58 protein-coding genes, 2 tRNA genes and 1 pseudogene (1 of these 61 only partly in view) are annotated in these 55,236 nt (G+C 70.3%); 22 read left to right on the top strand and 39 right to left on the bottom strand.

Going from position 1 to position 55,236, the window contains the following annotated elements; translation table 11 throughout:
* From HFP15_RS25540 to HFP15_RS25525, 4 genes are all read left to right on the top strand, one after another.
* Positions 1-364: the final stretch of a mycofactocin-coupled SDR family oxidoreductase gene (locus HFP15_RS25540; protein ID WP_168519291.1), read on the top strand. It extends 461 nt beyond the left edge of the window; 364 of the gene's 825 nt are visible here — the last part of the coding sequence; its start codon lies off the left edge, out of view; its stop codon occupies positions 362-364.
* Between the two features lie 153 nt (positions 365-517).
* Positions 518-1,030 (top strand): YbaB/EbfC family nucleoid-associated protein, encoded by a 513-nt coding sequence (locus HFP15_RS25535; protein ID WP_168519290.1) that lies wholly within the window; start codon positions 518-520, stop codon positions 1,028-1,030.
* Positions 1,031-1,039: 9 nt separating this feature from the next.
* Positions 1,040-1,372 (top strand): hypothetical protein, encoded by a 333-nt coding sequence (locus tag HFP15_RS25530; RefSeq protein ID WP_168519289.1) that lies wholly within the window; start codon positions 1,040-1,042, stop codon positions 1,370-1,372.
* A complete protein-coding gene (locus tag HFP15_RS25525; RefSeq protein WP_168519288.1) occupies positions 1,369-2,958 on the top strand; it encodes a WXG100 family type VII secretion target in 1,590 nt (529 codons plus the stop codon). Before HFP15_RS25530 ends, HFP15_RS25525 begins: the two co-directional genes overlap by 4 nt.
* A 69-nt stretch (positions 2,959-3,027) precedes the next feature.
* Here HFP15_RS25525 and HFP15_RS25520 read toward each other — a convergent pair whose 3' ends face one another.
* The 4 genes from HFP15_RS25520 to HFP15_RS25505 form a co-directional block, all read right to left on the bottom strand.
* Positions 3,028-3,789 carry a 3-hydroxyacyl-CoA dehydrogenase gene (locus tag HFP15_RS25520; RefSeq protein ID WP_168519287.1) on the bottom strand — a complete coding sequence of 254 codons (762 nt, stop codon included), beginning with the start codon at positions 3,787-3,789 and terminating at the stop codon, positions 3,028-3,030.
* 78 nt (positions 3,790-3,867) lie between these two features.
* Positions 3,868-4,707, bottom strand: a complete 840-nt coding sequence (locus HFP15_RS25515; RefSeq protein ID WP_168519286.1) for an SAM-dependent methyltransferase — start codon at positions 4,705-4,707, stop codon at positions 3,868-3,870.
* 351 nt (positions 4,708-5,058) lie between these two features.
* Positions 5,059-5,712 (bottom strand): response regulator transcription factor, encoded by a 654-nt coding sequence (locus HFP15_RS25510; RefSeq protein ID WP_168519285.1) that lies wholly within the window; start codon positions 5,710-5,712, stop codon positions 5,059-5,061.
* A complete protein-coding gene (locus HFP15_RS25505; protein ID WP_312871742.1) occupies positions 5,709-6,842 on the bottom strand; it encodes a sensor histidine kinase in 1,134 nt (377 codons plus the stop codon). Before HFP15_RS25505 ends, HFP15_RS25510 begins: the two co-directional genes overlap by 4 nt.
* A gap of 160 nt (positions 6,843-7,002) precedes the next feature.
* On the opposite strand from HFP15_RS25505, the gene HFP15_RS25500 reads away from it, so the two are divergent.
* The gene (locus HFP15_RS25500) at positions 7,003-7,539 is read left to right on the top strand and encodes a YceI family protein (protein WP_168519284.1); all 537 of its coding nucleotides are present in this window, start codon (positions 7,003-7,005) and stop codon (positions 7,537-7,539) included.
* A gap of 144 nt (positions 7,540-7,683) precedes the next feature.
* On the opposite strand, the gene HFP15_RS25495 is transcribed toward HFP15_RS25500, so the two are convergent.
* Together HFP15_RS25495 and HFP15_RS25490 are read right to left on the bottom strand one after the other, a co-directional pair.
* Positions 7,684-8,025, bottom strand: coding sequence for a spore germination protein GerW family protein (locus HFP15_RS25495; protein ID WP_168519283.1), 342 nt, complete (start codon positions 8,023-8,025; stop codon positions 7,684-7,686).
* Positions 7,952-9,319 (bottom strand): alpha/beta family hydrolase, encoded by a 1,368-nt coding sequence (locus HFP15_RS25490; RefSeq protein WP_168519282.1) that lies wholly within the window; start codon positions 9,317-9,319, stop codon positions 7,952-7,954. Before HFP15_RS25490 ends, HFP15_RS25495 begins: the two co-directional genes overlap by 74 nt.
* Positions 9,320-9,422: 103 nt before the next feature.
* Here HFP15_RS25490 and HFP15_RS25485 point away from each other — a divergent pair, with 103 nt between their 5' ends.
* Positions 9,423-9,908, top strand: coding sequence for a hypothetical protein (locus HFP15_RS25485; RefSeq protein ID WP_168519281.1), 486 nt, complete (start codon positions 9,423-9,425; stop codon positions 9,906-9,908).
* Here the strand turns inward: HFP15_RS25485 and HFP15_RS25480 are convergent.
* Together HFP15_RS25480 and HFP15_RS25475 are read right to left on the bottom strand one after the other, a co-directional pair.
* Positions 9,868-11,427: a WS/DGAT domain-containing protein gene (locus tag HFP15_RS25480; RefSeq protein WP_168519280.1), complete on the bottom strand. Its 1,560-nt coding sequence runs from the start codon at positions 11,425-11,427 to the stop codon at positions 9,868-9,870. The genes HFP15_RS25485 and HFP15_RS25480 overlap by 41 nt on opposite strands.
* Positions 11,428-11,503: 76 nt before the next feature.
* Positions 11,504-12,205 (bottom strand): alpha/beta fold hydrolase, encoded by a 702-nt coding sequence (locus tag HFP15_RS25475; protein ID WP_168519279.1) that lies wholly within the window; start codon positions 12,203-12,205, stop codon positions 11,504-11,506.
* Positions 12,206-12,243: 38 nt separating this feature from the next.
* On the opposite strand from HFP15_RS25475, the gene HFP15_RS25470 reads away from it, so the two are divergent.
* Entirely contained in the window at positions 12,244-12,963 is a 720-nt protein-coding gene (locus HFP15_RS25470; protein WP_168519278.1) for a CPBP family glutamic-type intramembrane protease, read from the top strand.
* Here the strand turns inward: HFP15_RS25470 and HFP15_RS25465 are convergent.
* The 11 genes from HFP15_RS25465 to HFP15_RS25415 form a co-directional block, all read right to left on the bottom strand.
* Positions 12,854-13,261 (bottom strand): hypothetical protein, encoded by a 408-nt coding sequence (locus tag HFP15_RS25465; RefSeq protein ID WP_168519277.1) that lies wholly within the window; start codon positions 13,259-13,261, stop codon positions 12,854-12,856. The genes HFP15_RS25470 and HFP15_RS25465 overlap by 110 nt on opposite strands.
* Positions 13,262-13,397: 136 nt before the next feature.
* Positions 13,398-13,712, bottom strand: coding sequence for a hypothetical protein (locus HFP15_RS25460; RefSeq protein WP_168519276.1), 315 nt, complete (start codon positions 13,710-13,712; stop codon positions 13,398-13,400).
* Positions 13,713-13,800: 88 nt separating this feature from the next.
* Positions 13,801-14,142, bottom strand: a complete 342-nt coding sequence (locus HFP15_RS25455) for a cupin domain-containing protein (protein ID WP_168519275.1) — start codon at positions 14,140-14,142, stop codon at positions 13,801-13,803.
* 101 nt (positions 14,143-14,243) lie between these two features.
* Positions 14,244-15,482 (bottom strand): MCE family protein, encoded by a 1,239-nt coding sequence (locus HFP15_RS25450; protein ID WP_168519274.1) that lies wholly within the window; start codon positions 15,480-15,482, stop codon positions 14,244-14,246.
* Complete coding sequence (locus HFP15_RS25445) at positions 15,482-16,633, bottom strand: MCE family protein (protein WP_168519273.1); 1,152 nt, start codon at positions 16,631-16,633, stop codon at positions 15,482-15,484. The genes HFP15_RS25450 and HFP15_RS25445 overlap by 1 nt, the downstream gene beginning before the upstream one ends.
* Positions 16,630-17,808, bottom strand: a complete 1,179-nt coding sequence (locus tag HFP15_RS25440) for an MCE family protein (RefSeq protein ID WP_168519272.1) — start codon at positions 17,806-17,808, stop codon at positions 16,630-16,632. Before HFP15_RS25440 ends, HFP15_RS25445 begins: the two co-directional genes overlap by 4 nt.
* The gene (locus HFP15_RS25435; RefSeq protein ID WP_168519271.1) at positions 17,805-18,836 is read right to left on the bottom strand and encodes an MCE family protein; all 1,032 of its coding nucleotides are present in this window, start codon (positions 18,834-18,836) and stop codon (positions 17,805-17,807) included. The genes HFP15_RS25440 and HFP15_RS25435 overlap by 4 nt, the downstream gene beginning before the upstream one ends.
* Positions 18,833-19,879 (bottom strand): MCE family protein, encoded by a 1,047-nt coding sequence (locus HFP15_RS25430; RefSeq protein ID WP_168519270.1) that lies wholly within the window; start codon positions 19,877-19,879, stop codon positions 18,833-18,835. The genes HFP15_RS25435 and HFP15_RS25430 overlap by 4 nt, the downstream gene beginning before the upstream one ends.
* Entirely contained in the window at positions 19,876-21,189 is a 1,314-nt protein-coding gene (locus HFP15_RS25425) for an MCE family protein (protein ID WP_168519269.1), read from the bottom strand. Before HFP15_RS25425 ends, HFP15_RS25430 begins: the two co-directional genes overlap by 4 nt.
* A 133-nt stretch (positions 21,190-21,322) precedes the next feature.
* The gene (locus HFP15_RS25420; RefSeq protein ID WP_168519268.1) at positions 21,323-21,898 is read right to left on the bottom strand and encodes a TetR/AcrR family transcriptional regulator; all 576 of its coding nucleotides are present in this window, start codon (positions 21,896-21,898) and stop codon (positions 21,323-21,325) included.
* Entirely contained in the window at positions 21,895-23,502 is a 1,608-nt protein-coding gene (locus tag HFP15_RS25415; RefSeq protein WP_168519267.1) for an FAD-binding protein, read from the bottom strand. Before HFP15_RS25415 ends, HFP15_RS25420 begins: the two co-directional genes overlap by 4 nt.
* A 130-nt stretch (positions 23,503-23,632) precedes the next feature.
* Here HFP15_RS25415 and HFP15_RS25410 point away from each other — a divergent pair, with 130 nt between their 5' ends.
* The 3 genes from HFP15_RS25410 to HFP15_RS25400 are packed head-to-tail and all read left to right on the top strand — an operon-like array spanning position 23,633 to position 26,229.
* Positions 23,633-25,096 carry an aldehyde dehydrogenase gene (locus HFP15_RS25410; protein WP_168519266.1) on the top strand — a complete coding sequence of 488 codons (1,464 nt, stop codon included), beginning with the start codon at positions 23,633-23,635 and terminating at the stop codon, positions 25,094-25,096.
* Between the two features lie 13 nt (positions 25,097-25,109).
* On the top strand, positions 25,110-25,862 hold the full coding sequence (locus tag HFP15_RS25405; protein ID WP_168519265.1) for an SDR family oxidoreductase: 753 nt from the start codon (positions 25,110-25,112) through the stop codon (positions 25,860-25,862).
* Positions 25,863-25,875: 13 nt separating this feature from the next.
* Positions 25,876-26,229: a carboxymuconolactone decarboxylase family protein gene (locus HFP15_RS25400; RefSeq protein WP_168519264.1), complete on the top strand. Its 354-nt coding sequence runs from the start codon at positions 25,876-25,878 to the stop codon at positions 26,227-26,229.
* A gap of 90 nt (positions 26,230-26,319) precedes the next feature.
* Here the strand turns inward: HFP15_RS25400 and HFP15_RS25395 are convergent, their stop codons facing one another.
* From HFP15_RS25395 to HFP15_RS25375, 5 genes are all read right to left on the bottom strand, one after another.
* Positions 26,320-27,387 carry a glycoside hydrolase family 15 protein gene (locus tag HFP15_RS25395; protein ID WP_168519263.1) on the bottom strand — a complete coding sequence of 356 codons (1,068 nt, stop codon included), beginning with the start codon at positions 27,385-27,387 and terminating at the stop codon, positions 26,320-26,322.
* A complete protein-coding gene (locus HFP15_RS25390; RefSeq protein WP_168519262.1) occupies positions 27,374-28,105 on the bottom strand; it encodes a class I SAM-dependent methyltransferase in 732 nt (243 codons plus the stop codon). The genes HFP15_RS25395 and HFP15_RS25390 overlap by 14 nt, the downstream gene beginning before the upstream one ends.
* Positions 28,099-29,331, bottom strand: coding sequence for a glycosyltransferase family 4 protein (locus tag HFP15_RS25385; RefSeq protein ID WP_168519261.1), 1,233 nt, complete (start codon positions 29,329-29,331; stop codon positions 28,099-28,101). Before HFP15_RS25385 ends, HFP15_RS25390 begins: the two co-directional genes overlap by 7 nt.
* Before the next feature lie 68 nt (positions 29,332-29,399).
* Positions 29,400-30,599, bottom strand: a complete 1,200-nt coding sequence (locus HFP15_RS25380) for a cytochrome P450 (RefSeq protein WP_168519260.1) — start codon at positions 30,597-30,599, stop codon at positions 29,400-29,402.
* A 66-nt stretch (positions 30,600-30,665) separates the two neighbouring features.
* A complete protein-coding gene (locus tag HFP15_RS25375; protein WP_168519259.1) occupies positions 30,666-31,271 on the bottom strand; it encodes a PaaI family thioesterase in 606 nt (201 codons plus the stop codon).
* A gap of 145 nt (positions 31,272-31,416) precedes the next feature.
* On the opposite strand from HFP15_RS25375, the gene HFP15_RS25370 reads away from it, so the two are divergent.
* From HFP15_RS25370 to HFP15_RS25360, 3 genes are all read left to right on the top strand, one after another.
* Positions 31,417-32,265, top strand: coding sequence for an NAD(P)-dependent oxidoreductase (locus tag HFP15_RS25370; protein ID WP_168519258.1), 849 nt, complete (start codon positions 31,417-31,419; stop codon positions 32,263-32,265).
* 103 nt (positions 32,266-32,368) lie between these two features.
* Positions 32,369-32,932 carry a TetR/AcrR family transcriptional regulator gene (locus tag HFP15_RS25365; protein ID WP_168519257.1) on the top strand — a complete coding sequence of 188 codons (564 nt, stop codon included), beginning with the start codon at positions 32,369-32,371 and terminating at the stop codon, positions 32,930-32,932.
* Positions 32,933-32,991: 59 nt separating this feature from the next.
* Entirely contained in the window at positions 32,992-33,654 is a 663-nt protein-coding gene (locus HFP15_RS25360) for a class I SAM-dependent methyltransferase (RefSeq protein ID WP_168519256.1), read from the top strand.
* A gap of 54 nt (positions 33,655-33,708) precedes the next feature.
* On the opposite strand, the gene HFP15_RS25355 is transcribed toward HFP15_RS25360, so the two are convergent.
* The 4 genes and pseudogenes from HFP15_RS25355 to HFP15_RS25345 form a co-directional block, all read right to left on the bottom strand.
* Positions 33,709-34,164 (bottom strand): pyridoxamine 5'-phosphate oxidase family protein, encoded by a 456-nt coding sequence (locus tag HFP15_RS25355; RefSeq protein ID WP_168519255.1) that lies wholly within the window; start codon positions 34,162-34,164, stop codon positions 33,709-33,711.
* 41 nt (positions 34,165-34,205) lie between these two features.
* Positions 34,206-34,301, bottom strand: a pseudogene (locus tag HFP15_RS42240) (LLM class F420-dependent oxidoreductase); the annotation flags it as partial.
* Positions 34,268-35,947, bottom strand: a complete 1,680-nt coding sequence (locus HFP15_RS25350; RefSeq protein ID WP_168519254.1) for an acyl-CoA synthetase — start codon at positions 35,945-35,947, stop codon at positions 34,268-34,270. The pseudogene HFP15_RS42240 and the gene HFP15_RS25350, both read right to left, overlap by 34 nt.
* A complete protein-coding gene (locus HFP15_RS25345; protein ID WP_168519253.1) occupies positions 35,944-37,179 on the bottom strand; it encodes a hypothetical protein in 1,236 nt (411 codons plus the stop codon). Before HFP15_RS25345 ends, HFP15_RS25350 begins: the two co-directional genes overlap by 4 nt.
* A 176-nt stretch (positions 37,180-37,355) precedes the next feature.
* On the opposite strand from HFP15_RS25345, the gene HFP15_RS25340 reads away from it, so the two are divergent.
* Genes HFP15_RS25340 through HFP15_RS25315 form a run of 6 tightly spaced genes read left to right on the top strand, consistent with a single transcriptional unit; the run spans position 37,356 to position 41,935 of the window.
* Positions 37,356-38,141, top strand: a complete 786-nt coding sequence (locus tag HFP15_RS25340; protein ID WP_168519252.1) for an SDR family oxidoreductase — start codon at positions 37,356-37,358, stop codon at positions 38,139-38,141.
* Complete coding sequence (gene cyp51 / locus HFP15_RS25335; protein WP_168519251.1) at positions 38,138-39,493, top strand: lanosterol 14-alpha demethylase; 1,356 nt, start codon at positions 38,138-38,140, stop codon at positions 39,491-39,493. Before HFP15_RS25340 ends, cyp51 begins: the two co-directional genes overlap by 4 nt.
* The gene (locus tag HFP15_RS25330) at positions 39,490-39,690 is read left to right on the top strand and encodes a ferredoxin (protein ID WP_168519250.1); all 201 of its coding nucleotides are present in this window, start codon (positions 39,490-39,492) and stop codon (positions 39,688-39,690) included. Before cyp51 ends, HFP15_RS25330 begins: the two co-directional genes overlap by 4 nt.
* A 3-nt stretch (positions 39,691-39,693) precedes the next feature.
* The gene (locus tag HFP15_RS25325) at positions 39,694-40,239 is read left to right on the top strand and encodes a nuclear transport factor 2 family protein (protein ID WP_168519249.1); all 546 of its coding nucleotides are present in this window, start codon (positions 39,694-39,696) and stop codon (positions 40,237-40,239) included.
* Between the two features lie 14 nt (positions 40,240-40,253).
* Positions 40,254-41,474, top strand: coding sequence for a cytochrome P450 (locus HFP15_RS25320; RefSeq protein WP_168519248.1), 1,221 nt, complete (start codon positions 40,254-40,256; stop codon positions 41,472-41,474).
* Positions 41,471-41,935, top strand: a complete 465-nt coding sequence (locus tag HFP15_RS25315) for a nitroreductase family deazaflavin-dependent oxidoreductase (RefSeq protein ID WP_168519247.1) — start codon at positions 41,471-41,473, stop codon at positions 41,933-41,935. The genes HFP15_RS25320 and HFP15_RS25315 overlap by 4 nt, the downstream gene beginning before the upstream one ends.
* Before the next feature lie 50 nt (positions 41,936-41,985).
* Here HFP15_RS25315 and HFP15_RS25310 read toward each other — a convergent pair whose 3' ends face one another.
* From HFP15_RS25310 to HFP15_RS25295, 4 genes are all read right to left on the bottom strand, one after another.
* Positions 41,986-42,567, bottom strand: a complete 582-nt coding sequence (locus tag HFP15_RS25310; RefSeq protein WP_168519246.1) for a dihydrofolate reductase family protein — start codon at positions 42,565-42,567, stop codon at positions 41,986-41,988.
* A gap of 179 nt (positions 42,568-42,746) precedes the next feature.
* Positions 42,747-43,139, bottom strand: a complete 393-nt coding sequence (locus HFP15_RS25305; protein WP_168519245.1) for a VOC family protein — start codon at positions 43,137-43,139, stop codon at positions 42,747-42,749.
* A 7-nt stretch (positions 43,140-43,146) separates the two neighbouring features.
* Positions 43,147-43,911, bottom strand: a complete 765-nt coding sequence (locus HFP15_RS25300; RefSeq protein ID WP_168519244.1) for an arsenate reductase/protein-tyrosine-phosphatase family protein — start codon at positions 43,909-43,911, stop codon at positions 43,147-43,149.
* A gap of 57 nt (positions 43,912-43,968) precedes the next feature.
* Positions 43,969-44,826, bottom strand: a complete 858-nt coding sequence (locus HFP15_RS25295) for a hypothetical protein (protein WP_210717828.1) — start codon at positions 44,824-44,826, stop codon at positions 43,969-43,971.
* Between the two features lie 131 nt (positions 44,827-44,957).
* On the opposite strand from HFP15_RS25295, the gene HFP15_RS25290 reads away from it, so the two are divergent.
* Both HFP15_RS25290 and HFP15_RS25285 read left to right on the top strand, forming a co-directional pair.
* The gene (locus tag HFP15_RS25290; RefSeq protein ID WP_168519243.1) at positions 44,958-45,320 is read left to right on the top strand and encodes an ArsR/SmtB family transcription factor; all 363 of its coding nucleotides are present in this window, start codon (positions 44,958-44,960) and stop codon (positions 45,318-45,320) included.
* Complete coding sequence (locus HFP15_RS25285) at positions 45,317-47,296, top strand: heavy metal translocating P-type ATPase (protein ID WP_168519242.1); 1,980 nt, start codon at positions 45,317-45,319, stop codon at positions 47,294-47,296. Before HFP15_RS25290 ends, HFP15_RS25285 begins: the two co-directional genes overlap by 4 nt.
* Before the next feature lie 57 nt (positions 47,297-47,353).
* Here HFP15_RS25285 and HFP15_RS25280 read toward each other — a convergent pair.
* The 4 genes from HFP15_RS25280 to gltX form a co-directional block, all read right to left on the bottom strand.
* Positions 47,354-47,426: transfer RNA gene (locus HFP15_RS25280), tRNA-Glu, on the bottom strand.
* 50 nt (positions 47,427-47,476) lie between these two features.
* A tRNA-Gln gene (locus HFP15_RS25275) sits at positions 47,477-47,548 on the bottom strand.
* A 91-nt stretch (positions 47,549-47,639) separates the two neighbouring features.
* Positions 47,640-48,332, bottom strand: a complete 693-nt coding sequence (locus HFP15_RS25270) for an HAD family hydrolase (protein WP_168519241.1) — start codon at positions 48,330-48,332, stop codon at positions 47,640-47,642.
* Between the two features lie 167 nt (positions 48,333-48,499).
* Positions 48,500-49,984: a glutamate--tRNA ligase gene (gene gltX, locus HFP15_RS25265; protein ID WP_168519240.1), complete on the bottom strand. Its 1,485-nt coding sequence runs from the start codon at positions 49,982-49,984 to the stop codon at positions 48,500-48,502.
* 87 nt (positions 49,985-50,071) lie between these two features.
* Here gltX and HFP15_RS25260 point away from each other — a divergent pair, with 87 nt between their 5' ends.
* Positions 50,072-51,307, top strand: coding sequence for an FAD-dependent oxidoreductase (locus tag HFP15_RS25260; protein ID WP_168519239.1), 1,236 nt, complete (start codon positions 50,072-50,074; stop codon positions 51,305-51,307).
* Here HFP15_RS25260 and HFP15_RS25255 read toward each other — a convergent pair.
* The 3 genes from HFP15_RS25255 to HFP15_RS25245 all read right to left on the bottom strand — a co-directional run bounded on the left by HFP15_RS25255 (position 51,282) and on the right by HFP15_RS25245 (position 54,970).
* Positions 51,282-52,040, bottom strand: a complete 759-nt coding sequence (locus HFP15_RS25255) for a fumarylacetoacetate hydrolase family protein (protein ID WP_168519238.1) — start codon at positions 52,038-52,040, stop codon at positions 51,282-51,284. The two genes, HFP15_RS25260 and HFP15_RS25255, sit on opposite strands and share 26 nt — an antisense overlap.
* 80 nt (positions 52,041-52,120) lie before the next feature.
* The gene (gene cimA, locus HFP15_RS25250; protein WP_168519237.1) at positions 52,121-53,722 is read right to left on the bottom strand and encodes a citramalate synthase; all 1,602 of its coding nucleotides are present in this window, start codon (positions 53,720-53,722) and stop codon (positions 52,121-52,123) included.
* 204 nt (positions 53,723-53,926) lie between these two features.
* Positions 53,927-54,970 carry a 3-isopropylmalate dehydrogenase gene (locus HFP15_RS25245; RefSeq protein WP_168519236.1) on the bottom strand — a complete coding sequence of 348 codons (1,044 nt, stop codon included), beginning with the start codon at positions 54,968-54,970 and terminating at the stop codon, positions 53,927-53,929.
* Positions 54,971-55,236 lie beyond the last annotated feature (266 nt).

Here is a 55,236-nt window from a genome sequence, read left to right as displayed (position 1 = left end):
TTCGGCCGCCGGCCTGAAGGGCCTGCCTTTCCTGACGCCGTATGTGGCCAGCAAGCACGCCGTCACCGGGCTGGCCCGCGCGTTCGCGGCCGAACTGGCCAAGGACAACGTGCGCGTCAACAGCCTGCACCCGACGGGTGTGGCCACCCCGATGGGCAACATCGCACCCGAGGGCGGGCAGAGCGCCTTCGAGGCGGGCCTTGCCGAGAACCCGCGAGTCGGCGGCATGCTCGCCAACACCCTGCCGATCGAGATCACGCAGCCGGAGGATCAGGCCAACGCGGTGCTGTTCCTGGCCTCGGACGAATCCCGGTACGTCACCGCGCTGGCGATGACGGTCGACGCGGGCAACACGCAGTACTGATCCAGACCAATCCGGTGACGCCGCGGCGGGGACCTCCCGCCGCGGCGTTCACGTGTGCGCGTTCAGCTCGGCGCCGCTTGACGGCCGCCCCGCGTTCAACGGAAGATGATCTACTTCAGCACGTTCCCGACTCCCCTCGCGACAAGGCGAACAGTGACCACTCCCGATCCGGTCTCCGCGTTCTCGGCCGAGCTCGACGACCTGCGCGCGCGGGCCGAACAGATCCAGCAGCAGCTCCAGGAAGCCTCGGCGACCGTCAGTTCGCCCGACGGTGCGGTCACGGTGAAGGTCGGCCCGAGCGGTGCGCTGCTCGACCTGTCCTTCGGCAGCCGCGCCTACCAGCGGCCGCCGAACGCGTTGTCCGCACTGGTGATGCAGCTGATCGGCTCGGCGCAGCAACAGGTGAGCAGTCAGGTGTCCAGCTCGTTCGCGGAACTGGTCGGCGAGGACTCCGCGGCGATGGAGATCCTGCGCGAGTTCGTGCCGGAGTCCGAAGAGGACACCGGCGAGGACCCCGATCCGGATCCCGGCGCCGCGATGGGCGCACCGGAGGACCCGGAAGAGCCTGCCCCTGCCCCGCCGCAGGCTCAGGAGCAACCGCCCGCACGCCGTCCCCGCCCGCGGGTCACGGACGAGGACGACGACGACTTCAGCGATCCGTGGTAGGAGGAATCCGTGGCAGATGCCGGTTATGAGGTCCATCCGGACGAGCTGAACAAGTTCGGCGACTACCTCACCAGCACCACGAAACCCGAGGTGGAGAAGGCCGCGAGCGGAGTGCGCGGCCACAACGGCTTCGACAACAGCGCCTTCGGCATCTTCGCCGCGCAGTTGCTCGCCGTGCCCGCCCGCATCGCGATGGGTGTGGTGGCGAGCAACCTCGACGGTCTGGCCAAGGAGATCGCCGACGCCGCGGACCGCACGAAGAAGGCCGCGAAGCTCTACACCGAACAGGACAGCCAGGCGGCCGACGGGCTGGGCAACTTCAAGACGGAGCTGGGCTCATGAGCGTCATGGAACCGATCACCAGCTCCAACATGACCAGCGGCGCCGGGGTCATCGACAGCTGGAAGAGCGTCGCGAGCTCGGCCGACGAGCTCAAGACCGCGCACGACGGCCAGCGGGCCGCGGTGGGCATCGAACTCGGCATCAACGTCGCGAGCGCCGTCCTCGACACGGTCGCGTTCGCGCTCGACCCGCTCGCCAAGCTGATCGCCGCCGGGCTGGGCTGGCTGATCGAGCACGTGTCGTTCCTGCGGTGGCCACTGGACCAGGTCGCCGGCGACCCGGACCAGATCAAGGTCATCGCCGAGGACCTGCACAAGATCGCCCAGGATCTGCGCAACACCGGCAAGGACCTCGACGCCGCGCTCGAGGCCCAGGTCAAGAGCTGGCAGGGCCCGGCGGCCGACGCGTTCCGCACGGAGATCAAGGGGCACAGGACCCACGTCGACGACGCGGGCCACGCGGTGGACATCGCGGGCTACGTCGTGGAGACCACGATGGCGCTGATCGCCGCGGTGCGCGCGCTGTTCCGCGACATCATCACCACGCTGCTCGGCGACATCATCTCGACCATGCTCATGGCGCTGGCGCTGGCGGTGATCTCGTTCGGCGCGTCGATCGCGGCCGGGGTCACCAAGATCGTCATCCAGGCCGCGGCGACGGTCGCCGATCTGGTGAAGAAGCTCAAGACGGTCGGCCAGTTCGCCGCGGACGTGGGCAAGCGGCTCGGCGAGCTCGCGAAGCTGACCAAGGGCGAGCGGCCCACCACGCCGGGCTCGGGGAACTCGGTGCACGAGATGGACTCGATGGGCGGGTCGCACACCCCGGTGTCCACCGGGCCGGAGACGCGGCCGCCCTCGAGCCAGTCGGGCACCGGTTCGCACGGCGACACCGACACCCCGCCCGCACACACCGGCGATACCGACACACCGCCGGCGAAGGGCACCCACGACGACGCGTCGAGCGCCCACTCGAACCAGCCGGACGAGGACGACGTGTTCGCGGACTGGCTGCACGCGGACAACGTCCTCAACGGCCCCGGCCACCAGGAGCCACCGGGCACCCCGCACAGCGAGACGCCGGACACGCCGGGCACCGCCAGCACGCACGACGACGCGCCCAGCACCCACGACGACGCATCGAGCACCACGTCTCACGACGACGCGTCGAGCACGGGCTCCCATCCCCACGACGAGCCCACGGACACACCGGAGACGACCACCGGCTCCAAGCCCCAGTCCGCACTGGAGTCACAGAACATCACGTGGCTCAAGGACAAGCACGACACCTGGCTCAAGACGAACTTCGCCGACGCCCACAAGCTGGCGGGCAAGGCCAAGTTCATCGATTCCTGGGTGCAGACGCACCATCCGGAGCTCTACCCGGGGATCAAGGCGATGGCCGACGCGAAGAGCTCGAAGAACTGGGCGGGCTGGATCGACAAGAACGTCGTGCAGATCGACCGGCAGCTCACCGACATCCAGACCCAGGCCGAGGCCGCCTGGCAGCAGTCGGACGAACAGTGGCGTCAGGAGCACCCCGACCCGGCTGCCCAGGAGAACCAGCAGGATCCCGCGACGAAGGCCTGAGCTACCGTCCTTTGTGGACGATCCCCGCCGGGCCGCCGGCCTGGCGGGGTCACGACTGTCCGCGGCGGCTCAGCGCGGGCTCATGCGGATGGCGCCGTCGAGGCGGATGGTCTCGCCGTTGAGCATCGGGTTCTCCACGATGTGCCGGGCCAGCGCCGCGTACTCGCTCGGGTCACCCAGCCGGGACGGATGCGGCACCTGCGCACCGAGCGACGCGATCACGTTCTCCGGCGCCGCGGCGAACAGCGGCGTGTGGAACAGACCGGGAGCGATCGTCACGACCCGGATCCGCAGGCTCGCCAGGTCACGCGCGATCGGCAGCGTCATGCCCACGATGCCACCCTTGGACGCCGAATACGCCGCCTGCCCGATCTGCCCTTCGAACGCCGCCACCGACGCCGTGTTGACGATGACGCCGCGCTCCTCCCCCACCGGCTCGGTCTTCGAGATCCGCTCCGCGGCCAGCCGGATCACGTTGAACGTCCCGATCAGGTTCACATTGATGATCTTGGTGAAGTCCGGCAGCGGAAACGCACCCTGCTTGCCCACCGTCTTGATCGCATTACCGATACCCGCACAGTTCACCGCCACCCGCAGCGAACCCAGCTCCGCGGCCACATCCAGCGCCGCGGTGACCTCGTCCTCACTGGTCACATCCGCCGGAGCGAAGACGGCACCGTCGCCGAGTTCCTTGGCCACGGACGCGCCGTCGGAGCTGGGCAGGTCGAGGATGACCACCTTCGCGCCCTTGGCGTGCAGCTCACGCACCGTGGCCTGACCCAGGCCCGACGCACCTCCGGTCACGAGCGCGACGACGTTACCGATCTCCATGCCGATCTCCCTTGATCCGCGGACAAGTACCGCCAGGGTACTTATCGATCGCTCAGTAAAGGAAGGCCCCGGGAAGCGTCAGCCGACGCGCCCCACGCCGGACCAGTAGAACGGCCGCACCGACTCCGGTTCCAGGTCCGGGAACAGGACCTCGGGGCTGTCCGGCCGCCAGTCGGTGAGGTGCACGATGCCGGGCTCGACGAGCTCGAAGCCGTCGAACCAGGACGTGAACTCGGCCTTGTCGCGCAGCCAGGCCGGGTTCTGCGTGTCGCGGTAGGACTCGGCGAGCGCACTGATCTGGGCGGCGCCCTCGGCGGGCGCGTCGTCGGTGGTGATGTGGCTGGCGGCCAGCCAGCTGCCGGGCGCCAGCCGCCAGCGGTACCGGCGGATGATGCCGGGCACGTTGTCCGCGCCGCCGACGAAGTGCAGCACCGACACCATCAGCACGCAGATCGGCTTGCTGAAGTCCAGGACCTCGCGGGTGGTCTCGTGGTCGAGCACGTAGTCGGGGTCGCGGAAGTCCGCGCGGACGATTCCCGCCCGGTCCCCGGCCTCCTGGCGCTCCAGGATCAGCTCGGAATGCGCCACCGCGACGGGCTCGTAGTCGACGTACACGACGCGCGCGCCGGGCGCGATCTCGTGCACGTTGCCGACCGTCGGGACGCCGGAGCCCAGATCGAGGAACTGGGTGATGCCCTCGGCGAGCGCGGCCCGCACGACGCGGCCGAGCCACTGCCGGTTGGACATCGCCAGCGGTTTGATCAGAGGGAACTGCCGGTCGGCCTGCTCGCCGAAGTGACGGTCGACCGCGTAGTTGTTCGTCCCGCCCAGATACCAGTCGTAAATCCGGGCCGTGCTCGGTTTGTCGAGGTCGACGTCGCCGGGTGCTTCTGGTGCGTGTTCCCCATCTCCACTCACGCGTCGAAGGGTAGCGGCACCGGGAGGCGCCCGTGCGCCGCGTCACCCAGAAACCCGTCACCGCCAGGCCGGTCGCGTCCGCGCCGAGCCCGGCCGGGCAGTGGGAGCTCGCTACTCGCGCCGGTTGGCACGATGGACCAGCCAGGCGGCCAGCCCCGTGCCCGCGGCACACACGACGACCGCTGCGACGAACACGAGAAGAATCGTCGTCGCACTCACGCCGACCTCCCAACGCCGGACCGATGCATACGCCGGGCGCACGGTACCGGCGCGGGGCGCGCAGCGGTACCGCCATCGACCCCAACGACCATTAGGGACGTTCCCGGCGAGAATGTCACAAGCTCGCGTCGGTCAGCAGAAACCGGCGTCGTGCATGAGAAGCGCGATCTGGGTGCGGTTACCGAGGCCGAGTTTGGTCAGGATGCGCGTGATGTGCGCCTTCACCGTGGCGACGCTCAGGTGCAGGCGCTCGGCGATCTCGGCGTTGGTGCCGCCCTGGCCGATCCCGAGCGCGACCTCGTGCTCGCGGGCGCTGAGCGCGGCGAGCGCGGTGCGGGCACGCTGGTGCGAGCCGGATTCGGTGACGGCACGCTCCATCAGGCGGCGGGTGATCGCCGGGGAAAGGATGGGATCGCCCTGCGCGACGCGGCGGACGGCTTCGGCGATCCGCGCGGGCGGTGAATCCTTGAGCAGGAACCCGCTCGCCCCGGCGCGCAGCGCGTGCAGCACGTTGTCGTCGGTGTCGAACGTGGTCAGCACGATCACCTCGGGCGGATGCGCCCGAGCCCGCACCCGCCGCGTCGCGACGAGCCCGTTCACCCTGGCCATCCGGATGTCCATCAGCACGACGTCGGCCGCGTGCGTGTCGAGCGCCGCCGCCACCTCGTCCCCGTCGCCGGCCGCGCCGACCACGACGATGCCGCCGGCGCCGTCGAGCATCATCGTCAGCCCGCCGCGCACGAGCGGGTCGTCGTCGACGATGAGTACCCGGACGGCTTCGGTCATGCGGGCCACGGTAGCCAGGCGCGCACCTCGAACGCACCGGCACCTGCCTGGTGGTCGAGCCTGCCGCCCGCGAGCCGCACGCGTTCGGTCAGGCCGACCAGGCCGGTGCCGGTCCCCGGAATCGTGGCGGGGCCGCCGTTGGCCGCGAGCGGATTGGACACCGCGATGTGCAGCCGCTCGCCGCGGGTGCCGCCGAGCGCGACGGTGACCGGCTTCCCCGGGGCGTGTTTGCGGGCGTTGGTCAGCGCTTCCTGCAGCACGCGGTAGGCGGTGCGCCCGGCGACGGGCGGCAGCGTGTCCGGCTCGGTGAGCTCGTCGTGCACCTCGACGGGGGTGCCCGCGGTGCGCGATTCGGCGATCAACGCGGGCACGTCGGCCAGCGCGGGCACCGGGCGCGCGGGACCGGTGTCGTCCTCGCGCAGCAACGAGATCACGTCGCGCAGCTCGTCCAGCGCCTGGTGCACGGTCGAACGGATGACGCCGGCCGCCGTGGCGAGTTTGTCCGCCGGCATGTCGGGCCGGTACTCCAGCGCACCGGCGTAGGTGGCCAGCAGCGACAGCCGGTGCGCGAGCACGTCGTGCATCTCGCGCGCGATCCGGGTCCGCTCGGCGGCGCGGGCTTCGGCGACCCGCCTGCCCTGCTCGGCCTCCGCGCGACGGGCGCGTTCGGCCAGCGAGGTGATCAGGGCCTGCTGCGCGGCGAGCAAGGCGCCCCAGCCGAGGAGCGCGGCGTGCCCGACGATCACGAGCACGGTCCACCACACCAGGCCCAGCCCGGGAATCGGCCGCCACCACCCGCGCAGGATGTGCGCGACGGCGCTCACCGCGGCCACCCCGGCCGCCACCGCGAACCGCCGGTGCCGTGCGACGCCGAGCATGCCCACGCTCGCGGGCGGCGTTCCCGTCGGAGCCAGCCCGGCCAGCACCCCCAGCACCAGACCGACCATCACCGGGCGCCGCGGCAACGCGAGCACCAGCACGCACCCGGCCGCGCCGAGAACGAGGTCGAGCACCACCACCCACAGCGCGGTGCCGGAGCTGTACTCGCCCCAGGAGGTGGCCAGAACTCCCGCGGCCGCCGCGAGCGACCACGGCCACATCGGGCGTTCACAGGTCAACGTGCTGGTCACAGCGCCGAGAGTACGACCGCCGGCGCGTCCGCGACAGCGACCAAAGTCGATATCGGCCGCGACCCCGGTCGGCGCGGTTGCGGCCTGATGGACGACGCGGCGCGGCAGAATCGCGGCAAGGATGGGCCAGGACCAGCAGGACACAGAGGGGACATCCGCCATGAGCCGGCCACACACCGCAAGCGCATCCGTCGAGATCCCGCCGCCCGGCGGTTACCGCATCGACCCCGCGGCCTCGACCATTTCGTTCACGACCCGTCACATGTTCGGCCTCGGTGCCGTGCGCGGCACGTTCGCGCTGCGCGAGGGGCACGTCGAGGTCGCCGACCCGGTGCTGGAGTCCTCCGCGCTGGCCCGTATCGACGCGACGAGCTTCGACACCCGCAATCCGACGCGGGACAAGACCGTCCGGTCGCGCACCTATCTCGACGTGGAAAACCATCCGGAGATCGGTTTCGCGTCCACCCGGCTCGACCGCGACGGCGACGACTGGGTGCTGCACGGCACCCTGACCGTGTGCGGCCGCACCGAACCGGTCGAACTGCGGATCGAATCCGCGAGCGTCGCCGGGAGCGCGCTCAGGGTGAAGGCGAGCACGGAGATCGACCGCTACCGGTTCGGCGTCACCGCGATGAAGGGCATGACCGGACGGCGCCTGCGGCTCGTGCTCGACCTCACCGCGCGGCCGGTTTCCTGACGCCCCAACGCTTTCCGGCCGGCGAGCGGCTGCCTTCACCGCCGACCACGCAGGCATCGTCGGGTGAACGTGCTCGGCGCTGCTCCGGTCTCGTGGGACTGCTGATCGCCGTCACCGTGGCGATGGCCGTGACGCTGGTGTGAGTCAGCCCGCCTTCGCGCGCGCCTTGACGATCCGGGCCCGGGTGATGAGGAAGACGATCAGCACCGACGCGATCGTCATGAGCAGCCGGTTGACGTCGACCGCCGGCATCCAGGCGACCTTGGCGTCCTTCACGACGTAGGCGCCGACCGGCCGGGCGCCGACACCGAAACCGCCGCCCTCGCCCTCCTGCCCCTTCTCGTCATGCCCGTTTCCGCCGCCTGCCCCGCCGGACACGGTCGCCGCCGGGATGATCACGACGCCGTCGCGCTCATACGGCTCCGCGTACACGCGCCGTACCGAGATCGCTTCCCGCACCGTCGTCGCGAGTTCGGTGAACTTCATGTGCTCCTCCTTGGTGTGGCAGATGCCCCGTCAGCCAGTCACGGGCCAGGCGCGCGGCCTGATCGAGCGCCCCTGGTTCCTCGAACAGATGTGTCGCCCCGGGCACGACGACGAGCTTGGCCTCGCACGTCATGAGTGCCCGCGCCTGCTCGTTGAGTTCCAGCACGATCTCGTCGCGCCCGCCGACGATGAGCAGCGTCGGCACGCGCAGGCGCGGCAGCCGCTCGGCGGCCAGGTCCGGCCTCCCGCCACGCGAGACCACCGCGGTGACCCCGAGCCGCTCGTCCGTGGCCGCCCACAGCGCCGCGGCCGCGCCGGTGCTGGCGCCGAACAAGCCGACGGGCAGACCGGTGTGCGCGGCGGCCCACCGCGTCACGTCGGCGAGCCTGCTCGCGAGCATCGGCACGTCGAACACGCAGCCGCGGTCACGTTCCTCGCGGTGGGTCAGCAGATCGAACAGCACCGTGGCCAGCCCCGCCCGGTTGAGCACGCCGGCGACGTACTGGTTGCGCGGACTGTGCCTGCTGCTGCCGCTGCCGTGCGCGAACACGACGATCCCCTTCGCGCCGTCGGGCACGCTCAGGCGGCCGGCGAGCGGCACCATCCCGGCGAACACCTCGACCTCGTCGTCGCTGAGCGCCCGGTCGGCGGTAGTGCCGTTGTGGGCCGCGTGCGAGAGCAGCCGGATGACCTCATCGTCCGTGGTCTGCGCGAAATCGTCGTACCACTCCCCGATCGCCGAGAACCACGCCGGCGTCTCCAGGCACACGACCTCGTCGGCGGTGCCGCGCAGCGCGCGGATGGCCTCCCGCGAACCGACCGGCACGGCGAGCACCACCCGCGCGGCGCCGTGCGCACGCGCGACCTGGCAGGCGGCACGAGCGGTCGATCCGGTGGCCACACCGTCGTCGACGATGATCGCGACGCGGCCCTGCAACGACATCGGCGCGCGGTCGCCGCGGAATCGCTGGGCGCGGCGGCGCAGCTCCGCCCGTTCGGCACGTTCGACGGCCGCGATCTCGTCACCGGTGAGCTGCAGGTGGCGCACGACCTCCCGGTCGAGCACGCGCACCCCGCCCTCGCCGATGGCCCCGGCCGCCAGTTCGGGCTGGTAGGGCACACCGAGCTTGCGCACCAGGATGATGTCCAGCGGCGCGCCGAGTGCCTGTGCGACCTGAGCGGCCACCGGGACCCCGCCCCTCGGCAGGCCCAGCACCACGGTCTTGTCGCCCCGGTAGGCGCTGAGGCGGCGGGCGAGCCTGCGGCCCGCGTCCGTGCGATCGGTGAACGGCATACCCGGAAGTGTCGGCGCGGCCGCCCGAGATGTCTGGAGTCCAAAGTCATCGGGTGACCTTCTGCCCTTTCGTGGCCACCCGTGCCGCAACGACGCTCACGGCATGCTGCTGGACCAGATCGCCCCCGATTTCGCCTTCGCGGTGCGCGAGCACATCGTGATCGACGCCCCCGCTCCCGCCGTGTACCAGGCGGCGTGCGAGTACACGCCGACCGAGCGGTTCGTGAGCACCGGCTGGGACGTACTGGGCAAGGCGGCCGAGGACGAGATCGTTCTGGGTGCCACGGGCCGGTTCTGGACGCCGCTGCGGCACCGCCACCGCATCTCGCTGGAGGGGTGGAGCGCGGTGTGGGAGCCGCATCTGTACCGGATCGTCGCGGGCCTGGCGGTCCTGCCGTACGGCACCGATCGCTGCGTGCTCGCGTGCGAGGCGCGGCTGACGCCAGAAGACCCGGACGCGACGAGCGGTTTCCGGGTCTACTGGCGGGTGCTGGCGCCGATCGCCCGGCTCATCGCACGGGCGTCGTTGCGCGCCATCGCGGCACGGGTCACCGCACCGCTGCCAACCGTTTCTCGTCGAGCGGAATGACCCGCGTCGCGTCCCGCACCTCCGCTTCCAGCGCGGCCACGAGCCGGTCCGCGTCCGGAATCAGCCGCTGGTCGGTGCCGAAACCGAAGAACACCTGTCCGGCATAGGTGAACACGCACACCGTGATCGCCTGCCGCCCGCTCGTCGGCGCCCACCCGACGACACCGGCGACCCGCGCGCCGGCGATCTGCATCGGCGCGCTCGGCCCCGGCACGTTCGTCAGCACCCCGATGGCCTTGTCGGTGAAGAACCGGATCAGCCGGGACGCGATCGGGGGCGGGCTCTGGCTCACCACCTCCTGCAGCGCGTAGGTGATCAACGGTTCGTAGGAGTCGCGGATGCGCAGCACGCGCCGGTGCACCTCGGCCAGCCGCTCGTGGAACCCGCCGCGGCCGAGCGGCAGGTGCGCGAGCACCAGCGAGAAGTGATTGCCCAGTGCGGGCGGCAACCTCGTGTCGAACTTCTCCAGGCTCACCGGCAGCATCCACACGACATCGCGCAGTCCCGCCCCGCCCCGCTTGTGCTCGGCGAGGTAGCGATCCAGCGCGCCGGCGACGAGCGCCGTGCACACGTCGTTGACGGTGGTTCCGGTCGTGTGGCCGATGCGGCTCAACGCGGCGAGCGGAATCGGCCGGCCCCAGACGGCGGTCTTCGCGATACCCGGCTCGCCCTCCCACAGCCGGGCCGTACCCGGCCAGCCGAGCAGCTTCGCGACGCTCTCCGCGCTGTGCCACAACGTCAGCCCGGTCGTGGCGAGCCGGTCGGCAAGACCACGCGGAGCGGCGGGCAACGCCGACAGCGCGATGTCCAGCGCGGCACCGGCCACGCCCGCGGCGGCCGTGGCCCCGAAGGCCGGCACCGCGACCGCGGCCTGCGCGAGCGGCCCGAGGCGGCGGGCCAGGTTCTCGAAGCGCAGGCCCAGCTCGTCCACCTCGCGGACGAGGGACGTGCTGAGCTGCGTCACCGGGCGCACCCCGTTCTCGTGCCGCGGCGCCATGCCGCCGACCCGGGCCGAGGGCTTCGCGGGCGCGCCGTCCAGCGGATCGAGCAGGCTGAACATGACCTGGGTGAGCCGGATGCCGTCGGCCATCGCGTGATGCGAGCGCATCACGAGCGCACTGCCGTTGCCGTAGCCGTGCAGCAGGTGGATCGACCAGAGCGGATGGTCGGATTCGAAGGGGCGGCTGCGTTCGGCGGCGACGAAGTCCTGCAGGGCGCGCGCGTCGCCGGGTGCGGGCATGTCGCACACGACGAAGTGCCGCGACAGATCGAAATCGGGGTCGGTCTCCCAGATCGGCGGCTTGCCCGGCACCCGGCTCGGCACGGGCCGCTGCAGGTAGACGGGGAACCGCGCGAGTATCCGGTCCGCGACGATCTCGCGCAGTGCCGCGGTGTCGATCGGCGTCTCGGTCCACAGCACCGAGGTGATGACCAGCCGGTTGGCCGGCCGGTCGAGATGCAGCCAGAGGCTGTCCTGTGCCCGCATCGCACGATGCGGACCGACGAGGGTGTTTGTCATGGGCTCGGTCCTGTGCGTGGAAGGTGCGTCACCATCCACCCTCAGCCGCCGGGCGCCCACGTTGAAGGGTCGTTGGTCACCGGTTTTCGTGGTTCAGCGCGCGTACCGCCGCGGCGGTGGCGCGCACGTCCTCCCACACCGGGCTGTGTCCTGTGTAGACAGTCCTCAGTGCACAATTCGGCAGATGTGCCACCAGATACTCCGCATCGGCGACCGAGCGCGCGCGATCGAGCACTCCGTGCAGGACGGTGACGGGACAGGCGATGTGCGGCAGGCGGGCGGTCAGGTCCAGATCCCGCTGGCTGCGCAGCACGTCCAGCGCCGCCTCCTGCTGCACGGTGGCCGCGTAGGCGAGCAGGCTGTCGCGGAACCGCGCCGGCACCGGCTCGGCGAACGACCGGTCGAGCACCGCGGCATGCAGCTTTGGCCCCCACGCCGTGGCGATCGTGTCGAGGATGCGGTCCACGTCGCCGTGCCCGCGCATGTGCGCGCCCGTGTTCGCCAGCAGCAGGCCGGCCACGAGGTCGGAGCGCGCCGCGGCCAGCGTCAGCGCGATCGAGCCGCCGGTCGAATGGCCCGCGACGAGCACGGGCGCGCCGTGGTCGCGCTCGATCCGCACGGCCAGCCGCCCCGCGATGTCCTCGATGCCCCACGGGCCGGGCTCGGTCATCCAGTCCACCGCCTCGACGGTGATCTCGTCGCGCAGTTCCCCGGCGAGCCGGGTGAAGATCTCGGGGCTGCACAGGGTGCCGGGAACGGCGACGAGTGTCGAAGTCACGCCCCGACGTTAGCCGAGGCCAGCACAATGGAGACACGATGTCCGTCACCACAGTCGCCCCGGCCCGGGCGCGGGCCGTGCCCGTGCTCGCCGCCGTGCTGGTGCTCGCGGCGGCGACGGTGCTGGCCAACCGGGTGCTGCCGGGCTGGGCGTATCCGGTGTGCGGCACGGTCACGGCCGCCGTGCTGGTGCTGCTGGCGCGGCTGACCGGCCTGCGGTGGGCCGAGATCGGCTTGAGCGTCCGCGACGCGCGGCGCTCGTTGCTGTTCGGGCTCGCGGGATTCGCGGTGGTGCTGCTCGGATTCGGCGTCGTGCTGGCGGTCCCCTCGGCACGCCTGGTGTTTCACGACGGGCGGGTCGGCACGCCGGGGTTCGGTCAGCTGATGTGGTTCGCGCTCGTCCGCATCCCGTTCGGCACGGTGCTGGTGGAGGAAATCGGGTTCCGCGGTGTGCTTCCGGCGCTGCTGGGCGGGGGTGAGCGCGGGCGGTGGTGGCCCGTGCTCGGCGCGTCCGCGCTGTTCGGGTTGTGGCACCTGCTGCCGTCACTGGCGCTGATGCGCAACGCCGCGGTGGCGGCGGCGCTCGGCGGCCTCCCACAGACCGTGGTGTCACTGCTGGCGATGCTGGCCGCGGCCATGGCCGGGGTGTTCAGCTGTTGGTGGCGTTATCTCGGCCGTGGTCTGATCGCGACGGCGCTGGTGCACCTTGCCACCAACTCGGGCGGCCTCGTGCTGGCTTGGGCTCTGGTCGCACAGTGACCGCGAGCAATGCGGCCACGACGAACAGGGCCGCGGCCTCCAGCGCCTCGCGAGTGAACACCAGCTGGCCGTAGCGGCCGAGGACGAAACCCGAGTGCAGGCACCAGCACGCGGCCGCCGTGGCCAGCGCCGCGGGAACCGTCGTCACCGAGGACACGGCGGCGGTGGTGGCGGCGAGCGCGAGCACCGACCAGACGTGATGGCTCGCCGCACCGGCCGCGACGGCCACCATGGTGACGCCGATGCCGGCACCGAACCCGAGCGGAAACCCGAATCCTCCCGGCAGGAATATGCGCATGCCCTATCGCACACCGACCCAGCGGGCGAAGTAGCAGCTCTTATCGCGAAGGGGACGCCGTCGCCGGATCTTTTGACGCCTTCTTAACGGCTCAGCCCGAGATGAGCGGGTGATCCACAGGCGCGGCGTGAGGGAATCACCTCTTCGCGGGTTCCGGCTCCACCGTCAGTGAGAACACCGGCGCGACGTCGACACGCTCGGTGTTGCGGCCCGCGTGGCGGCATGCCGCCGTCGCCGCGGAGCGCAGTGCGTGCAGGGCCCACAGCGCTGCGCGTTCGTCGCTTTCCGCCCGGATGCGCCAGCAGGCCTGCAGCCAGTCGGGCTGGTCCAGCCGGACCGTGTACAGCCTCGCGGCTTCCTCACTCTGATCGGCGAGCCGCTGCCGGACCGCCCATTCCACGGTGCCGGCGGCATCGTAGTCGGCGGTTTCGAGGCAAATCGCGGCCCACACCCGGTAACACCCCATGTTCCCCGCCTCCCTTCCAACCGAAAGGGTTTCCCATCCGCGCCCGCGTTAACCCGCGCGAACGGCGGAAACGTCACCGCAGGGCGACGGTCAGCAGCACCGCGCAGTCCGCCAGAGCGGTCAGGCCGTGCCGCTGCGGCGGGAGCGGCACCAGCTCGCCCGTGCCCAGCACCCATTCGCGGTCCTCGGTGTGCAGCCGGACCTGCCCGGTCAGTACCTGCAGCGTCGCCGCCGCGGGCGCGTCGTGCTCGGCGACCTGCGCGCCCTCCGCCAGCGCGATGACGGTCGCGCGCATGGACGTGCCCGACGCGATGGTCCGGGCACCACGCCGCGAGTGGTGGTCACGGGCCTGTTCGAGCAGCTCCGCGGCGAGACCGCCCAGCGACACGACGGCATGGTGTTCGGTTCCGGTCATGGCACACGCTCCCATCCTCGGCGGCATGGCACGCACGCGGCCGGGCGCCGCGGCTGCGACAAACGATATCGGGCCGGGCGCTCCGGAACCGGGACGAGCGGTCAGCCGGGCAATCCGAGCAGTCGCCCGATCCCCGCGGCCACGCCCGTGCCGGCCAGCCCGAGCACGCCCGGCAGCTGCGACCGGCCATCCGGCGCACCGGCCGGGGCCGCCGACAGCTGTGACACGGCGGCGGGCTTCCCGGCGAAAGGCGCGTTCTGCGCACCACGGACATCCGTCCCGCTTCCGGGCGGTTCGGCGCAGTATGCGAGCGTGTTCGGTGGCGCCTCGCTGACGTCGTTCGCGGGCCGTTGCGGCGTGCTCTCGTAACCCTTGGTGCAGGAATGCGGGTCGAAGAAGTTCAGCACCAGGCCGAGCCTGCCCTCCCCGTTCGCGCTCACCGACGGCCCGAACGCCGAGATCACCGGCAGCGCGACGAGCTGCTGCTCGATCGCGCCGGTGCGCACGGCCGTGATCTGCGCGGTCGTCAGCAGGTTCGCGGTCAGCACGCTCAGATCGCTGCCGGATTTGACGAGAATGCTTTCGACCTCGTCCGACAGCGCCGGGGCCTGGTCGATCACCGTGCGCAGATCCGGGTCGGAGCTTCGCAGCTGACCGGCGATCGCGCGCAGCCCGGACGCGATGGCGGTGATGTCGTCGGCCTGCCGTTGCTGCGTCGCCAGCACGGTGCGCCCATCGGCGAGCAGCCTCGTGGTCTGAGGCAGATTCCGCCTCGCCTCGCCGGTGAACGCGCCCGCGGTGTCGAGCAACCGGGCCAGGTCGGGCCCAGTGCCGTGGAACGCGTCGTAGGACTCGCCGACCACGGTCCGCAGCGATCGCGGGTCCACACTGGACACGAACCGGTCGAGGCTCGCCAGCACCGTCTCCGGCGCGATCGGCAACGCGGTGCGGTCGGTCGTGATCACCGAGCCGTCGCCGAGATACGGCCCGTCGTCGCGGTTGGGCCGCAGGTCGACGTACTGCTCCCCCACGGCGGACCGGTCCGCCACGACGGCTTCGGTGTCGGACGGGATGGCCGGACCGGAGTCGATGTCGAGGTCGAGCGAGACGCCCTGCGGGGTCACGTGCAGCGCCGACACCTGGCCGACGGCGACGCCCCGGTAGGTGACCTCGGCGCCGGTGAAGATCCCGCCCGAGTCGGTCAGCTGCGCGACGACGCGGTACCCGCGCGTGCCGAAGAGCCGGTCGAGCCCGGCGTACCGGCCGCCCGCGTAGCCCACCGACAGCACCGCGATCAGGCCGAACACCAGCAGTTTGACCCAGTGTTTCGTGGTGAACATCAGCGCCCACCGCCCAGCAGGTCGACGAGCGGTCCGCCGGGCGATCCGGATTGGGCCGGTGCGGACGGAACCGGCAGCGGGAGCGGCGGCGCGCCGGCCGGGATCGTGACGGGCGCTGCCGCGCCGGGCAGCGAGATGGACACCTTGCCGGCGTTCTCGATGTTCGACAGGATCGCGGACAGATCCAGATCCAGGTTCACGCTGACGTTGCCGTAGTCGCCCTTCAACGCGATCCCCGCCTCGTCCGGCAGCGGGTAGGTGGGCAGGATCTTCAACGCCGTCGGCAGGTTCTGCCCGGCCTCGGCGAGTCTGGTCAGCGTCGGTTCGAGTGCTCGCAGGTTGGCGACCACCTGGTCGCGACTGCGGTACATCGTGTCCACGGCCACGCCCGACAACGAGTTCAGCGAGCTCAGCATGCCCACCAGCTGATCGCGCTGCTCGGCGACGACCTGCAGGCCGGGCGCGAGATCACGCAGCGCCTTGGTCAGGTTCGCGGTCTGTCCGTCGAGCGTGCCGGACAGCCGGTGCAGCCCGTCGATGGCGCGCACGATATCGGCCTTCTGCCCGTCCAGCTCGGTCATCAGCGCGTCCATTCCGGACAGCAGCGCGCGGATCTTCGGCTCGTTGCCCAGCAGCGCCCTGTTCAGTTCCGTGGTGATGCCGGCGAGCTGGTTCACGCCGCCACCGTTGAGCAGCATCGACAACGCGCCCAGCACTTCCTCGATCTCGGGGTGCCTGCTGGTGCGGGACAACGGGATGAGCGCGCCTTCGCCGAGGCTGCCCGTCGGCGCTTCACCGGCGGGTTCGGCGAGTTCCACGAACTTTTCGCCGAGCAGGCTGGACTGCCGCAGCCCGGCGAACGCGTTCGCGGGCAGCCGCACGCTCGCGTTGACGGTCATCGACACCAGCGCCGAGTGCGTGTCCGGCGCGAGGTCGATCCGGTCGACGCGGCCGACCGCGACGTCGTTGACCTTCACGCTCGCCTGCGGCACGAGGTCGAGGACGTCGGTGAACCGCGCGGTGATGTGGAAAGGGTGGTCGCCGAGATCGGCGCCGCCGGGCAGCGGCGCGTTGTACAGCCCGGAGAACCCGCCGCTGCCGCATCCGGCGACGAGGAACATGACCGCGCACAGCACGAGAAGGCGTCTCATCGCCCCGCCTCCGGGATCGAGACGAGCGGCACCAACGGCAGCGGCGGCAGCTTGCCGCTGGCGATGCCGGCGAGGATCTGGGTCACCGACGGCGCTCCGCCCGCCACCGGTTCCAGTGCCTGGCACACCTTGCCCACCACGTCCGGCAGCTCGGCCGGGGTGGCCTGCTTCAGCAGTCTGCACAAGGTGGTGAACAGCGGGTTCGTCAGCTCGTTGGCGTCGTAGCGGATCGCGATGCTGCCGCTGGCCGCGTCGTAGGAGTTGATGTAGTTGTCGAGCCCGGCCGGGCCGACGTCGAGCGTCTCGGCCAGTGCCGCGCGCTCGTCGACCAGCACCTGCGTCAGGCTCGCCAGCTTGTCCACATTGGACGTCAGTCCGTCCCTGTTCTGCTCGACGAACTGCCGCACCTCACCGAGCGCGCTCGCCAGCGAGGACAGCGCACCACCGATGTCGCGCGAGTCCCCGGCGAGAAAGCCGGTGACGTCCGCGAGCCGTTGATAGAACTGGTTGATCTGCTGGTCGCTGTCGGCGAGCGTGGTCGTGAAGGACTGGAGGTTGCCTATGGTGGCGAACAGGTCCCCCTTCGACTCGTTCAGTGTCTGGGACAGATCGCCGATCTCGGACAGGGTGTTGTTGATGTTCTTGCCGTTGCCGTCGAGGTTGTTCGCCGCGGTGTCGAGCAGGTTGGACAGCGACCCGTGTGCGTTCGCGCCGGACGGGCCGAGCGCGGTGGACAGCTTGTCGAGGCTGCCGTAGAGATCGTCCAGTTCCATCGGTGTCGCGGTCCGGTCGCGCGGGATCACGGTGCCTGCCGCCATCACGGGACCGGTCTTGTAGGCCGGGGTGAGCTGCACGTAGCGGTCGCTGACCAGGCTGGGCGCGACCACGACCGCCTGCGCGGTGGCGGGCACGCGTACTCCGGCGTCGAGTTGCATCTCGACACGCACCCGCGTGCCCTGTGGCGTCACGTTCGTGACCTGTCCGACCTGGACGCCGAGAACCCGCACCGAAGAGCCCGAGTAGAGCCCGACGGTCTTGTCGAACAGCGCGGAAATGCCGGTGCCGCCCTGATCCCGCACCAGCAACCAGATCCCGGCCGTCAGGACGAGCGCGGCCACACAGGCGGTCGCGAGCCAGCGGTACGCGCCGCGCTGTGCCTTCGTCTCGATGCTCATCGGCCACCCAGCCCCTGGTCGGGTGCGGCTTGCGGTACCTCGCAGCCCTGCGGGTTCATCTGGATCACGCCGGCGTTGATGGTGGGCGGCAGCAGACCGCAGATGTAGCCGTCGAACCAGCGGCCGTTGCCGGTGGCGTTGGTGCCCACGCGCGCGAACGGCGCGAACAGTTCGAGGCTGCGCTTGAGGTTGTCCTGGTTGCGCTGCAGCACATCCGTCACGTTGCCGAGCTTCTGCAACGCGGGGGCCAGCTGTGCGCGGTTGTCCGCGACGAGTCCGCCGAGCTGGCCGGCCAGGCTTCGCGTGCCGCGCAGCAGGCCGTCGATCGCGTTCCGGCGCTGCTGAAGCTCGGCGAGCAGCTGATCGCCGTCGCCGATGATCTGCCGCAACCGGGTGTCGCGGCCGGCCAGGGTGCCCGAGAGCTGGTTGGTGTTGCCGAGCAGTTCGGCGAGTTGTCTGTCGCGAGAGGAGACCGTTGTGGACAGTGCGGACAGTCCGTTGAGGGTGTCCTTCAACGGCTGTGGTGTGTTCTTCAGGGCGGCGGCGACCGCGTCGAAGCTCTGCGCGAGCTGCTGGGTGTTGATGTCGCCGACGGTGCCGGACAACTGCTGGAGTGCGTCCTGGAGCTGGAACGGCGTGGTCGTGCGGGTCACCGGGATCGGCTTGTCCGGGTCGAGCGCGCCCGTGCCGAGCGGGTGCAGTGTGAGCATCTTGTCCCCGAGCAGGGTCCTGATCTCGATCGACGCCGTGGTCGCGTCCCCGAGTTTGGTGTTCCTGACCTTGAACTGCACCAGCACCTGGTCCCCGTCCAGCGCCACGGAGGTGACCTGGCCGATCTTCACCCCGGCCGCCTGCACCTCGTTGTCCGGTGCGAGCCCGGCGGATTCGGCGAAGTAGGCCTGATAGGTGGTTCCGGTGCCCAGCAACGGAAGTTCGTCGGAGAAGTAGGACACCACGGTGACCAGCACGACGAGGACGAGGGTGACCGCGCCGATCGTGGCCTGGTTGCGTTCGCGCAGCGGTTTCACGACGGTTTGCACCTCTCCGGCATCTCGGTGCCGGGCAGCGGCAGGATCGGCACCTTGATGCCGAGCGAGGAGATTCCGATGGAGCCCGACATGTTGCAGAGGAAGTAGTTGTACCAACTGCCGTAGCTCAGGGTCCGGATGAACTTGTCGAGATTGCCCGGCATCTTGTTGAGCAGATCGTTGAGCAGTGGAGCGGAGTCGGACAGCGTGGTGGACAGGATTCCCAGCTGCGCGATGTCATTTTTGAGCGAAGGCCGGACATCCTGCACGAAACCGCTCGTGACGTTGGTGAGAGTGGACAGTGCCGACATCGCGTCCCCGATGGGCTGCCGCTGCTGCGCGAGCCCCGTGACGAGTTCCTGGGTGCGGTCGATGAGATCGCCCATCCGCGGGCCGTTGTCGTTGACGGTGCCGAGTACGGAGTTGAGGTTGTCGATCACCTCACCGATGACCTTGTCCTTGTCCGCGATGGCCGACGTGAGCGACGCGGTGTGGGTCAGCAGGGACTCGATCGTGCCGCCCTCGCCCTGGAAGACCTGGATGATCTCGAACGACAGCTGGTTGATCTGCTGCGGATCCAGGGCCTGGAACAGCGGCTTGAACCCGTTGAACAGCACGGTTAAGTTCAGCGCGGGCTGCGTGCGTTCCGGCGGGATCATGCCACCGGAAGGCAAGGGCTTTCCCTCGTCCACAGTGGTGTCCACGGTGAGGTAGCGCTGGCCGACGAGGTTGCGGTACTTGACCGTCACGGTCGCCGCGGCCGGGATCCGGTAGGCCGCCGACACCGTGAAATGCACGTCGGCGAGCAGCCGGCCGTCCGCCTGGGGCACCGTCGTGATCTTGTCGACCTGGCCGACCTTGACCCCCGCGATCCGCACGTCGTCGCCCTCGTGCAGGCCCGAGGCGTCGGTGAAGCGGGCGGTGTAGCTCGAGGTCGAGCCGAACTCGGTGTTCGCGATCGTCGCGGCGAGGATCCCGGTGAGCAGCACGGTGACGGCGGCGAAGATCAGGATCTTGATCAGCGGCGCGGCCAGGTTTCTCATGGCAGGTTCACCTCCGCTCCCCGGTAGAGCGGACCGACCAGCAGGCTCGCCCAGCTCGGCACGTCGTCCGGGCTGGTGTCCAGCACCGGCGAGACCAGGACGTCGAGGAGTTCGCGTTCGGCGGTGGAGTTCGCGAGCGAACCGGTGGTGCTCGAACCGCCGGGCAGCGGGGTGCTGGCACCCGGCCCGGGAGCGGGATGCGTGGAACCGTCCTGGACGGGACCGCCGGGCGGGTACTGCGGCCAGCGGCCCGGCGCGGGAAGCTGCGGATAACAGCGCGGGCCGCGTTTGTCGAGGTAGCGCGGCTCGTCCTGGCCCGGCTCGTACTTGCTCCGGTCGGCGAGGAACTCGATGCGCACGTGGTTCATCTCGTCGGTGCCGACACCGAACGCGGCGTAGGCAGCCGGGATCGAGTCGGCGAACTGCTGGAGCATGCAGGGGTACTCGGGCGCGTACTTGGCCAGCACATCCAAAGTGGACTGGTCGGTGGCGGTCAGCCGGATGATGTTGTCCTTGTTGACCTTCAGGAAGTTGCCCAGATCGACCGACACCGTGGTGACCGACTCGTACAGTTGCCGCAGCTGGGTCCGCTCGTCCACCAGCGTCCGGCTCGTGGTGGTCAGGTCGGACATCGCCTGCAGGAAGTCGGGTGCGGCCTTGTTGTAGATGTCGGTCACGTCCGCGAAACCGCTGATGTCGGCCTTGATGTTCGGCAGGGAAGGATTCAGCCCGCCCAGGTAGTCCGACAGTCCCACGAGCGTCTGGCCGAGTTGCTCGCCCCGGCCGTGCAGCGCCGTGGACACCGCGCTCAGCGTCGCCGACAACTTCTCCGGCTGCACCGCCTGCAACAACGGCATCACGTCATCGAGCACCTTCTCCAGCTCGATCGCCGCACTGCTGCGATCCTGCCCGATCACATCCCCCGCCTGAATATGCCGCGACGACGGATCCTGCGGTATCTGCAAAGCGACATAACGCTCACCGAACAACGTCTTCGGCAGCAACCGCGCCGACACGTTCGCCGGGACGACCGAGATCATGTCCGGTTTCAGCGCCAGCTCCAGCGCCGCGTGCTCGCCCAGCGCCTCGATCGAGCGGACCTCGCCGACGACCACGCCGCGGATCTTCACGTCGGAACCCTTGCGCACCTGGTTGCCGACGTGATCGGTCTCCAGCCGCACCATCGCCACCGGCGTGAACTTCTGTTCGTACACCGAGACCGAGGCCCACACGAACAGCGCGCACACCATCAGGAACACCAGGCCCAACGCCTGGTGGCCAAGCCGTCGATACAGGATCCCGCGGTACATCGCAGATCCTCACCTCTTCCAGACTCCGGCTTCGTTGCTCCGAGTCCCGGCTTGCGGTCAGGAAACGGCTAAGTGCCCTTCCCGCCTCCGGCCGCCGCGCCGCCGCGCGCCACGACGAGGACGAACCCCGTGCTCATTCCGCCCCCTTGAGGATCATCTCGGCGGTCGCGACGAGACCGTCCGCGATCTGTGCGTAGGAGCTGACGCCGCTGCCCGCGTGCATGAGTGCGCCGGCCCAGGCGAATTCGAGCGCCGAGAGCACCGCGGGCCGGTGGCCGGGTCCGAGCGCGGCTTCGAGGCGTTGGCGGATTTCGAGGCCGACGCGCACGCGCAGATGCGCGACGTCGGGGTCGGTGCCGAGCAGCGCGGCGGTGCACGCGGCCGCGAACTCCGGCTCGGCGACGACCAGCCCGACCGTGTCCCGCAGCACCGCGCCGACCCGGTCCACGGGCGCACGGTCGTCGTCGGCCGCCGAGGGCAGATCGTGCAGTCGCCGCCAGAAGACCTCGGCGACCAGGTGGTTCTTGGACGAGAAGTACGTGTAGGCCGTCGCCGGGGCGACACCGGCACGGGCCGCGACGTTGCGCACGGTGAGGTCCGCGTACCCGGTCTCGCGCAGCTCCGCCAGCGTCGCCTCGGCGAGCCGGCGCACGGTGTCCGCCTGCCGTTTGGTCAGGCGGCGGCGGGTGGATTCGAGTGAGGACGTCACGCGGGCTCACCGTGTCCGGCCGCGGCCGCGATCGTCGCGCCCGCGCGGCGGCCGGAGAACACGCAGTCCGCGATGGCCAGTCCGCTGACGTAGGACTCCGAGCACACCCCGACCGCGTTGCGGCCCGCCGAGTACAGGCCGGGAATCACGGTCCCGTCCTGCCCGGTGACGGCGCCGGTCGTCTCGTCCACCGTGAGCCCGCCCAACGTGATCATCGGGGCCGGGAATCCGCGCTGTGTCCGAAGTGAACAGTCCAGGGCGTAGAACGGGCCGCGCTCCAGCGGACGCACGTGATCGCCGTCCTTGCCCATGCGGTCCGGGCGGCTTTCGCGCGCGTCGGCGTTGTACTCCTCGACGGTCCGGCGCAGCCAGGAGACGTCGATACCGGCGCGCGGCGCCAGCTCCTCCAACGTGGCGGCCTTGACGTGTCCGACGGTGAACAGGTAGCTCATCTGCAGCCGCTGGAACCACAGCGTCTGCGTGCGCAACTGGCGCTTGGCCTCGTCCATGATCCGCTGGTCGACGATCAGGTACGCCCGAGCGTGCCGCTGCCGTGCGATGTGGTCGCCGATCTTGGCTCCATAAAGGACCTCGTTGCAGATGCGCTCGCCCTCGCGGTTGACCAGCACACCTTCTACGAGTGCGAGCGGCGGGTTGAAGAACCGCCAGGCCGACACCCGTTCCAGGCGCGCGGTGGCGCCGCCCGCGGCCGTGCCGAGGCGGATGCCCGAGCCGTCGTCGCCGATCGTGCCGATGGCCGAGCCACTGCGGTAGTCCGGCGCGTGCTCGGCGAGCATCGTGCGGTTGAACACGAATCCGCCCGCGGACAGCAGCACTCCACCGCGGGCCCGGAACCGGCGGACCGTGCCGTATCTGGCCTCGATCGCGCGGATCGGGCCGTCGAGCCGTTTGCCCAGCGGCCGGTAGTAGATGTTGAGCTTGCGATTGGACTGCGACATCAGCCGGTGCAGCAACCGCGGGATCCGCCCGCCGACTTCGCGGCATTCCACCCCGATCACGCGGCCCTCGTCGTCGCTGATCAGCTTGGTGGCGGCGGTCTGGCAGCGCACGTCGACCGGGCGCCGGCGCACCGCCGCCCGCAGGGCCTTGAACAGCACCTTGCCCGACGTGCCGCGCCCCTTCGTGCGGTGGCCACGCGGCGCGGGTGCCGCCTTGTCGCGGTAGGGCGGCGCGAGTTCGTTGCCGGAGTAGTACAGGTAGTAGTCGTTGGTCGGGTACGACGTCTTGCGCGGCGCCATGCTCGCCTCGAACGGCACGCCGTGGCCTTCCAGCCAGCGAAGGTTGTCCGCGCTCTGCTCGCAGAACCGCGCGAGCGTCTCCTCCGATACCGCATCACCGGTCTCCAGCCGCAGGTAGTCGAGCATCGACTGGACACTGTCGTCGAAACCCGCCTCGGTCTGGTACGGCGTGCCGCCGCCGGCGTAGACGATTCCGCCGCTGATCGCCGTGGCGCCACCGCCACGGAACCGGTCGACCACGAGCACGCTGGCGCCGCGGTCCACGGCCTCGATCGCGGCGCACGCACCCGCCGCCCCCAACCCGACGATCACGACGTCGGCCTCGGCATCCCACCGCTGGGTCATCGGCACTCCTCTGGTGGACAGCAGTCCAGGCGCTAGTCCGGACGCTTGACCAAGTTATAACAAGTTCCCGTGATGTCAACGCCCATTCGCTCCTTGCGCCCACCCCTGGGGTGAACTAGATTCTAGACACATGTCCAGTAGAACCGGGTCCTCGGACCTGCTCATCGACGGCGCGTTGCGGCGTGGCCGCGCCGGGGAGTTCCCCACGGTCAACCCGGCGACGGGCGAGACGCTCGGCACCGCGGCCGACGCCGACGCCGCCGATCTCGACGACGCGATCGGGGCCGCGCGCCGCGCCTTCGACGACACCGGCTGGTCCCGGGACACCGCGTTCCGCGCACAGTGCCTTCGTCAGCTGAGCGAGGTTCTCCAGGCACACGGTGACGAGCTTCGCGAGGTCACCGTGGCCGAGGCCGGTGTGCCGGTCGCGCTGACCCATGGCCCGCAACTCGACGTGCCCGTCGCGGACCTGAGCTGGTTCGCCGGCCTGGCCGAGTCCTACGACTGGAGCACCGACCTCGGCACGGCGAGCCCGATGGGTGTGCCCAGCAGGCGCACGATCCACCGCGAGGCGACCGGGGTCGTCGGCGCCATCACGCCGTGGAACTTCCCGCACCAGATCACGTTCGCCAAGCTCGGACCGGCGCTCGCGGCGGGGAACACCGTCGTGCTCAAGCCCGCTCCGGACACGCCGTGGTGCGCGGCGTCGGTCGGCAGGCTCATCGCCGAAGAGACCGACATCCCGCCCGGCGTGGTCAACATCGTGACTTCCAGCGAGCACTCGCTCGGCTCAAGCCTGGTCGAGGATCCCCGGGTCGATCTCGTGTCGTTCACCGGATCGACCGCGACCGGTCGGTCGGTGATGACCGTGGCCGCGCAGACGCTGAAGAAGGTCTTCCTCGAGCTGGGCGGGAAATCCGCCTACGTCGTGCTCGACGACGCCGATCTGGGGGCGGCGTGCGGGATGGCCGCGTTCACGGTGTGCACGCACGCCGGGCAGGGCTGCGCGCTGACGACCCGCCTTCTGGTGCCGCGCGAGCGATACGACGAGGCCGTTGAGAAGACCGCCGCGGCACTGTCGGGAATCCGGGTGGGTGACCCGGCGAATCCGCGCACGCTGTGCGGGCCGCTCATCTCCGCCCGGCAGCGGGATCGCGTCGAAGGCTATCTCGCGCTCGCGACCGAGGAGGGCGGCAAGATCGTGTGCGGTGGTGGCCGTCCCGCCGGGTTCGAGCAGGGCTTCTACGTCGAGCCGACGCTGATTTCCGGACTCACCAACGATTCCCGGGTTGCGCGTGAGGAGATCTTCGGGCCCGTGCTGGTGATTCTGCCCCACGACGGCGACGACGACGCGGTGCGCATCGCGAACGACTCGCCGTACGGACTGTCCGGCACGGTGCACGGCGGGGACCTCGATCGCGCCCGTGCGGTCACCGCGCGGCTGCGCACGGGAACCGTCAGCGTCAACGGCGGGGTCTGGTACGCCGTGGACGCGCCGTTCGGTGGTTACAAGCAGTCCGGGATCGGCCGCGAGATGGGTGTGGCCGGTTTCGAGGAATATCTGGAAACCAAGCTCGTGGCCGAGCCGGCGTAGAGGAGTAGCGCGGATGGGACGTTTCGACGGCAAGGTCGCCATCGTGACCGGTGCGGCGCGGGGCATCGGTGAGGAGTACGCCCGTGCCCTGGCACGTGAGGGCGCGCGCGTGGTCGTGGCGGACATCAACGCCGAACTCGGGGAGAAGGTCGCCAAGCAGATCATCGCGGACGGCGGCGAGGCGGCGTATTCCAAAGTGGACATCTCCGACCCTGACTCGGCACGGGCGATGGCGGAGTTCGCGGCCGAGCGGTTCGGCGGGATCGACTACCTGGTCAACAACGCCGCGATCTACGGTGGGATGAAGCTGGACTTCCTGCTCACCGTGGACTGGGATTACTACAAGAAGTTCATGAGCGTGAACTTCGACGGTGCGCTGCTGTGCACCCGCGCGGTCGCGCCGTACCTGACCGAGCGCGGTGGCGGGGCGATCGTCAACCAGTCGTCGACCGCGGCGTGGGTCTACTCGGGTTTCTACGGCGTGGCGAAGGTCGGCGTGAACGGGCTGACGCAACAGCTCGCACACGAACTGGGCGGGTCGAACATCCGGATCAACGCGATCGCGCCGGGGCCGACGGACACCGAGGCCACGCGCACGACCACACCCGAAGAGATGGTCAAGAAGATGGTGAAGGGCCTGCCGCTCAAGCGGATGGGGCGGCCCGCGGATCTCGTGGGAATGTGCCTGTTCCTGCTCTCGGCCGAAGCGGGTTGGATCACCGGGCAGATCTTCAACGTCGACGGCGGCCAGATCATCCGGTCCTGAAGGGAGCATGGCGATGACGGACAAACGACGGCGTGGCCTGGAGATGATGGGCAGGGTCTACGGCTGGGAGGTCAAGGACGGGCCGGGCGAGTTCTTCGCGCAGACGGTGGATCACCTCTTCGCCGACATCTGGACCAGGCCGGGCCTTGACCTGCGCGACCGGCGGTTGCTGCTGCTGGGCCTGCTGGCGGCGCAGGGACTGGACGACGTCGCGGAGATCCAGATCCAGGCGGCACTGCACAACAAGGAACTGGACGCGGAACAGCTACGCGAGGCGGCGCTGTTCCTGACGCACTACGTCGGCTGGCCCCTGGGCACGAAACTCTCCATGGCGGTGGACAAGGTGATCGGCAAGAACGGCGGCTGACACGGCGCTCGATGCGCTGCTGCACGGGACCCCTCATGGTGCACCGCACCGTGAGGGATTCCTCACGGCACCCGGCGAGCACCGAAACACTCACCCCGCCACGCGACTCAAATCCCCGCATCCGCACACCGCGTCCGTCACCGGGAGCCCGATCGGCAGGCCCGCGCCGCGGAACACGCCGCTGCCCGCCGTGGCACCCGACAGCGCGTCGGCCGCCAGGATCACCGCCGCGCCGGTCCACGTCGTGCGTTCCTCCGGCCAGCGTTTGCCGTCGGCGAAGACCAGGCCCGTCCAATAAGATCCGTCGTCCTCGCGCAGGTGCTGCATCGCCGCCAGCAGGTCCAGCGCCTTGGCCCGCTCCCCCACCGCCTCCAGGCTCAGCGCCAGCTCACACGTCTCCGCGCCGGTCACCCACGGCTCGTCGTCCACGCACCGCGCGCCCAGACCGTCCACAACGAACTCCGGCCACCGCTGCCGCAACCGCGCCCGGCCCGCCTCGCCCCGCACGGCGCCGCCCAGCACCGGGTAGTACCAGTCCATCGAGTATCGCCGCTTGTCCATGAACACGTCCTCGTGCCGCCGCAGGACATGCGCGAGCCTGCCGAGCCCGACCTCCCAGTCCGGCTGCGGATCATCCACCATCGCGGCGATCGCGAGTGCGCACCGCAGACTGTGGTGAATGCTGGAAGACCCCGTCAGCAGCGCCGAGGACGAGTCGCGCACCCAGCCGATCTCGCCGTGCTCGGTCTGCGCCTCCAGCACGAAATCGATCGCCCGCCGCACCGACGGCCACATCGACCCGAGAAACGCCGCGTCGCCCGTCACCAGGTAGTGGTGCCACACGCCGACGGCCAGGTACGCGCAGAAGTTGGTGTCGGCGGAAGCGTCCTCGACGGCTCCGCCGCGCGTCTTCGCCGGCCACGAACCGTTCTCACGCTGGGTGCGGCGCGACCATTCGTACGCGCCCTCGGCCTCGGCGCGCAGCCCGGCCGCCGACAGTGCCATCGCGGACTCGACGTGATCCCACGGATCGGTGTGCCCACCGGAAAACCACGGAATCGCGCCGGAGGGCTCCTGCGCCAGCGCGATCGAGCGCGCGGTCTGTTCTATTTTGGACGGTGTGAGGATTCCGGGAACGGCCAGTTCACCTCGTCGCACCCGGCACCTCCGGCTTCGTCAGGTACAACACCACGCTCTTGCCCAGCACCGGATCGAGCAGCCGCTCGGCGATCCGCGTCAGCGCGGGCCTGCTCATCAGGTCCCACACCAGGACCTTGTGGTACGCACGGACCAGCGGGTGCTCGTCGTTGTCCACACCGACCGCGCATTTGAGCCACCAGTACGGCGAATGCAGCGCGTGCGCGTGCCCGCTGCCGACCGGATGCAGGCCCGCGTCGCGCAGTTTGGCCACCAGCTCGCTCGCCCGGTAGATCCGCACGTGCCCGCCCTCGACCTCGTGGTAGGCGTCCGACAGCGCCCAGCACACGCGCTCCGGCCAGTACCGCGGCACCGTCACCGCGACCGTCCCACCCGGTTTGACGACCCTGGTCAGCTCCCAGATCGCCTTGTCGTCCTCGGGTACGTGTTCGAGGATCTCGGCCGCGATGACCGCGTCGAACGTGCCGTCGGCGAAGGGCAGGTCGAGCGCGTCGCCCGCGCGCGTCTCCGCCGAACCACCCGCCCCGGCCTCGCCGGTCTCGGCCATCGCCGCGAACATCGTCGCGACGTTGTCCAGCTCGGCCTCGTCCTGGTCGAACGCGGTGACCTCGGCGCCCCGGCGGTACGCCTCGAACGCGTGGCGCCCGGCACCGCAGCCGAGGTCCAGCACGCGGCTGCCCGGGGTGACGCGCAGGCGGTCGAAGTCGACGGTCAGCATGCGGCGTTCCTCTCGATCGCGGCGGCGTAGCACTCGGCGGTGGCTTCGGCGACGGATCGCCAGCTGTAGCGGGCCAGCGCGCGCCGGCGGCCGGCCTCGCCCAGCAAGCGCCGGTGCCCGGGGTCGTCGAGCAGCGCGCCGAGCCGGTCCGCGAGCATCTCGGTGTCGCCCGGTGGCACGAGCCGCGCGCATTCCCCGTCCGGGCCGACGACCTCGGGCAGCGCGCCCGCGCGGCTCACGACCAGCGGCGTTGCGCAGGCCATGGCCTCCACCGTGGGCAGCGAGAACCCTTCGTACAGCGAGGGCACGCACGCGATCTCGGCGGAGGCCAGCAGCGCGGCGAGTTCACCGTCGCCGAGCCCGTGCACCGTGCGCACGATGTCGCCGATGCCCAGCGCCTCGATGAGCCGTTCGGTGGGCCCGCCCGGGGTGAGCTTGCTGACCAGCGTCAGCTCGACGGGCCGTTCCACGCGGACCTTCGCGACCGCCTCCAGCAGGTGCCGGATGCCCTTGAGCGGCACGTCCGCGCTGGCCACGGCCACGATCCTGCCGGGAACGCGCTGCCCGGCGGGCCGGAACAGCTCGGTGTCGACGCCGAGCGGGATCGTGCGCAGTGCCTCGGGCGCCACGCCGAAGTCGGCGATCACGTCGGCGGCGGCCGACCGCGACACGGTGATCAGGTCGGGAATCCGGCGCGCGACCCGCGCCTGCATCCGGGTGAAGCCGTACCAGCGCCGCACGAGCGGCTTGCGCCACCACTTCGCGGCGGCGAGATCGGCGATCCGGTCGCGGGTGATCGGGTGGTGCACGGTCGCGACGACCGGGAAACCCCGGCGGCGCAGCGACAGCAGACCGTAGCCGAGGCACTGGTTGTCGTGCACCACGTCGAAGTCGCCGAGGCGCTCGCCCAGCACGCGGGCCGCACGCAAGCTGAACGTCAGCGGCTCCGGAAAGCCCGCCGTCCACATCGTGGCGACTTCGAGCAGGTCGATCGCGTCCCGGTACTCGCCCGGGCGGGGCGTGCGAAAGGGGTCCGGTTCGCGGTACAGGTCGAGGCTGGGGACCTCGGTGAGCGTGACCGGCGCTTCCAGCTCGGGATAGGGCTGCCCGGAGAACACCTCGATCTCGTGTCCCAGCTCGGCGAGCCCCCGGCTCAGGTGCCGGATGTAGACACCCTGCCCACCGCAGTGTGCTTTGCTCCGGTAGGAAAGCAGCGCTATGCGCAAGGGTCACCTCACTGGCAGTGGACGGGCCGACGCCCCAGAGTAGAACGTGTTCTCGATTCTGACAAAGATCAGCGCGCTGTAACACGCACCGGCAGCGCGGCGAAACCACGCACGTTGGTCGAGTGCACACGTTCGGCACCGGCCTCGTCGATCTCGTAGCCGGAGATCCGGCGGACGATCTCGGTGAGCGCGATCCGTGCTTCGAGGCGGGCGAGATGCGCGCCGAGGCAGAAGTGCACGCCGCCGCCGAAACTGGCGATCTGCTGGGCGGGCGCACGTCCGATCCGGTAGGTCCCCGCGCCGGGGAAGACGTCCTCGTCCCGGTTCGCCGAGCCGATGAGCAGCAGCACGCGCGCCCCGCCCGGCACCGTCCGCCCGTAGTACTCCAGCTCGGTGGTGGCCGTGCGGGCGATGATCTGACTGGAGGTGTCGTAGCGCAGGGTTTCCTCGATCCAGTCCGGCACGAGCGCCGGATCGGCGAGCACCTTGGCCACCTCGTCCGGATTGCGCCAGCCCCAGTACAGCGCGTTGCCGAGCAGCTTGGTGGTGGTCTCGTTGCCCGCGACGACCATCAGGAAGAGGAAGCCGATGATCTCCTCGTCGGTGAGCCGGTCGCCGTCGATCTCGGCGTCGAGCAGGGCGGAGGCGAGGTCCTCGGTCCGCTGCTTGCGACGTTCGGCGAGCATGTCCGAGTAGTACTGCACGAGTTCGAGCGAGGCCTCGATCGCCGCGGGCGGCACGTCCAGCACGCCCGCCTCGCGGTGCATGACGGCGTCGGCGAGCCCGCGCAGCCGGTCCCGGTCGGCGGCGGGCACGCCGAGCAGCTCGGAGATCACGTCCATCGGCAGCTTGCCCGCGAACGCGCCGATGAAGTCGAACTCGTCGTCCCCCAGCGCGGCGTCGAGATGCAGGCGCGTCAGTTCCCCGATCCGGCCTTCCAGATCGCGCACGCGGCGTGGCGTGAATCCGCGCGAGACAAGGGAACGCATGCGCACGTGGCGCGGATCGTCCATGGCGAGAAACGACATCGTGCGATGGGCGTGCGGTCCGTACGCGGCCGGATCCAGCGACACCCCGTTGGCGCTGGAAAGCCGCGCGGGATCGCGGAAACCCGCGGTGACGTCGGCATACCGGGACAGCGCCCAGAAATCCAGCTCCTCGCTGTGGTAGAGCGGAGCCTCGGCGCGCAGCCGCGCGTAGGTGGGATACGGGTCCTCGTGGAACCCGTAGTCGTACGGGTTGAAGGACACGGACGCGACCTCGGTCATCTGCCACCTTCCGAACTAGACAGCTGTCCAGACAGTACTCTTGCTCTTGGTTCGCGACAAGACCGCTCAGCCGGGCACCGGGCCGGTGAACAACACGAGAATCGCGCTCGCCGTGGCGGTGATCGTGCCGCCCGAGGAGATGTTCGCGATCGCGTAGACCTTGCGGCCGTCTCGGCGAGCGAACCTCGCTTCGACCTCCAGCGGCACGCCATAGGGCGTGCCTTCGTGATAGTCGACCGTCAGCGAGGCCGTCATCGCGGGATGACCGGCGGCCGCGACCGCCCTGCCGACGGCATGATCGAGCACCGCGGCGACCCAGCCGCCGTGCACCCGCTCCGGCGGGCCCTCGTGCACGGCGGTGAAGGTGACCTCGGCCCGCATCCCGTCCACATCGACCCGGATCCGGGACAACGGTGGGGCGAGCGGGTTTCCCGGCCCCTCGACGGGATTGTTGGCACTCAGCCTGCCGACCGTGTCCGCCTGGACCAGCAGCCGCGGCGACTCCCGCCGTCGTGCGCGCAGCGATTCGGTGACCTCCTCGATCCGCGCGGCCGCGTCGAGCAGGCCCGGCGGATCGTCCTCGGCCAGCACGACCGCCTCGATCAGGTCCCGCACCCGGGCCGCGAGCGTCGTCCGCCCCGGCGACAACTTTCCTGGCACTTCGGTGGTCATCGTTCTCCTCGGCGCGAAAAGTAGAACATGTTACCGCCGACGATACTGGACGCGGACTCGTTCCCGAACTAAAGTCCAGACAGATGTCCAACAGTGAGGGTCGTTGCCAGGGACGGATTTTCCGCGCGAGCGGGGAGGTCACGCGATGAAGCCGGTGGGATTCGTCGGACTGGGACAGATGGGCGCACCGATGGCCCGTCGCCTGCTGGAATGGCCGGGCGGCCTGGTGGTGCACGACAACCGGGCCGACGCGCTCACGCCCTTCGTGGAAGCCGGGGCGCGCGCGGCGGACGCTCCGCGCGACGTGGCGGCCTCGGCGGGCGTGATCTCGGTGATGGTCCGCGACGACGCCCAGGTCGAAGACGTGCTGCGCGGGCAGGGCGGGCTGCTGGAGACCGCCGCACCGGGCACCGTGATCGCGATCCACTCCACCATCGCGAGTTCGACGGCGATGCGGCTCACGGCCGAGCACCCGCAGGTCGAGATCGTCGATGCCCCGGTCAGTGGCGGTGCGATGGGCGCCGCTGGGGGCACGCTGGCGGTCATGGTCGGCGCCAGCGACAGGGCTTTCCGGCAGTGTCAGGAGGTGTTCGCGCACTGGGCGAAGCACACGATGCACGCCGGTCCGCCGGGAGCCGGTACGCGCGCGAAACTCGCGCGGAACCTGCTGCATTTCGTGTCCTTCGCCGCCGCGGCCGAGGCGCAGCGACTGGCCGAGGCCGCCGGCCTCGATCTCGTGGAACTCGGCAAGGTCGTGCGGCATTCGGATTCCGTGACCGGAGGGCCGGGCGCGATCATGCACCGCGCCACGACCGCGCCCGTCCAGCCCGGCGACGGCTGGTATCCGATCTTGTCGCACGTGCGCGACCTCGGTGCGAAGGATCTTTCGCTCGCGATCGCGCTCGCCGACGAACTCGGCGTGGACACCCCGCTCGCGCGGCTCGCGGCGAGCCGTCTCGCGGCCGGGCTCGGGGTGCCGGACACGGGCTCCTGACCTCGCCGCGGGGCGCGAGACCGGCGGCTACGATGGGTCGCATGGCCGAACGCAGCACATGCGCACCAGGGTTTCCGCAGTTCCGTCGCGGTGTGACGGCGTAATGGAGCCGGTACGCCGCATCGTCGACGGGCGCCGGGCCGACACCGTGCAGCGCCTGCTCACCGCCGCGATCGAGGAGGTCCGCGCCGTCCGGTACAGCGACCTCACCGTGCGCTCGGTCGCCAAGCGCGCCGACGTCTCCCCCGCGACGGCCTACACGTACTTCTCCTCGAAGGAACACCTGATCTGCGCGATCCTGTGGTCGAAGGTGCAGGAACTGCCCCCGCCGCCGGCCAATCCGCGCCGGTCGCAGTCGGCGCTGACGGAGGCCGTGCAGACGATCACGCAGATGTTCACTTCGGAGCCCGAGCTCAGCCGCGCGTGCACGACGGCACTGCTCGCCGACGATCCGGAGGTGCAGCGCCTGCGGGACCAGATCGGCGAGGCCCTGCTGCGGCGGCTCGGGAACGCGACCGGCCCGCTGACCGGCACCGCGGGCGAGGCGTTCACCATGTCCTTCGTCGGCGCGATGGTACTGGCCGGCACCGGGTACCTGCCGTTCGAGGAACTGCCCCAGCGACTCACCAAGGTGACGTCGTTGTTGCTGCGGCGCCGCGGCAGCTAGGCGGTTCCGCTTTCGCGCGGGCGGCCGGGTCCGGACCACCTACACCTGATGGGACCACAATGGACACTCTGGACGGGCTCACCGGCGACCTCGCCGAAGTCGCCGGAAGCGCACCAGGCTTCATGCCGCCCGAGGAGGGCGACGCGCTGTACCGGGCGGCGCGCGAGCACCTCGGCGACGCGGTGGCCGTCGAGATCGGCAGCTACTGCGGAAAGTCCACTGTGTACCTCGGTGCCGCCGCGCGGCAGACCGGCGGCCGCGTCGTGACGGTCGATCACCACCACGGTTCCGAGGAACATCAGCCGGGCTGGGAGTACCACCAGCCGGAGCTGGTCGACCCGCACACCGGACGGCTCGACACGCTGCGCGCGTTCCGCCACACCATCGCCGACGCCGGGCTGGAGGATCACGTCGTCGCGATGGTCGGGAAGTCCGCGACGGTGGCCACGCTGTGGCGCCACCCGATCCGCTTCCTGTTCATCGACGGCGGGCACACCGAAGAGGCGGCGCAGGCCGACTACGAGGGCTGGGCTCCGTGGGTCGAAACCGGTGGTGTGCTGGCGATTCACGACGTGTTCCCCGACCCGCGCGACGGTGGGCGCCCGCCGTTCCACGTCTTCCGCCGCGCACTCGCCGGTGGCCAGTTCGAGCAGCTGTCGGTCACCGGTTCGCTGCGCGTGCTGCGCCGCACGGCCGGGGAACCGGGCGCCCCGGTGGCCTAGGTGTAGTTCCATCCGGATAGACCTGGACGGCCATTCGCCGATCGCGCGGCCTGGTCACTCGCGCTCGACGCGGCGCAGCCCGTGTCCGGGCGTCCACCACTCGACGACGAGCAGCGTGGCCTCGTCGTTGAGGTGGGTGTGCACGACCTCGGCGATGTCGGCGCGGAAGCGGTCGCTGACGGGGAACGCGTCGCTCGGTTCCGCGACGAGCACCCGGCCGGAGATCTTCGCCTCGCCCGGCCACCTCGCCTCTTCGCCCTCGATCGGATCGACCGTCGCGCTGTGCAGGGCGAAGCGCGGATCACGGCGCAGGTCCGCGCCCTTGCGCGCGTTCGGCATCGAGCCGAAGACCAGTTCGCCGTCCTCGAAAACGGTCTCGATCCCGGAAATCCGTGGCGACCCGTCGGCACGCAGGGTGGCGATCGTCTTGTGCCGGTGCGCGTCGAACAACGCCCGAACTCGCCGCGCGAACTCCGGCTCGGCCTTTTCCACGTCGCCCCACGTCGTCACGCGCCCATGCTATGCCGAAACACCCAGTTTCCCGGCCCGTCGGGCAGCGCGACCGCGGTGGCGAGCCGGATGCGGCTGGTCACCGTGGCGGCGGCGGTGAGGCTCACCCACGGATCGAGCGTGCGCAGGTACCGGTCGACGGCGGGACCGATTCGGCGGCCACCTTCCTGGCCCAGCGGTAGTCGGCCTTCCCGCTCGGTGACCGCACGATCTCCGCGCGCCGCAGGATCGCCTTGGGCAGCTTGTACCGCGCGACGTGCCGGGCGCATTCGGCGAGCAGGTCGGCGTCGGAGGCGGTGCTGCCGTCCGCGAGCCGCACGATCGCGACGACCTCGCTGCCCCACCGCGCCGACGGCCGCCCCGCCACCACCACGTCGCGCACGTCCGGATGCGCGGCCAGCGCCCGCTCGACCTCCTCGACGAAGATCTTCTCGCCGCCGGAGTTGACGGTGATCCCGGCGCGGCCCAGCAGCCGGATCCGCCCGTCGCCGAGCCGCACCGCGCGGTCGCCGGGCACGCTGTAGCGGCGGCCGCCGATCACCGGAAACGCTTGCGCGGTCTTGGTTTCGTCGCCGAGATAGCCGAGCGGCACGCGGCCACGGCTGGCCAGCCAGCCCTGCTCCTCGCCGGGATCCAGTTCGCGCCGGCGAAGATCGTCGACGACCGTCGTGTTCTCGTCCGGGGTGAACACCGCGGTGTCGGCCTCGGCGCCCGCGGTGGACACGTGGTTCATCTGGATTCCGGTCTCCGACGATCCGACCGCGTCCAGCAGCACGACCTGCGGCAACGCGGCGAGCAGACGGGCGCGGACGGACGGCGTGAGCGGCGCGCCGCCGCTGCTGACGGCCAGCAGCCCGGACAGGTCGTACTCGCCGCTCTCCAGCGCTTCGAGCATCGGCCGCGCCATCGCGTCGCCCACGACGGGCACGCTCACAACGCGTTCGCGTTCCACCGTGCGCAGCGCGCCGGCCCAGTCCAGCCGGCGCACCTCGTCCGGCAGCACGATCTTGCCGCCGCTGTTGATGATGTGAAACGTCGACCACTGCGCCGCCCCGTGCATGAAAGGGGCGGGCATGAGCAGCGTGACACCGCCGTTCGCGGCTTTCGCGGCCGCCGCGATCTCCTCGTAGCTCGTGTACGGCTGGTTCGTGCCGAACGGCGTGCCGCCCATCGCCGCGACGAACACGTCGTGCTGGCGCCACAGCACGCCCTTCGGCATCCCGGTGGTGCCGCCGGTGTAGATGAGGTACACGTCGTCGCCGTCCGGCTCGGGCATCGGCCGCGGCGGCGTGCGCACGATCGACTCGTAGTCCACCGCGCCCGGCAGCAGCGGGTTCCCGCTGTCGTCGGCGACCTGGATCAGCACCTCCAGTCCGGGCAGGCGATCGCGAACGGCGGCGACCACCGGCGCGAACTCCGCGTGATACACCAAGCCGCGCGCGCCCGCGTCGGCGAGCAGGTAGCGCAGTTCCTCGTCCACGTACCGGTAGTTGACGTTGAACGGCGCGACCCGCGCCCGGTACGCGGCCACCATCGCTTCGAGATATTCGTTGCCGTTGCGCAGATACAGGCCCACGTGGTCCTGGCCGGACTCGTGCCCGGACAGCTGTGCACGCGGCCGGTGACAGCCCAGCCCGCAGCCGGCGAGATAGCGCGCCACGCCCTCGATTCGGGTGTTCATGGCACGGTAGGTGAGCCTGCGGTCGCGCCAGACCATCACTTCCTGCTCGGGCACCGCCCGCGCGACGGTGTCGAACACGGTGGACAGGTTGAAGCGGGTCATGACGTGCCTCCCCGGCGGACGGGCGTGATCGGGATCGACCTGCGCGGTTGGAAGGTGAATCCCGAACCGGTGCTCACCCTGGTCACCGCGACTTCACCGGCTTCCTTGGCCGGTTGGTCGCGTCGCACGACGGTGGCCGTCCAGCGCTGCGGACCACCGTCCAGTTCGACGTCCAGATGCGGATCGACGGCGCGCACGATCGCCTGCAGGGGCCGCCGTTCGTCCGGTCCGCACAAAGAAATCCAGGCGCCGTCCTCGTGCGCGGGCGACGGGTTCACCTCCAGAACGTCGAAGACCGCCGCGTGGACGTAGTGCGCCGGGTTGAGCAGCGGGTGCAGTTCCAGCACGCGCAGCGCTCCTTCGGGACCACCGGGAAGATCGAGAGCGCGATGCAGTCTTTCCGCGGCGATACCGGCGATTCCGGTGAGCTGCTTGACGCACATCTCGCGGGCCTGCTCCGGTTCGGCGCGCCGCCGGATCGCGTGCACGAAACCGAGGTTGAGCAGGTGCATCTGCAGGCACACCTCGTCGGCCATCCGCACCAGCGCCGACTTCGAGAAGTCGCCGAAGTCGATGTCGGAGCGCAGCGGGCCGGCATAGTCGGCCAGCCCGTCGTCGTCGGGGTCGATCGGGTCGAGTTCGAGCGCGGCCGCGCGGGACCTGCGAAGCCTTGTGCAGCCGGCCGATTCGGCGACCTCGGGATGCGCGTCGTCGATCGTGACGGTCCAGGCGCAGTGCGGATGCCGGTCCGCCGGCCGCCGAGGCGGGCGGTGTACGGGCCGCACCTGCGCGCGCGGATTCGTGGCGACGGCGGTCGCGTCGAAGGTCGGGTCCTCGATGTCGTGGCACATCGCGGTGACGTAGTCCTCGCCCAGGGGCTCGACGTCCATCAGCGCGCCGCAGTGGTCGAGGTGGAACTCACCGTGCCAGGGATCGTGCACCGTGTAGCGGAAGTCCATGAACTGCGGTGGTGCCCCGATGTCGAGCTGCAGACCCTTGAAGATGGTGACGACGTCGGTGCCCTCGTAACGCAGTGCGCGCTGCATGCGGCGGGTGTAGATGGGGCTGGCCGCCATCCACTCCTCGATCGCGATCCGCGCCATCTCGTCGCGGCCGAACGCACCGATGCACCACGCCATCGCGGAGCGGTCGATGAGCTGGCCCGCGAGCAGAAGCTCGGGCAGGAGCGCGGCGAGTTCCCCGCGCCGGAGAGTGTGATATCTGCTCGCCATCGCCGAACCCCCTTTGGGTCCATAGTGGACGGGATCGAGACGGAACCTCTCCGTCAAAGTAGAACAAGTTCTCGTCAGGGGCAACGGCTGCGAGGCCTTGTCATGCACGCGGGACCGTATTACTGTCTGGACACATGTCTGGCACAGTGGCCGGCAGCACGGGAGGGCATTGACGCATGCCACGATTCGCTCCGCATCCGGAGAAACGGGCCACGATCGTCGCCGGTGCTTCGGCCGGTATCGGGGCCGCCACCGCCACCACGCTCGCCGCCGCGGGACATCCGGTCGCGCTCGGCGCCCGGCGCGCCGAGAAGTGCGAAGAGGTCGCCGAGCGGATCCGCGCCGCGGGCGGGGAGGCCGTCGCGCTGCCGCTCGACGTCACCGACGACGGGTCGGTGCGCAAGTTCGTCGCCGCGGCCACCGAGGCGCTCGGGCCGATCGAGATCGTCGTGTCCGGCGCCGGTGACCTGGCCGCCGGCCAGATCCACGAGATGGACAGCGACGCGTTCGCCGCGCAGGTGGGTGTGCACCTCGTCGGCGCGCACCGGCTGGTCTCCGCCGTCGTGCCGGAGATGGTCGGCCGCCGGCGCGGGGACATCGTGTTCATCGGCTCGGACGTGGTGCCGATGCCGCGTCCGCGGATGGGTGCCTACGTGCCCGCCAAGGCCGGGCTGGAGGCCATGGCGCAGACCATGCGCATGGAACTCGAGGGCACCGGCGTGCGTGCCTCCGTGGTCCGCCCCGGCCCCACCTCGACCAGCATGGGCATGAACTGGGACGAGCAGACCACGGCCGCGGTGCTCAAGGACTGGATGCGCTGGGGGCTGGCGCGCCACCCCTATTTCCTGCGTGCCTCCGATATCGCCGCCGCCGTCGCGAGCGTCGTCTCCGCGCCCCGCGGCGTGCACTACACGCTCGTCGAAGTCGAACCCGAGGCCCCGCTACGGGAGGACGAAGCATGACCCTGCTCCAGCCACGTCAGGTTTCCGGGGGCGAGGCCCGCCACGGGCACCTCGAGGAGCTGCGTGCCGACCCGATCGGCCTGATGCGCCGCGTGCGGTCCGAATGCGGCGACGTCGGCGCGTTCGATCTCGCGGGACGCCGCGTGGTGCTGCTCTCCGGCGCCGAGGCCAACGAGTTCTTCTTCCGCTCCAGCGACGAAGACCTCGACCAGGGCGAGGCGTACCCGTTCATGAAGCCGATCTTCGGCGAGGGCGTGGTGTTCGACGCATCCCCCGAACGGCGCAAGGAGATGCTGCACAACCAGGCGCTGCGCGGCGAGCACATGCGCGGGCACGCCCAGACGATCTCCCGGGAGATCGACGGCATGGTCGCCGGCTGGGGCGAGTCCGGGGAGATCGATCTGCTGGACTTCTTCGCCGAGCTGACCATCTACACGTCCTCGGCCTGCCTGATCGGCCCGAAGTTCCGCGAGCAGCTCGACAGCCGGTTCGCGCAGCTCTACCACGAGCTCGAACGCGGCACCGACGCGCTCGCGTTCGTGGATCCGTACGCGCCGATCGAGAGTTTCCAGCGCCGCGACAAGGCCCGCGCGGGGCTCGTGGACCTGGTGCAGGGCATCATGAACGGCCGCGCCGCGGGGCCGCCGCCCGCCCGCGAGGACCGCGACATGCTCGACATCCTGATGTCGGTCAAGGACGAAGAGGGCGCGCTGCGCTTTTCCGCCGACGAGATCACCGGCATGTTCATCTCGATGATGTTCGCCGGGCATCACACCAGTTCCGGCACGGCGGCCTGGACGCTCATCGAACTGCTGCGCCACCCGGACGTGCTGACGGGGGTCGTGGACGAACTGGTCACGCTGTACGCGGACGGGTCCGAGGTCAGTTTCCAGGCGCTGCGGGCGATTCCGCGGCTGGAGTCGGCGATCAAGGAGGCGCTGCGCCTGCATCCGCCACTGATCCTGTTGCTGCGTGTGGCCAAGGACGACTTCGAGGTCGCCGGGCATGCGATCGCGTGTGGCGACTACGTGGGCGCGACTCCCGCGATCTCCAACCGGCTGCCCGAGGACTTCCCGGATCCCGACGCCTTCGCGCCGCAACGCTATGCCGAGCCGCGGCAGGAGGACCTGGTCAACCGCTGGACATGGATCCCCTTCGGCGCGGGACGGCACCGCTGCGTCGGCGCGGCGTTCGCGATGATGCAGCTCAAGGCGATCTTTTCGGTGCTGTTGCGCGACTTCACGTTCGAGCTGGCCCAGCCGTCCGAGACCTACCGCAACGACCACTCGAAGATGGTCGTGCAGCTCGCGCAGCCGTGCCGGGTGCGCTACCGCCGCCGGAGCCAGTCATGAGGATCGAGGTCGATCTGGACCTATGCCAGGGGCACGCCATGTGCCGGCTGGAGGCGCCGGACGTGTTCGACGTTCCCAAGCGCGGCAAGGTCATCGTGCTCGACGAGCATCCGCCCGCCGCACGGCGCGCCGAGGTGGACAGCGCGGTACGCAACTGCCCGACCCAGGCACTGGCCATTGTGGACACCGAGGAGTAGAGCATGCCCGCCTTTCCCCGAGACGAACTGGACGAGATGGTGCGGCGCTGGCTCGGGGCCAACGAGCGCTGCGAGAAGATCGGCGACTGGAAGCCGCTGGCCGGGATGTACACAGTGGACGCCACCTACGGCTGGAGCAACGGGCCCGAAGAGGACTTCATGGCCGTCGGCCGGGACGAGATCCGCGATCTCGCGCTCGGGCAGGAGATGTTCGGGCTGGACGGCTGGACCTATCCGTACCAGAAGGTGATCGTCGACGACCGCGAGGGCGAGGTGATCGGGTTCTGGAAGCAGATCGCCGACGCGCGCAGGCCCGATGGCTCGCCGTACGAGGTCTCCGGGATCGGCGGCAGCTGGTTCCGCTACGGCGGCGACTGGCAGTGGTCGTGGCAGCGTGACTTCTTCGACATGGGCAACGCGGCCGCGCTTTTCATGGAGATGATCTCCGCCGACGTGCTGTCGGACGGCATGAAGGAACGCATGGAACGCGCCGCGCGCAAGCAGCCGGGGCACTACCGGCGCGGCGAAGCACCGGTCGAGATCTGGTAGCGGAAGGGGAGCCGATGACCTCGCTCAGCGTGGACCTGTCCGATCCCGGCGTGTACGAGCAGGGCGTGCCGCACGAGTTCTTCTCCCACCTGCGCCGTGAGTCGCCGGTGTACTGGCAACCCGAGAAGGCACCCGGCCGCGGCTTCTGGGCGGTGACGCGGTACGACGACGTGGTCGCGGTGTCCCGTGACGTCGAGACGTTCTCGTCCTTCGCGGGCACCACGCTGCTGGCCGACATGCCGGACGATGTCGTGCACAAGCAGCAGAACATGCTGGTCAACCTCGACCCGCCGCGGCACACCCGGCAGCGGCGGCTGGTCAACCGCGGCTTCACGCCACGCATGGTCGCGAAGCTGGAGGACTACGTGCGCGGCGTGTGCACCGAACTCATCGACGGGCTCGCGTCCCGCGAGAAGGCCGACTTCGTGCACGACGTGGCCGCACAGCTGCCGCTCGCGGTCATTGCGGAGCTGCTCGGCGCGCCGCGGGAGGACCGGGAGAAGATCTACGACTGGTCCAACCGGATGATCGGCTTCGACGATCCGGAGCTGCAGCAGGAAGGCTCGGACGGCGAGCTGGCCGCGATGGAGATCTTCGCCTACGCCAACGAGCTCGGCGCGCGGCGCCGAGCCGAACCGCGCGACGACATCGTCACGAAACTCGTCCAGCAGGACGAAAACGGCGATGTGCTCGAAGAACTGGAGTTCGACATGTTCTTCGTGCTGCTGGCCGTCGCGGGCAACGAGACCACCCGCAACGCCACCTCCGGCGGCATGCTGGCGTTTCTCGAACATCCGGACCAGTGGGAGCGGCTGCGCGCGGACCGCAGCCTGCTGCCCACGGCCGTGGACGAGGTGCTGCGCTGGGTCACACCCGTGCTGGAGTTCCGCCGCACCGCGATGCGGGACACGCGCATCGGCGACCAGGAGGTCAAGGAAGGCGACAAGATCATCCTGTTCTACCCGTCGGCGAACCGCGACGAGGCCGTTTTCGAGGACCCGCAACGGTTCGACATCGGCCGCGACCCCAATCCGCACCTGTCCTTCGGTGGTGGCGGGCCGCACTACTGCCTCGGCGCCCATCTGGCGAAACTCCAGCTGAGCGTCATCTTCGAAACGCTGCTGGACCGCCTGGCCGACATCGAACTCGCCGGCCCCGTGCGGCGGCTGCGGTCGAACTTCATCAACGGCATCAAGGAGATGCCCGTCCGCCTGCACACCGGGCCGCGGCGATGAGCGCACCGGCCAAGCTGAACTCGCCGCTCACCCGCACACTGATCAAGGCGATATCCCGGGCGCACACCCGGTTGTACCGGGTCACCGGCGGACTGCTCGGCAGCCGCTGGCGCATCGGCAGCGCGTTCCCCCGCGGGGTGCCGATCTGCCTGGTCACCACGCGGGGACGCAGGAGCGGGCAGCCACGGACGGCACCGCTGCTGTACCTGCTCGACGAAGAGCGGGTGGTGCTCGTGGCCTCCCAGGGCGGGATGGCGAGCCATCCCGCCTGGTACCACAACATTCTCGCGCACGCCGAGGTCGAGATCCGAATAGGACGGACAGTGCGACGGCTGCGCGCGCGGGTGGCGGATCCGGGCGAGCGCGCGGTGCTGTGGCCCCGCCTGACCGCGCTGTACCCGGACTTCGACACCTACCAGTCCTGGACCGACCGTGAGATCCCGGTGGTGGTCTGCGCCTGAGACCCCTGCTGGAAGCGTGTCCCGTGCGCCAGGCACCGCTGCGAGGCGGTTCAGCGGATCCGGTAGTGGATGTGGGTGGCCTCCGGCGCGTCGACGACCTCGACGATCTCCAGCTCCACGCGTGCGGGCAGCACGTCGAACAGCCGCCTGCCGCTGCCGAAGAGCACGGGAATGTGGTGGATCCACAGCTCGTCGAGCACACCGGCCTCGATCGCGCTCCGCGCCGTGTACCCGCTGATCACGTGCACGCGGCGGTCCCGCGCGGCGGCCTTCGCCCGGGCGATCGCGCTCGCGATCCCGTCCACATAGGTCACCAGCGGATAGTCCGCGACGGACGGACCGGGCGGCCGGTGGCTGGGCACGAAAATGGGGACGCCCATGCCGTGGTGGTCGCCGCCCCAGTGATCCGCCTGCTCCGCGGTGCGTCGCCCGCTGACGATCGCCCCGGCGGCGCTGACCTGCTTCATCAGGCGCAGCGCGGGCTCGTCCGTGCGGAACCCCGTGCCGTCCGGGTTCCACATCCACTCGTGCAGGCGCACAAAGCCGTCGCCGCCGGGATTGCCGACCTCGTCGTTGGGGCCCGCGATGTAGCCGTCGAGGGACATCGACATATCGAGCACCGCCGTGGCCATTTCGTCCTCCCGCTCGCTCGGCGAACCTCACCGGTTTCGACCCGGCGGCCCGGCGTTTGTCATCGGTCGGCTTTTCGCCTGCCTCGGTGAGGCGGACGTGGTGCGCGCGACGGTCGGCCGGGTCGCGGTCGCGGGCCGCGCGGCAAGCGCACTGTGCGAAGAACGAATCCGGCGATGAGTCACCCGGCGGCAGGCTGGAACAACTCGACAGGATTCCCGGACGGGTCGTCGAACACGATCTGCTGACCGCCGGGGCCGGTGACGATGTCGCTGCGGAACCGCACCCCGCCCGCGCGCAGGCGCTCCACCTCGGCGGCGATGTCCTCGACGATCAGGTGGATGCGGTTCCACCCGCCCGGCCCCGGTTTGGCGCCATCGGGCATCGGGCGCCCCGCGGAACTGGACGGACCGGACAGCAGCAACCGCAGATGCCCTCGCGTCACGTCGGCGAAGGCCGGGGACGCGTCCAGGCGCACGGCGAACCCGAGGTGGCGGGTGTAGAAGTCGACCGCGGCGCCGACGTCGTCCACCAGGTACCGCACGCTGACCAGGTCCGCGAAGTCAACGGTCATCGGGGAATCACCTCGTTTCCTCGGGAGCCTCGGCGAGGCTCGGCAGCAGGTAGCGAATCCGCTTGTCGAGTTCGACGGCGGCGCGCCGGTAGGCCGGCAGGGCACCGCCGTCCTCGTGCGCCGGATCAGGAATGCTCCAGTGGATCAGGCTGGGGCGCGAGGGAAACTCCGGACAGGCCTCGCGCACGCGGTCGCACAGGCTGATCACGACGTGGAATCTCCGCCGCCGGACGGTGTCCACGTGTGTGGGCTCGTGGCTCAGGGTGATGCCGTAGTCGGCCATCGCGCGCACCGCGTGGGCGCTGAGCGGTTTCGGCCGGGTCCCCGCGCTCACGACCATGACCCGATCGTCCGTCCGGTGCCGCAACAGCGCCTCGGCCATCGGCGAGCGGCCGCTGTTTCCGGTGCACAGGAACAACACCCGCGACCGCGCGGGCCGCGGCGGCGGGGCCGGTTCGAGCCGGAGGCCGGGATGCAGCGCCGCCCCCGCACCGGCCAGCGCGTGCGCGCACCGGTCGAGATCGAGGTGGTAGTAGGTGTCCCGCCCGTCGAAACTGCTGCGCCGCGCCGTCACCAATCCCGCACCGCGCAGCCGCCCCAGGTGGTAGGAGACGAGATTCTGCGGCTGCCCGACCGCCTCGACCAGCTCCCGGACGCGCCGGTCGCTGCCCGCCAGCTCGCGGAGCAGCCGCCAGCGCAGCGGGTCACTCGCCAGCCGCACGAACGGCGGCGGCGTGGACGCGTCGGCGGGTGCCACCGAACGAGAATACATCAATCCAGCTTGATGGAAACGTCGTTCGGCGGCACCCGCCACCCGGCATCGGCGTGGTCAGCCGCCCACGGTCACCCCGGTGATGGCGAACCGCTCGACGCCGGCGACGTGCCCGCCGGTGGCGGCGGCGATCGTCAGCACGCTGCCCGCCGGGGCGCTGAACCGCACCGGCACCGACCACGGCGTGTTCTGCCCGCCCGCGGGGACTCCGGCGCTCTGCCCGACGAGACCACGTTGCAGTTCGCGGGCCTGCACCTGGATGTTCTCGTCGACGCCGGTGATGCGGCCGCCGACGGTGGCAGGTGAGGTGATTTTCGCGCCGTACGCAGGCGAAGTCAGCGTGAGCGTCGTGTCTTCCGTGCCCACGACCTCCCACGGCGCGTCGGTGCCGGAGCCCAGCTTCGCCAGGTGCACCACCGCCGCGGTCGCCTGCTGCCCGTTCGGCGTCCGGTAGCCGACGCCGATCCACGCCTGGGTCGCCTGCACGGTCGTCGCCGTGATCTGGTCCAGCTCCTGGTAGCCGAGATAGCCCTGGGTGAACGACTGCGCGGTCAGCCCGGCGTCCAGATGCCATGGCTGGTGGCCGCCCGAGCGGTAGCTGTCCTGCCAGGCGGCGGCGTCCGTCGTCCCGGCGAACGGCCACAGCGGCTGGAAGGCGAAGCCCGGCACGGGTTGCGCCTGCGACGTAGGCGCCGCGGAGGTGGGCGCCGGTGACGCGGGTGCCGCCGAGGACGGTGGCGCCGCGCTCGTCGTCGGCGCCGGGCTCGGTGCGCCCTGGTTGTTCTTGCTCGGCCGCAGTAGCACGGCGGTCACGAGGGCCCCGACCAGGATCACCACCGCGGCGATCACGGCGATCCAGCGCCAGCGGTGGGATCTCGGTTTGGTGGGGGGCTGTTGTTCGACTGTTGCGCTCATGGCGGCATCACCTCGCGCACAGCCTGCGCCGCGCCCGCACCCCGCCCGAGATGCGGAAGACCCTTGTGGTGAGGACCAAAGGTCGCGTCTTATGTTTGCCCGAACATATCAACGGAGGTTAGATTGACGCCGTGAGTGACGACCGGTGCGATCTGCTGTGTATCGACTTCGACCACGCCGAGGCCCTGCGTGGCGCCCTGCCCCCGCCGCAGGAACTCGCGCGGCGCGCCGAGCGGCTGCGCGCGCTCGCGGACCCGACGCGGTTGCGCATCGCGCACGCCCTGCACGTCGGGAACGAGCTGTGCGTGTGCGATCTGGCGTGGATCGTCGGCTCCTCGCAGGGGCTGGTGTCGCATCATCTGCGGCAGTTGCGGGCGGCCGGGCTGGTCGATTCGCGTCGCGACGGCAAGCTCGTGATGTATCGCCTCAACCCGGCCGCGCACGCGGTTCTCCAAGCCGCGGTCGAAACGGTCGTGGAAGGAGACCCGGTATGAGTGATGCGTGCTGCGGCCACGACGAACACGGCCACGACGAGGACGAGGCACCGCAGCGGCTGTGGCAGGTGCGGGAAATCCAGTTCGCCGCGGTCGCCGGGATCCTGCTCGCGGCGGGCTTCGCCGCCGAGTGGCTGGGGACGGGGCTCACCGGAACCGTGCTGCACGTCGCGGCCGCCGGGGCCGGCGGCTGGACGTTCGTGCCGGGCACGCTGCGTGCGCTGCGGCGAGGCCGCATCGGGGTGGGCACCCTCATGACCATCGCGCTCGTCGGCGCGCTGGCGCTCGGGCAGTTCGGCGAGGCGGCGGCACTGGCGTTCCTGTTCTCGATCAGTGAGGCCCTCGAAGACTTCTCCCTCTCCCGCACCCGCCGCGGGCTGCGCGCCCTGCTGGCATTGGTGCCCGAGCAGGTGTGTGTGCTGCGGGCCGGCCGTGAGGTGACGATCAGCCCGCAGGAGCTGCGGATCGGCGACCGGATGCTGGTGCGGGCCGGTGAGCGCATCGCCAGCGACGGCGTCGTCACCGCAGGACGGTCCAGTGTGGACACCTCGGCCATCACCGGCGAGTCGATGCCGGTGGAGACCGGCCCGGGCGAGGCGGTGTTCGCGGGCTCGATCAACGGCAACGGCGCGCTCACCGTCGAGGCCACCGCGACCGTGGCAGGCAACTCGCTGGCCAAGGTCGTGCGCATCGTCGAGGACGCCCAGCGGCGCAAGGGCACACGGCAACGCGTCGCCGACCGGATCGCCCGGCCGCTGGTGCCCGCCGTCATGGTGCTGGCGGTGCTCATCGGCGGGTTCGGCGCCCTGTTCGGCGACCCCGCGACCTGGATCGAACGGGCGCTCGTGGTGCTCGTCGCGGCCTCCCCGTGCGCGCTGGCGATCTCCGTGCCGGTGACCGTGATCGCCGCCGTGGGCGCCGCGAGCAGGCTCGGCGTGCTGGTCAAGGGCGGTGCCGCGCTGGAAACCCTCGGTGCGGTGCGCACCGTCGCGCTCGACAAGACCGGCACCCTGACCCGCAACGCGCCCGCGGTCACCGACATCGTGCCCGCCGACGGCATCCCCGCCGAACGGGTACTCGCGGTCGCCGCCGCGCTCGAAGCCCGCAGCGAGCACCCGCTCGCCGCCGCGATCCTCGGCGCCGCCCCCGAACCCGTGCCCGCCCGGGATGTGTCCACTGTGCCGGGTGCCGGCCTGGAAGGCATCGTCGAGGGCCGCCGGGCCAGGCTCGGCAAGCCGGGCTGGATCGCCCCGGGGAACGCGCTGGCGGGCGAGGTGGCGCGGCTGCAGGAAGCGGGCGCCACGGTCGCGGTGATCGAACACGACGGCACCGTGCTCGGCGCGATCGGCATCCGCGACGAACTGCGGCCCGAAGCGTTCGAAACCGTCAAAGCCCTGCACGACAACGGTTTCCGCGTCGCGATGCTCACCGGCGACAACGCACGGACGGCGGCCGCGCTGGCCGCACAGGCCGGGATCACCGCCGTGCACGCCGAACTGCGTCCCGCCGACAAGGCCGCCCTGGTGGAGCGGCTGCGCGGGCGGCATCGGGGCCAGGTCGCCATGGTCGGCGACGGCGTCAACGACGCACCCGCGCTGGCCACCGCGGACGTCGGCATCGCGATGGGCGCCATGGGCACCGACGTCGCGCTCGAAACGGCGGACGTCGCGCTGATGGGCACGGATCTGCGTCACCTGCCACAGGCCCTGCACCACGCACGCCGGGCACGCGCGATCATGCTGCAGAACATGGCCCTGTCCGCGGCGATCGTGCTGATCCTCGTCCCGCTCGCCGCGGCCGGGCTCCTCGGACTGGCCGGCGTGGTGCTCATCCACGAACTCGCCGAGGTTTTCGTCATCGGCAACGGCGTGCGCGCCGGCAGGCTCCGCGCACTGCCCGGCACACCCCAGCCACCCACCGAGAAAGCCCGTCGGCCTGCGCGACACTCGCTTTTGGACAGCGGCAATCCGGCGTAGGCAGCCCGGCACAAAAGAAGGGAGCCACCTTCCGAAGAAGGTGGCTCCCTTGGCGCGTACCCCCGATGGGATTCGAACCCACGCTACCGGCGTGAGAGGCCGGCGTCCTAGGCCGCTAGACGACGGGGGCTTGCCTTGTTGCGAGAAGAAACTTACCAGAGTGGAATTTTCTCTCCGCAGCTGGGGTACCAGGACTCGAACCTAGACTAACAGAGCCAGAATCTGTCGTGCTGCCAATTACACCATACCCCAACGGGTGTCCGCTCCGTTCGCGATCCGGAGCAGCTCCGCCAGGAAGAAATGTTAGACCACCCGTGAACAGGGCCCGAACCCGGCCCCATGATCAGCGCTGGGCGGGGACCCCGATCCGCGCGAACTCGCTGACCAGCAGCTGTGGCAACTCGTCGAGCCCACCGATGACGTGCACGCCGTCGGGGACCTCGGCGCCGGTGTCGTGCCGGTCGAGCCAGACACCCTCCAGGCCGGCCTCGTGCGCGCCGAGGGCGTCGGTCCGCAGCTTGTCCCCCACGTGCGCGGCCTCGGACGGCTCGCACCCCAGCGTGGCGCAGACCGAGTGGAACATCACAGGATCGGGCTTGGCCACACCCATCTCGCCGGCGATGGCCACGTAGTCGAAGAACCGGGCCAGCCCCAGATCGGCCAGTTTGGCCCGCTGATGCGCACCGGACGCGTTGGTCACGGCGGCGAGCAGTACATCGGCCGCGCGCAGCCAGTCCAGGCACGGCAGCACATCGTCGAACAGCCGCCACGAGCGTCTCAGCAGCTCCTTGCGCCGCGTCTCGAACCCGCCCGCGTCCGCCATGTCCACGACCACACCGAGCTCCCCCAGGAAACACTGCGTGCGTCTGACATGCATCGAGGCGTAGTCGATCTCGCCCGCGACCACGAGCGCGACGTGGTGGTCGGTGATTCGCTCCCAGAGCGGCCACATGTCGGAGCGGCCGAGCATGGCCGCGAGCGCGCGCCTGCCCGCCGCCGTGAAATCGATCAAGGTGTCATCGATGTCGAGGCACACCAAACGAAGGCTCGGCGGCCGCCACGGGTCCGCCGGGGCACCAAGCGCTGTGTCGGGGGCAGTCGTTAAGGTGCGCGCGAAATCCACCAAGCGAGGCTAGGCGACGCAGCGCGTCCGCGATTCGACCGACAAGGTGATTACGCGCGTCGATTCTGGATCGTGACCCTCTACTCTCGGTTGCCCGGCACGGCTCGGCTCAGCCGAGCGAGTGAGTTCGTTCGACCGAGCAGCTCCATCGACTCGTACAGCGGCGGAGATACCGTGCGCCCGGTCACAGCGACGCGAATCGGTGCGAAAGCCTTGCGGGGCTTCAAACCGAGCCCTTCGACGAGCGCGTCCTTGAGCGCCTGCTCGATCGCGGAAGCCTCCCACGACGGCAGTGCCTCCAGTGCCTCGATCGCCGCGCGCAGCACCGGTTCGCTATCCGGACCGAGCGCCTTGGCCGCCGCGTCCTCCTCCGGCGCGAACGTTTCCTCGGCCACGAACAGGAAGCGCAGCAACGGCGCGGCATCGCCGAGCACGGTGACGCGCTCCTGCACGAGCGGCGCGATCGCCCGCAGCTTCGCCAGCTGCTCCTCGTCCGGGTGCCGCGGCAGCAGGCCCGCCGAGGTCAGGTAAGGCAGCACGCGCCGGACGAACTCCTCGGCGGGCAGCGCCCGCACATGGGTTCCGTTGATCGCCTCGGCCTTCTTCAGGTCGAATCGCGCGGGATTGGCGCTCACCTTGGACAGCTCGAACGCGGCGACCAGCTCGTCGACCCCGAAGATGTCCCGGTCGTCGGCGATCGACCAGCCGAGCAGCGCGAGGTAGTTGAGCAGCCCCTCCGGGATGAACCCGCGGTCGCGGTAGTTGAAAAGGTTCGACTGCGGGTCGCGTTTGGACAGTTTCTTGTTGCCCTCGCCCATCACGTAGGGCAGGTGGCCGAACTCCGGCGTGAAGTCGGTGACACCGATCCGGCGCAACGCCTCGTACAGCGCCAGCTGGCGCGGTGTCGAGGGCAGCAGGTCCTCCCCGCGCAGCACGTGTGTGATCCGCATCAGTGCGTCGTCGACCGGGTTGGTGAGGGTGTAGAGCGGATCTCCGTTGGCACGCACCAGAACCGGGTCCGGGATGCTGCCGGCGGGGAAGTTGATCGGACCGCGCACGAGGTCGTTCCAGCCGAGGTCGGTGGCGGGCATCCGCAGCCGCAGCACGGGTTTGCGACCCTCGGCGCGGAAGGCGGCGCGCTGTTCCCCGGTGAGGTCGCGGTCGAAGTTGTCGTAGCCCAGCTGCGGGTCCTGGCCCGCGGCCTTGCGCCGGGCCTCGACCTCCTCGCCGGTCGAGTACGCCTCATACAGCTCGCCGGCCTTGAGCAGGCGGTCGGCGATGTCGGCGTAGATGTCGCGCCGCAGGCTCTGCCGGTACGGGCCGTAGTCCCCGCCGGCGTCCGGGCCCTCGTCCCAGTCGATGCCCAGCCAGCGCAGCGCGTCGAGCAGTTGCTCGTAGGACTCCTCGGAGTCACGGGCGGCGTCGGTGTCCTCGATCCGGAACACCAGTGTGCCCTTGTTGTGCCGGGCGAAGGCCCAGTTGAACAGCGCCGTGCGGATCAGCCCGACGTGCGGGGTGCCGGTCGGCGAGGGACAGAAACGTGCGCGCACCGTGGTCTCACTCATAGCTCGTTCAGCGTATCCCGCTTGACCTCGGCGGCCATCGACGCCATCCTCGATTTATTCAACGAACGCTGAAAAGGGGGAAGAGCGATGAGTGAGCGCACAACGTGCCTGGTGACCGGCGGTGGACCTGCGGGAATGGTGCTCGGGCTGCTGCTGGCCCGCGCCGGGGTGGACGTGACGGTGCTGGAGAAACACGGCGACTTCCTGCGCGACTTCCGCGGCGACACCGTGCATCCCTCGACGCTGACCCTGCTGGACGAGATGGGCCTCGGCGAGAAGTTCGCCGCACTGCCGCAGAGCAGGCTGAACGAGGTCTCGATCCAGGGCGAGGACGGCACCCGGCTGCGGGTCGCCGACTTCCGCACCCTCAAGACGGCCCACCCCTACGTCGCGATGGTGCCGCAGTGGGACCTGCTCAACCTGCTCGCCGACGCCGGCCGCGACGAACCCCGCTTCCACCTGCGGATGAACACGGAGGTGATCGGGCTGCTCCAGGACGGCGGCCGGGTGCGCGGCGTGCGCTACCGGACCGCGCAGGGCGAACTCGGCGCCATCGAGGCGGACCTGACCGTGGGCTGCGACGGCCGCTGGTCGGTCGTCCGGCAGCTGGCCGGCCTGCAGCCCCGCGAGTTCCCGGTGCCGATGGACACCTGGTGGTTCCGGATTCCCCGCGAGGGCGAGGAACGGCCGGTGCTCATGCCCGGTATGCGCAACGGGCACTTCGCGATCGTGATCCCGCGCGAGGGCTACTTCCAGATCGCCTACATCGCCAGGAAGGGCCTGGACGCGCAGCTGCGGGCAGAGGGTATCGAGGCGTTCCGCGACCGCGTCGCCGAGGTGCTGCCGGAGTTCGCCGACCGGGTGGGCAAGCTCGAATCGATGGACGACGTCAAGCACCTCGACGTGCGGATGAACCTGCTGCGGCGGTGGCACACCGGCGGCGTGCTGTGCATCGGCGACGCGGCACACGCGATGTCGCCGATGGGCGGCGTCGGGATCAACCTGGCCGTGCAGGACGCCGTCGCGACCGCGCGGCTACTGGCCGGGCCGCTGCGGCGCGGGCATGTCACGAAGCGGGAGCTGGCGCGCGTGCACCGCCGGCGCCTGCTGCCGACTCTGCTGGTGCAGGGCATCCAGCGCGCGATGCACCGGGGCGTGGTGCGGCCGGTGCTCGCCGGGCGCCGCAGCGGCCCGCCCAAGCAGGCCGCCCGGCTGCTCGACCTGATCCCCGGGCTGCCCTTCGTCCCGGCCTACCTGATCGGCGTCGGCCTGCTACCCGAGCACGCGCCGGAGTTCGCTAGGCGTTCTGCGCCGGGTTCGTGAGCGTGCCGATGCCCTCGATGGTCACCGAAACGGTCTGGCCGTCGGTCATCGGGCCGACACCGGCCGGAGTGCCGGTGAGGATGACGTCGCCGGGCAGCAACGTCATCACGCCGGAGATGAACTCGACCAGCTCGGGAATCTTGTGGATCAGCAGCGAGGTGCGCGAATCCTGTTTGACCTCGCCGTCCAGTTCGGTGCGCAGCGCGAGATCCGACGGGTCGACCGAGGTGTCGATCCACGGGCCCAGCGGGCAGAACGTGTCGAAGCCCTTCGCCCGGCCCCACTGCCCGTCGGCCTTCTGCAGATCGCGGGCGCTGACGTCGTTGGCGATCGTGTAGCCGAGGATGACGCCGGAGGCCCGCGCGGCGGGCACGTTCCGGATCGGCTGGCCGATGACCACGGCCAGTTCGCCCTCGAAGTCCACCCGCTCGGACGCGGCGGGCAGCTTCACGGGCGCGTTCGGGCCGATCACGCTCGTAGACGGCTTGAGGAAGATCATCGGCGAGGACGGCACCTCGTTGCCGAACTCGGCGGCGTGCGCCGCGTAGTTCCTGCCGACGGCGATGACCTTGGTGGGCAGGATCGGCGCGAGCAACCGCACGTCGGCCAGCGGCCACCGTTTCCCGGTGAAGTTCGGCTGGCCGAAGGGGTGTTCGGCGATCTCGAGGACCTCGTCCCCCTCGACCGCGGCGAACGCGACACCACCTGCATGAGCAATCCGAGCTAACCGCACGGCGCCCGAGTCTACTCACACCGCCGTGAGGGACCCCCTCATGGTCATCTGCGCCATTGAGGAGGTCCCTCACGGCGGGCTCAGCCGCGGAGGTTCTTGTGGATCAGGGCGTCGCAGAGGGCGAGCCAGCTCGCCTCGACGATGTTGGGGTGCACGCCGACGGTGGTCCACTCGTTCTCCCCGTCGCTGGACTCCACCAGCACGCGGGTGGTCGCGTCCGTGCCGGACCGTCCGGCGAGGATGCGCACCTTGTAGTCCGCCAATTCCACACTGTCCAACCAGGACAGATACGGGCTGAGCGCCTTGCGCAGGGCGGCATCCAGTGCGTGCACCGGGCCGTTGCCCTCCGCGGTGGCGATCACCCGCTCCCCCTTGACGTGCACCTTGACCGTCGCCTCGGAGATCACCTCGCCGTCGCTGCGGTGATCGAGCACGACGCGGTAGGACTCCAGGGTGAACGGCGCCTCGTCTTCCTCGCCGGTTTCCTTGCGCAGCAACAGTTCCAGCGACGCGTCGGCGGCCTCGAACGACCAGCCCTCCGCTTCCAGCCGCTTGACCTTCTTCACCGCGCTGGTGAGTGCTTCGGGCTGGCCGGCAAGGTCGACCCCGAGCTCACGTCCCTTGAGCTCCAGGCTGGCCCTGCCGGCCATCTCGGTGACCAGGACCCGCATGTCATTGCCGACCAAGGCTGGATCGATGTGGTTGTACAGCAACGGATCCACCTTGATCGCGCTCGCGTGCAGCCCCGCCTTGTGGGCGAAGGCCGAAGCCCCGACGTAGGCCTGGTGGGTGTCGGGGGCGATGTTCGCGATCTCGGCAAGGGCATGGGAGACGCGGGTCAGCTCGGCGGCCCCTCCGGTCGGGAGGACCTCCATTCCGAGCTTGGCCACGAGGTTCCCGGTGACGCCGAACAGGTCGGCATTGCCCGCCCGTTCGCCGTAACCATTCGCGGTGCACTGCACGTGCGTGGCACCGGCCTGCACGGCGGCGACACTGTTCGCCACGGCGCAGGCGGTGTCGTCCTGACAGTGGATGCCGAGCCGGAACCCGGTGCGCGCCTTGACCTCGCGCACGGTTTCGGCCAGCCCGAGCGGCAGCTGCCCGCCGTTGGTGTCGCACAGCACCACCACGTCGGCACCGGCGTTCGCGCCCGCTTCGAGCACACGCAGCGCGGTGTCGGCGTCGTAGGCGTAGCCGTCGAAGAAGTGCTCCGCGTCGAGGAACACCCGGCGCCCCTCGCGTACCAGGAAGGAAACGGTGTCGGACACCATGTCGCACGCCTCGGCGACGTCCACGCGCAGCGCGCGCTCGATGTGGCGGCGGTCGGACTTCGCGACCAGCGTCACCACCGGCGCCTGCGCGTCCAGCAGGGCGCGCACCTGCTCGTCCTTCTCGGCCGAGTTGCCCGCCTTGCGGGTGGAGCCGAACGCGACCAGCACGGCGTGCTTGAGCGCCAGCTCGCCCTTCGCGGCCCGCGCGAAGAATTCCGTGTCCTTCGGCATCGCACCCGGCCAGCCGCCCTCGATGAAGCCCACACCCAGTTCGTCGAGCAGCCGCGCGACCGCGAGCTTGTCGGCGACGGAGTACGAAATCCCCTCGCGCTGCGCGCCGTCGCGCAGCGTCGTGTCGTAAAGGTGGAAATCGTCACCGAGCGGGGTTCCAGCGGGCTCCGTGCGGGTCACGGTCGTCTCCTCGTGGTGGGGGCAGTCAGTGGCTGGGCAAAGAAAAAACCTCCCGCGGAATGCGAGAGGTCTGCGCGCCGGTGTCCAATCGGAACACTAACCGGCGCGCCCGCCAATAATGATCACGGCGAAAGAAGCCACGAACCCACTATGCCACACACCCCGCCGGTCACCAAGCAGGCGACCGGCGGGGTGAGGGACGACTCACGCGACGGGGCGCGTGTTCGACGAGACGAGCGCGGCCAGCCGGTCGCCGATCGCCTGCGTCGAACCGGGGTTGGCCTGGTCGCGGGTGGCCAGGTCGAACGCGACCGAGGCCTCGATGCGGCGGGCCGCCTCGCGCTGGCCGAGGTGGTCCAGCAGCAGCGACACCGACAGCACCGCGGCGGTCGGGTCGGCAAGACCCTGGCCCGCGATGTCGGGGGCACTGCCGTGCACCGGCTCGAACATGCTCGGGTTGCGGCGGGTGATGTCGAGGTTGCCGCTGGCGGCCAGCCCGATGCCACCGGTCACGGCGGCGGCGAGGTCGGTGATGATGTCGCCGAAGAGGTTGTCGGTGACGATCACGTCGAACCGGCTCGGGTCGGTCACCATGTGGATCGTCGCGGCGTCCACATGCGAGTAGTTGACCGTGACGTCGGGGTGCTCGAGCGAGACCTCCTCGACGATGCGCGACCACAGCGAGCCGGCGTGCAGCAGCACGTTGGTCTTGTGCACCAGCGTCAGGTGCTTGCGGGGGCGCTCCTCGGCACGGTTGAACGCGTCGGCGACGACGCGCCGGATGCCGAAGGCGGTGTTGACGCTGACCTCGGTCGCGATCTCGTGCTCGGTGTCCTTGCGCAGCAGGCCGCCGTTGCCGGCGTACGGGCCCTCGGTGCCCTCGCGCACGACGACCATGTCGATCTCGGCGCTGGTGTCGGCGAGCGGACCGCGGACGCCCGGGTACAGCCGCGCGGGGCGCAGGTTGACGTGGTGGTCGAGCTCGAACCGCAGGCGCAGCAGCAGGCCGCGCTCCAGGATGCCGCTGGGCACGGTCGGGTCGCCGACGGCGCCGAGCAGGATCGCGTCGTGCTGCCGGAGCTCGCCCAGTACCGATTCGGGAAGCAGCTCACCCGTCGCGTGCCACCGCGCCGCGCCCAGGTCGTAGTGCGTCGACTCCACGGACGGCGCGACCTCGCCGAGTACCTTGAGCGCCTCGGTGATCACTTCGGGTCCGATCCCATCTCCTGGGATCACCGCGAGCCGCATCCAGACACCTCCGTCTACCAGTGCTCGGGGGCACGGTCAGCCCCCGTTCGCACGAAAACTCCAGCCTCGGCAGGTTACCGGCCGTCGCCAACAAGCCGAAGCCGCACCACCCTTATGCCTTAATTTCCCACGCCACGAGACACCCGATCAGGTCACAGCCTCTGGTTGTCACGCTACCCAAACCACCTGTTTCAAAGCCAGTCCCGACTTCCGGTGCACGAGGGCGGGGGACCCTCGTCCGGGCGCCCGGACGAGGGTCTGTCTCT

This window comes from Amycolatopsis acididurans, from assembly GCF_012328925.1.
Lineage (GTDB): Bacteria > Actinomycetota > Actinomycetes > Mycobacteriales > Pseudonocardiaceae > Amycolatopsis_E > Amycolatopsis_E acididurans.
Note: the sequence above shows the minus strand (reverse complement) of the source record. Positions and strands in the feature narration are given on the sequence as shown.

Bases quoted from the DNA above. Each gene is read 5' to 3' on its own strand.
- HFP15_RS25525 (WP_168519288.1), top strand. From the start codon at position 1,369: ATGAGCGTCATGGAACCGATCACCAGCTCCAACATGACCAGCGGCGCC.
- HFP15_RS25520 (WP_168519287.1), bottom strand. From the start codon at position 3,789: ATGGAGATCGGTAACGTCGTCGCGCTCGTGACCGGAGGTGCGTCGGGC.
- HFP15_RS25510 (WP_168519285.1), bottom strand. From the start codon at position 5,712: ATGACCGAAGCCGTCCGGGTACTCATCGTCGACGACGACCCGCTCGTG.
- HFP15_RS25500 (WP_168519284.1), top strand. From the start codon at position 7,003: ATGAGCCGGCCACACACCGCAAGCGCATCCGTCGAGATCCCGCCGCCC.
- HFP15_RS25495 (WP_168519283.1), bottom strand. From the start codon at position 8,025: ATGAAGTTCACCGAACTCGCGACGACGGTGCGGGAAGCGATCTCGGTA.
- HFP15_RS25490 (WP_168519282.1), bottom strand. From the start codon at position 9,319: ATGCCGTTCACCGATCGCACGGACGCGGGCCGCAGGCTCGCCCGCCGC.
- HFP15_RS25485 (WP_168519281.1), top strand. From the start codon at position 9,423: ATGCTGCTGGACCAGATCGCCCCCGATTTCGCCTTCGCGGTGCGCGAG.
- HFP15_RS25480 (WP_168519280.1), bottom strand. From the start codon at position 11,427: ATGACAAACACCCTCGTCGGTCCGCATCGTGCGATGCGGGCACAGGAC.
- HFP15_RS25470 (WP_168519278.1), top strand. From the start codon at position 12,244: ATGTCCGTCACCACAGTCGCCCCGGCCCGGGCGCGGGCCGTGCCCGTG.
- HFP15_RS25465 (WP_168519277.1), bottom strand. From the start codon at position 13,261: ATGCGCATATTCCTGCCGGGAGGATTCGGGTTTCCGCTCGGGTTCGGT.
- HFP15_RS25455 (WP_168519275.1), bottom strand. From the start codon at position 14,142: ATGACCGGAACCGAACACCATGCCGTCGTGTCGCTGGGCGGTCTCGCC.
- HFP15_RS25450 (WP_168519274.1), bottom strand. From the start codon at position 15,482: ATGTTCACCACGAAACACTGGGTCAAACTGCTGGTGTTCGGCCTGATC.
- HFP15_RS25445 (WP_168519273.1), bottom strand. From the start codon at position 16,633: ATGAGACGCCTTCTCGTGCTGTGCGCGGTCATGTTCCTCGTCGCCGGA.
- HFP15_RS25440 (WP_168519272.1), bottom strand. From the start codon at position 17,808: ATGAGCATCGAGACGAAGGCACAGCGCGGCGCGTACCGCTGGCTCGCG.
- HFP15_RS25430 (WP_168519270.1), bottom strand. From the start codon at position 19,879: ATGAGAAACCTGGCCGCGCCGCTGATCAAGATCCTGATCTTCGCCGCC.
- HFP15_RS25425 (WP_168519269.1), bottom strand. From the start codon at position 21,189: ATGTACCGCGGGATCCTGTATCGACGGCTTGGCCACCAGGCGTTGGGC.
- HFP15_RS25415 (WP_168519267.1), bottom strand. From the start codon at position 23,502: ATGACCCAGCGGTGGGATGCCGAGGCCGACGTCGTGATCGTCGGGTTG.
- HFP15_RS25410 (WP_168519266.1), top strand. From the start codon at position 23,633: ATGTCCAGTAGAACCGGGTCCTCGGACCTGCTCATCGACGGCGCGTTG.
- HFP15_RS25405 (WP_168519265.1), top strand. From the start codon at position 25,110: ATGGGACGTTTCGACGGCAAGGTCGCCATCGTGACCGGTGCGGCGCGG.
- HFP15_RS25400 (WP_168519264.1), top strand. From the start codon at position 25,876: ATGACGGACAAACGACGGCGTGGCCTGGAGATGATGGGCAGGGTCTAC.
- HFP15_RS25390 (WP_168519262.1), bottom strand. From the start codon at position 28,105: ATGCTGACCGTCGACTTCGACCGCCTGCGCGTCACCCCGGGCAGCCGC.
- HFP15_RS25380 (WP_168519260.1), bottom strand. From the start codon at position 30,599: ATGACCGAGGTCGCGTCCGTGTCCTTCAACCCGTACGACTACGGGTTC.
- HFP15_RS25375 (WP_168519259.1), bottom strand. From the start codon at position 31,271: ATGACCACCGAAGTGCCAGGAAAGTTGTCGCCGGGGCGGACGACGCTC.
- HFP15_RS25370 (WP_168519258.1), top strand. From the start codon at position 31,417: ATGAAGCCGGTGGGATTCGTCGGACTGGGACAGATGGGCGCACCGATG.
- HFP15_RS25365 (WP_168519257.1), top strand. From the start codon at position 32,369: ATGGAGCCGGTACGCCGCATCGTCGACGGGCGCCGGGCCGACACCGTG.
- HFP15_RS25360 (WP_168519256.1), top strand. From the start codon at position 32,992: ATGGACACTCTGGACGGGCTCACCGGCGACCTCGCCGAAGTCGCCGGA.
- HFP15_RS25350 (WP_168519254.1), bottom strand. From the start codon at position 35,947: ATGACCCGCTTCAACCTGTCCACCGTGTTCGACACCGTCGCGCGGGCG.
- HFP15_RS25345 (WP_168519253.1), bottom strand. From the start codon at position 37,179: ATGGCGAGCAGATATCACACTCTCCGGCGCGGGGAACTCGCCGCGCTC.
- HFP15_RS25340 (WP_168519252.1), top strand. From the start codon at position 37,356: ATGCCACGATTCGCTCCGCATCCGGAGAAACGGGCCACGATCGTCGCC.
- cyp51 (WP_168519251.1), top strand. From the start codon at position 38,138: ATGACCCTGCTCCAGCCACGTCAGGTTTCCGGGGGCGAGGCCCGCCAC.
- HFP15_RS25330 (WP_168519250.1), top strand. From the start codon at position 39,490: ATGAGGATCGAGGTCGATCTGGACCTATGCCAGGGGCACGCCATGTGC.
- HFP15_RS25325 (WP_168519249.1), top strand. From the start codon at position 39,694: ATGCCCGCCTTTCCCCGAGACGAACTGGACGAGATGGTGCGGCGCTGG.
- HFP15_RS25320 (WP_168519248.1), top strand. From the start codon at position 40,254: ATGACCTCGCTCAGCGTGGACCTGTCCGATCCCGGCGTGTACGAGCAG.
- HFP15_RS25315 (WP_168519247.1), top strand. From the start codon at position 41,471: ATGAGCGCACCGGCCAAGCTGAACTCGCCGCTCACCCGCACACTGATC.
- HFP15_RS25310 (WP_168519246.1), bottom strand. From the start codon at position 42,567: ATGGCCACGGCGGTGCTCGATATGTCGATGTCCCTCGACGGCTACATC.
- HFP15_RS25305 (WP_168519245.1), bottom strand. From the start codon at position 43,139: ATGACCGTTGACTTCGCGGACCTGGTCAGCGTGCGGTACCTGGTGGAC.
- HFP15_RS25300 (WP_168519244.1), bottom strand. From the start codon at position 43,911: ATGTATTCTCGTTCGGTGGCACCCGCCGACGCGTCCACGCCGCCGCCG.
- HFP15_RS25295 (WP_210717828.1), bottom strand. From the start codon at position 44,826: ATGAGCGCAACAGTCGAACAACAGCCCCCCACCAAACCGAGATCCCAC.
- HFP15_RS25285 (WP_168519242.1), top strand. From the start codon at position 45,317: ATGAGTGATGCGTGCTGCGGCCACGACGAACACGGCCACGACGAGGAC.
- gltX (WP_168519240.1), bottom strand. From the start codon at position 49,984: ATGAGTGAGACCACGGTGCGCGCACGTTTCTGTCCCTCGCCGACCGGC.
- HFP15_RS25260 (WP_168519239.1), top strand. From the start codon at position 50,072: ATGAGTGAGCGCACAACGTGCCTGGTGACCGGCGGTGGACCTGCGGGA.
- HFP15_RS25245 (WP_168519236.1), bottom strand. From the start codon at position 54,970: ATGCGGCTCGCGGTGATCCCAGGAGATGGGATCGGACCCGAAGTGATC.